The sequence below is a fragment of the Bremerella alba genome, assembly GCF_013618625.1.
Classification (GTDB): domain Bacteria; phylum Planctomycetota; class Planctomycetia; order Pirellulales; family Pirellulaceae; genus Bremerella; species Bremerella alba.
Genome location: NZ_JABRWO010000019.1, coordinates 1 through 57,671, shown reverse-complemented (window position 1 = coordinate 57,671; position 57,671 = coordinate 1). Strand labels below are relative to the sequence as shown.

The 57,671-nt window shown below is 55.6% G+C and carries 51 protein-coding genes (1 of these 51 running past the window's edge); 20 read left to right on the top strand and 31 right to left on the bottom strand.

Translation table 11 applies throughout. The features are described from left to right. A protein-coding gene (locus tag HOV93_RS24165; protein WP_207399130.1) for an HNH endonuclease crosses the window boundary here: on the bottom strand, nt 1–163 show its beginning. The gene continues 431 nt to the left of window position 1, outside the view; the window shows 163 of its 594 coding nt (coding positions 1–163); it begins with the start codon at nt 161–163; its stop codon lies beyond the left edge, outside the window. A gap of 552 nt (nt 164–715) precedes the next feature. Between HOV93_RS24165 and HOV93_RS24160 the strand changes: the two genes are divergently transcribed. The 3 genes from HOV93_RS24160 (at nt 716) to HOV93_RS24150 (ending at nt 2,805) form a co-directional block, all read left to right on the top strand. Then, complete coding sequence (locus tag HOV93_RS24160; protein WP_207399129.1) at nt 716–2,014, top strand: glucuronyl esterase domain-containing protein; 1,299 nt, start codon at nt 716–718, stop codon at nt 2,012–2,014. Nucleotides 2,015–2,086: 72 nt separating this feature from the next. Further along, a complete protein-coding gene (locus tag HOV93_RS24155; protein ID WP_207399128.1) occupies nt 2,087–2,434 on the top strand; it encodes a P-II family nitrogen regulator in 348 nt (115 codons plus the stop codon). A gap of 20 nt (nt 2,435–2,454) precedes the next feature. Then, a complete protein-coding gene (locus HOV93_RS24150; RefSeq protein WP_207399127.1) occupies nt 2,455–2,805 on the top strand; it encodes a response regulator transcription factor in 351 nt (116 codons plus the stop codon). On the opposite strand, the gene HOV93_RS24145 is transcribed toward HOV93_RS24150, so the two are convergent. From HOV93_RS24145 to HOV93_RS24105, 9 genes are all read right to left on the bottom strand, one after another. Then, nucleotides 2,802–3,938: a hypothetical protein gene (locus HOV93_RS24145; RefSeq protein WP_207399126.1), complete on the bottom strand. Its 1,137-nt coding sequence runs from the start codon at nt 3,936–3,938 to the stop codon at nt 2,802–2,804. The genes HOV93_RS24150 and HOV93_RS24145 overlap by 4 nt on opposite strands. 79 nt (nt 3,939–4,017) lie before the next feature. Next, nucleotides 4,018–4,212 carry a DNA gyrase inhibitor YacG gene (locus HOV93_RS24140; RefSeq protein WP_207399125.1) on the bottom strand — a complete coding sequence of 65 codons (195 nt, stop codon included), beginning with the start codon at nt 4,210–4,212 and terminating at the stop codon, nt 4,018–4,020. A gap of 163 nt (nt 4,213–4,375) precedes the next feature. Then, nucleotides 4,376–4,666 (bottom strand): FmdB family zinc ribbon protein, encoded by a 291-nt coding sequence (locus HOV93_RS24135; RefSeq protein ID WP_207399124.1) that lies wholly within the window; start codon nt 4,664–4,666, stop codon nt 4,376–4,378. Nucleotides 4,667–4,805: 139 nt separating this feature from the next. Further along, complete coding sequence (gene grpE / locus HOV93_RS24130) at nt 4,806–5,375, bottom strand: nucleotide exchange factor GrpE (protein WP_207399123.1); 570 nt, start codon at nt 5,373–5,375, stop codon at nt 4,806–4,808. Nucleotides 5,376–5,391: 16 nt separating this feature from the next. Further along, the gene (gene dnaJ, locus HOV93_RS24125) at nt 5,392–6,555 is read right to left on the bottom strand and encodes a molecular chaperone DnaJ (RefSeq protein ID WP_207399122.1); all 1,164 of its coding nucleotides are present in this window, start codon (nt 6,553–6,555) and stop codon (nt 5,392–5,394) included. Between the two features lie 132 nt (nt 6,556–6,687). Beyond that, nucleotides 6,688–8,301, bottom strand: a complete 1,614-nt coding sequence (gene groL / locus HOV93_RS24120) for a chaperonin GroEL (protein ID WP_207399121.1) — start codon at nt 8,299–8,301, stop codon at nt 6,688–6,690. A gap of 60 nt (nt 8,302–8,361) precedes the next feature. Further along, nucleotides 8,362–8,667, bottom strand: coding sequence for a co-chaperone GroES (locus HOV93_RS24115; RefSeq protein ID WP_207399120.1), 306 nt, complete (start codon nt 8,665–8,667; stop codon nt 8,362–8,364). Between the two features lie 93 nt (nt 8,668–8,760). Beyond that, a complete protein-coding gene (gene groL, locus HOV93_RS24110) occupies nt 8,761–10,464 on the bottom strand; it encodes a chaperonin GroEL (protein ID WP_207399119.1) in 1,704 nt (567 codons plus the stop codon). Nucleotides 10,465–10,793: 329 nt separating this feature from the next. Then, complete coding sequence (locus HOV93_RS24105) at nt 10,794–11,861, bottom strand: M42 family metallopeptidase (RefSeq protein WP_207399138.1); 1,068 nt, start codon at nt 11,859–11,861, stop codon at nt 10,794–10,796. Nucleotides 11,862–12,005: 144 nt separating this feature from the next. On the opposite strand from HOV93_RS24105, the gene HOV93_RS24100 reads away from it, so the two are divergent. Next, nucleotides 12,006–13,565, top strand: a complete 1,560-nt coding sequence (locus tag HOV93_RS24100; protein WP_207399118.1) for a carbon-nitrogen hydrolase family protein — start codon at nt 12,006–12,008, stop codon at nt 13,563–13,565. Nucleotides 13,566–13,671: 106 nt separating this feature from the next. Here the strand turns inward: HOV93_RS24100 and HOV93_RS24095 are convergent, their stop codons facing one another. Then, entirely contained in the window at nt 13,672–15,753 is a 2,082-nt protein-coding gene (locus tag HOV93_RS24095; protein ID WP_207399117.1) for an alpha/beta hydrolase, read from the bottom strand. Nucleotides 15,754–15,862: 109 nt separating this feature from the next. Then, nucleotides 15,863–16,591, bottom strand: a complete 729-nt coding sequence (locus tag HOV93_RS24090; RefSeq protein ID WP_207399116.1) for a platelet-activating factor acetylhydrolase IB subunit — start codon at nt 16,589–16,591, stop codon at nt 15,863–15,865. 301 nt (nt 16,592–16,892) lie between these two features. Here HOV93_RS24090 and HOV93_RS24085 point away from each other — a divergent pair, with 301 nt between their 5' ends. Then, on the top strand, nt 16,893–17,081 hold the full coding sequence (locus tag HOV93_RS24085; RefSeq protein WP_207399115.1) for a DUF6800 family protein: 189 nt from the start codon (nt 16,893–16,895) through the stop codon (nt 17,079–17,081). Between the two features lie 199 nt (nt 17,082–17,280). Here HOV93_RS24085 and HOV93_RS24080 read toward each other — a convergent pair whose 3' ends face one another. From HOV93_RS24080 to pheA, 7 genes are all read right to left on the bottom strand, one after another. Further along, on the bottom strand, nt 17,281–17,823 hold the full coding sequence (locus HOV93_RS24080; protein ID WP_207399114.1) for a flavoprotein: 543 nt from the start codon (nt 17,821–17,823) through the stop codon (nt 17,281–17,283). After that, nucleotides 17,820–18,086 carry a DNA-directed RNA polymerase subunit omega gene (locus HOV93_RS24075; protein ID WP_207399113.1) on the bottom strand — a complete coding sequence of 89 codons (267 nt, stop codon included), beginning with the start codon at nt 18,084–18,086 and terminating at the stop codon, nt 17,820–17,822. The genes HOV93_RS24080 and HOV93_RS24075 overlap by 4 nt, the downstream gene beginning before the upstream one ends. Then, the gene (gene gmk / locus HOV93_RS24070) at nt 18,071–18,673 is read right to left on the bottom strand and encodes a guanylate kinase (protein ID WP_207399112.1); all 603 of its coding nucleotides are present in this window, start codon (nt 18,671–18,673) and stop codon (nt 18,071–18,073) included. Before gmk ends, HOV93_RS24075 begins: the two co-directional genes overlap by 16 nt. A 140-nt stretch (nt 18,674–18,813) precedes the next feature. Then, complete coding sequence (locus HOV93_RS24065) at nt 18,814–19,698, bottom strand: YicC/YloC family endoribonuclease (RefSeq protein WP_235990916.1); 885 nt, start codon at nt 19,696–19,698, stop codon at nt 18,814–18,816. Nucleotides 19,699–19,818: 120 nt separating this feature from the next. Next, nucleotides 19,819–20,373: a preprotein translocase subunit SecG gene (secG, locus tag HOV93_RS24060; RefSeq protein WP_207399111.1), complete on the bottom strand. Its 555-nt coding sequence runs from the start codon at nt 20,371–20,373 to the stop codon at nt 19,819–19,821. Between the two features lie 87 nt (nt 20,374–20,460). Beyond that, nucleotides 20,461–21,216, bottom strand: coding sequence for a triose-phosphate isomerase (gene tpiA, locus HOV93_RS24055; protein WP_207399110.1), 756 nt, complete (start codon nt 21,214–21,216; stop codon nt 20,461–20,463). A 245-nt stretch (nt 21,217–21,461) separates the two neighbouring features. Next, nucleotides 21,462–22,550: a prephenate dehydratase gene (pheA, locus tag HOV93_RS24050; RefSeq protein WP_207399109.1), complete on the bottom strand. Its 1,089-nt coding sequence runs from the start codon at nt 22,548–22,550 to the stop codon at nt 21,462–21,464. A gap of 482 nt (nt 22,551–23,032) precedes the next feature. Between pheA and dnaK the strand changes: the two genes are divergently transcribed. The 4 genes from dnaK to HOV93_RS24030 all read left to right on the top strand — a co-directional run bounded on the left by dnaK (nt 23,033) and on the right by HOV93_RS24030 (nt 29,680). Beyond that, nucleotides 23,033–24,979, top strand: coding sequence for a molecular chaperone DnaK (dnaK, locus tag HOV93_RS24045; RefSeq protein ID WP_207399108.1), 1,947 nt, complete (start codon nt 23,033–23,035; stop codon nt 24,977–24,979). 236 nt (nt 24,980–25,215) lie between these two features. After that, complete coding sequence (gene tnpA / locus HOV93_RS24040) at nt 25,216–25,668, top strand: IS200/IS605 family transposase (RefSeq protein ID WP_207399107.1); 453 nt, start codon at nt 25,216–25,218, stop codon at nt 25,666–25,668. A 417-nt stretch (nt 25,669–26,085) separates the two neighbouring features. Continuing rightward, nucleotides 26,086–28,755 carry an ATP-dependent chaperone ClpB gene (gene clpB, locus HOV93_RS24035; RefSeq protein ID WP_207399106.1) on the top strand — a complete coding sequence of 890 codons (2,670 nt, stop codon included), beginning with the start codon at nt 26,086–26,088 and terminating at the stop codon, nt 28,753–28,755. Between the two features lie 313 nt (nt 28,756–29,068). Beyond that, on the top strand, nt 29,069–29,680 hold the full coding sequence (locus HOV93_RS24030) for an REP-associated tyrosine transposase (protein WP_207399105.1): 612 nt from the start codon (nt 29,069–29,071) through the stop codon (nt 29,678–29,680). Between the two features lie 95 nt (nt 29,681–29,775). On the opposite strand, the gene HOV93_RS24025 is transcribed toward HOV93_RS24030, so the two are convergent. Then, the gene (locus tag HOV93_RS24025) at nt 29,776–30,333 is read right to left on the bottom strand and encodes an RDD family protein (RefSeq protein WP_207399104.1); all 558 of its coding nucleotides are present in this window, start codon (nt 30,331–30,333) and stop codon (nt 29,776–29,778) included. Nucleotides 30,334–30,405: 72 nt separating this feature from the next. Beyond that, a complete protein-coding gene (locus HOV93_RS24020) occupies nt 30,406–31,545 on the bottom strand; it encodes a right-handed parallel beta-helix repeat-containing protein (protein ID WP_207399103.1) in 1,140 nt (379 codons plus the stop codon). Between the two features lie 310 nt (nt 31,546–31,855). Between HOV93_RS24020 and HOV93_RS24015 the strand changes: the two genes are divergently transcribed. Further along, complete coding sequence (locus HOV93_RS24015; RefSeq protein ID WP_207399102.1) at nt 31,856–32,488, top strand: hypothetical protein; 633 nt, start codon at nt 31,856–31,858, stop codon at nt 32,486–32,488. 229 nt (nt 32,489–32,717) lie between these two features. On the opposite strand, the gene HOV93_RS24010 is transcribed toward HOV93_RS24015, so the two are convergent. Further along, nucleotides 32,718–33,626, bottom strand: a complete 909-nt coding sequence (locus HOV93_RS24010; protein ID WP_207399101.1) for a serine/threonine-protein kinase — start codon at nt 33,624–33,626, stop codon at nt 32,718–32,720. A gap of 241 nt (nt 33,627–33,867) precedes the next feature. Between HOV93_RS24010 and HOV93_RS26265 the strand changes: the two genes are divergently transcribed. Beyond that, nucleotides 33,868–33,996: a hypothetical protein gene (locus HOV93_RS26265; RefSeq protein ID WP_261358660.1), complete on the top strand. Its 129-nt coding sequence runs from the start codon at nt 33,868–33,870 to the stop codon at nt 33,994–33,996. A 104-nt stretch (nt 33,997–34,100) separates the two neighbouring features. On the opposite strand, the gene HOV93_RS24005 is transcribed toward HOV93_RS26265, so the two are convergent. Then, nucleotides 34,101–36,629, bottom strand: a complete 2,529-nt coding sequence (locus tag HOV93_RS24005) for an arylsulfatase (protein WP_207399100.1) — start codon at nt 36,627–36,629, stop codon at nt 34,101–34,103. A gap of 227 nt (nt 36,630–36,856) precedes the next feature. Here HOV93_RS24005 and HOV93_RS24000 point away from each other — a divergent pair, with 227 nt between their 5' ends. Continuing rightward, nucleotides 36,857–37,288, top strand: coding sequence for an OsmC family protein (locus HOV93_RS24000; RefSeq protein ID WP_207399099.1), 432 nt, complete (start codon nt 36,857–36,859; stop codon nt 37,286–37,288). Between the two features lie 257 nt (nt 37,289–37,545). On the opposite strand, the gene HOV93_RS23995 is transcribed toward HOV93_RS24000, so the two are convergent. After that, a complete protein-coding gene (locus tag HOV93_RS23995; protein ID WP_207399098.1) occupies nt 37,546–38,220 on the bottom strand; it encodes a hypothetical protein in 675 nt (224 codons plus the stop codon). A 115-nt stretch (nt 38,221–38,335) separates the two neighbouring features. Then, nucleotides 38,336–39,661, bottom strand: a complete 1,326-nt coding sequence (locus tag HOV93_RS23990; protein WP_207399097.1) for a GDSL-type esterase/lipase family protein — start codon at nt 39,659–39,661, stop codon at nt 38,336–38,338. Nucleotides 39,662–40,060: 399 nt separating this feature from the next. On the opposite strand from HOV93_RS23990, the gene HOV93_RS23985 reads away from it, so the two are divergent. The 6 genes from HOV93_RS23985 to HOV93_RS23960 all read left to right on the top strand — a co-directional run bounded on the left by HOV93_RS23985 (nt 40,061) and on the right by HOV93_RS23960 (nt 46,438). Then, nucleotides 40,061–41,698 carry an arylsulfatase gene (locus tag HOV93_RS23985; RefSeq protein ID WP_207399096.1) on the top strand — a complete coding sequence of 546 codons (1,638 nt, stop codon included), beginning with the start codon at nt 40,061–40,063 and terminating at the stop codon, nt 41,696–41,698. A gap of 361 nt (nt 41,699–42,059) precedes the next feature. Beyond that, nucleotides 42,060–43,247, top strand: a complete 1,188-nt coding sequence (locus HOV93_RS23980; RefSeq protein ID WP_207399095.1) for a substrate-binding domain-containing protein — start codon at nt 42,060–42,062, stop codon at nt 43,245–43,247. 13 nt (nt 43,248–43,260) lie between these two features. After that, nucleotides 43,261–44,772 (top strand): sugar ABC transporter ATP-binding protein, encoded by a 1,512-nt coding sequence (locus HOV93_RS23975; protein ID WP_235990913.1) that lies wholly within the window; start codon nt 43,261–43,263, stop codon nt 44,770–44,772. Between the two features lie 16 nt (nt 44,773–44,788). Then, nucleotides 44,789–45,766 (top strand): ABC transporter permease, encoded by a 978-nt coding sequence (locus tag HOV93_RS23970; RefSeq protein ID WP_235990912.1) that lies wholly within the window; start codon nt 44,789–44,791, stop codon nt 45,764–45,766. Nucleotides 45,767–45,846: 80 nt separating this feature from the next. After that, complete coding sequence (locus HOV93_RS23965) at nt 45,847–46,116, top strand: hypothetical protein (RefSeq protein WP_207399093.1); 270 nt, start codon at nt 45,847–45,849, stop codon at nt 46,114–46,116. A 1-nt stretch (nt 46,117) separates the two neighbouring features. Further along, complete coding sequence (locus HOV93_RS23960) at nt 46,118–46,438, top strand: type II toxin-antitoxin system RelE/ParE family toxin (protein ID WP_207399092.1); 321 nt, start codon at nt 46,118–46,120, stop codon at nt 46,436–46,438. Nucleotides 46,439–46,471: 33 nt separating this feature from the next. On the opposite strand, the gene purQ is transcribed toward HOV93_RS23960, so the two are convergent. The 3 genes from purQ to HOV93_RS23945 are packed head-to-tail and all read right to left on the bottom strand — an operon-like array spanning nt 46,472 to nt 51,039. Continuing rightward, nucleotides 46,472–47,251 carry a phosphoribosylformylglycinamidine synthase I gene (gene purQ, locus HOV93_RS23955; protein ID WP_207399091.1) on the bottom strand — a complete coding sequence of 260 codons (780 nt, stop codon included), beginning with the start codon at nt 47,249–47,251 and terminating at the stop codon, nt 46,472–46,474. Nucleotides 47,252–47,273: 22 nt separating this feature from the next. Continuing rightward, nucleotides 47,274–50,198, bottom strand: a complete 2,925-nt coding sequence (gene purL / locus HOV93_RS23950) for a phosphoribosylformylglycinamidine synthase subunit PurL (RefSeq protein ID WP_207399090.1) — start codon at nt 50,196–50,198, stop codon at nt 47,274–47,276. Then, the gene (locus HOV93_RS23945) at nt 50,179–51,039 is read right to left on the bottom strand and encodes a prephenate dehydrogenase (RefSeq protein WP_207399089.1); all 861 of its coding nucleotides are present in this window, start codon (nt 51,037–51,039) and stop codon (nt 50,179–50,181) included. The genes purL and HOV93_RS23945 overlap by 20 nt, the downstream gene beginning before the upstream one ends. A gap of 179 nt (nt 51,040–51,218) precedes the next feature. On the opposite strand from HOV93_RS23945, the gene HOV93_RS23940 reads away from it, so the two are divergent. Beyond that, the gene (locus HOV93_RS23940; protein WP_207399088.1) at nt 51,219–52,280 is read left to right on the top strand and encodes a type II secretion system F family protein; all 1,062 of its coding nucleotides are present in this window, start codon (nt 51,219–51,221) and stop codon (nt 52,278–52,280) included. Nucleotides 52,281–52,322: 42 nt separating this feature from the next. Here the strand turns inward: HOV93_RS23940 and HOV93_RS23935 are convergent, their stop codons facing one another. From HOV93_RS23935 to HOV93_RS23925, 3 genes are all read right to left on the bottom strand, one after another. Then, nucleotides 52,323–53,225, bottom strand: a complete 903-nt coding sequence (locus HOV93_RS23935; protein WP_207399087.1) for a hypothetical protein — start codon at nt 53,223–53,225, stop codon at nt 52,323–52,325. A 436-nt stretch (nt 53,226–53,661) separates the two neighbouring features. Then, a complete protein-coding gene (locus HOV93_RS23930) occupies nt 53,662–55,389 on the bottom strand; it encodes a flotillin family protein (protein WP_207399086.1) in 1,728 nt (575 codons plus the stop codon). Nucleotides 55,390–55,509: 120 nt separating this feature from the next. Beyond that, a complete protein-coding gene (locus HOV93_RS23925; RefSeq protein ID WP_207399085.1) occupies nt 55,510–56,145 on the bottom strand; it encodes a hypothetical protein in 636 nt (211 codons plus the stop codon). An 834-nt stretch (nt 56,146–56,979) separates the two neighbouring features. On the opposite strand from HOV93_RS23925, the gene HOV93_RS23920 reads away from it, so the two are divergent. Then, nucleotides 56,980–57,507, top strand: a complete 528-nt coding sequence (locus HOV93_RS23920; RefSeq protein WP_207399084.1) for a DUF7691 family protein — start codon at nt 56,980–56,982, stop codon at nt 57,505–57,507. Nucleotides 57,508–57,671 lie beyond the last annotated feature (164 nt).

Sequence of the window (57,671 nt, the reverse complement as noted above, 5' to 3'; positions counted from 1 at the left end):
GGTTCGACCAGTCTTCCCACGTATACAACTGGTAGCTATGAGGGTCGACGATGCGAGCCGTTCCGCAGAATACCTGCGTCAATGATCGTGCCACCGAGGCCACACCGACAGGCTGCCAGTTGCGGTTGAGGACCAGCGTGGGCCGCTCCAAAAGGGCCGTCATGAATCTATTCTCTCCCTCGTCGAAAAGGCAACCGATCGGAATCGAACCGAACGTTCATTCCTGCGTGCAGCAGAAAGTCCTCGTACCACCGAGCCACGGCTACCGAAGTAACGATATTACGACTAAAAGTCCTAGGGCTAGGAAGGGAAACACGGATAGACCTTTCGCGTTCGCGACTGGAGGTCCAGCGTGTAAAACCTTCAACATAACATACTTCCGGCCATCAACGCCAATTTTTCAAACGACAGAGCTTGAGGCGAATCTGGCCAACGCAACGGAACTGTAGGCAAATTGTGTTAAGGAGGTACGAAGGCTTTCGTAATTCGTGGAAAAAAGGTCGATAGCCTGTCAATGGTTACGACCCAATATCCCCCAGAAGGCCTTCATTTGCCTTGTCAAATCGCCATGTTTCCATTTGTTCTTTAAGACCGAAAACCTCGGCTGGGGTTCACAAATGGAAGGAAAACTGCTGGGGGGAGCCGCTGACTGACGTTAGAATAGGTGCTCTGCATGAACCCACCAATTGCTGACCTCTACCTTCGAGTCTCACCGATGAGCTTTCCTTTACGATCGATTTCCTTGGCCGTTTCGCTCTCGTTTGTTATTGCCATGAGTTCCAACCTGCCTGCCCAGCAAGAAAAAGTCATATACGACGAAGCCGAAGTTCCCGAGTTTACGCTGCCTGATCCTTTGGTTGCCGAAGACGGCGCGAAAGTTGAGTCGGCCCAAGTCTGGAACGAGAAGCAACGTCCCTATTTGCAGGGACTTTTCGAAAGCGAAGTCTACGGTAAATCTCCGGCCGCCCCTGAAAAGATTGAATACAAAGTGACCGAATCTTCCGACGAGGCGTTTGATGGGACCGCTCGACGTCGGCAAGTGGCGATTCAGTTGACCGACGATCCAGACGGGCCGGTACTCAACGTGCTTCTTTATCTGCCGAAGACCGATAAGCCAGTGCCCACGTTCATGACACTGAATTTCTACGGTAATGCTTCCATTCACCCTGATCCGGCCATTGAACTGCCCCAAAGCTGGTTACGAAACAACAAGGAAAAGGGAGTTGAAGACCACAAAGCGACCGAAAAAATACGAGGTGCGAGCAAGCAGCGCTGGCCAGTCGAAATGATCTTAGAAAAGGGCTACGGCCTGGCAACGGCATACTATGGCGACATCGACCCCGACTTCGACGATAATTTCCAGAATGGGATTCATCCCTACTTCTATGCCCAAGGGCAAGAGAAACCTAAGCCAGATGAGTGGGGCAGTGTCGCGGCTTGGGCTTGGGGACTGGGACGAGCGATGGATTACCTGGAACAGAGCCCGGAAATTGCATCCGACAAAGTGATTGTGATGGGGCATTCGCGGCTCGGGAAGACCTCTCTCTGGGCCGGAGCGACCGATCCTCGTTTCGCAGCGGTAATCTCGAATAACTCTGGCTGCGGTGGTGCGGCCCTTTCGCGAAGACGATTCGGCGAATCGGTCAAACGAATCAACACTTCGTTTCCGCATTGGTTCAACGATAACTTTACCCAGTACAACCACAACGAAGATGCCTGTCCGGTCGATCAGCACGAGCTGATTGCCTTGATTGCACCGCGTCCGTGCCTGGTCTGCAGTGCTGAAGGGGACCGTTGGGCCGATCCCAGAGGTGAATTCCTCTCGGCGAAGTATGCCAGCCCAGTTTACGAACTGTTGGGTGTCGAAGGGCTAAAAGCGGACGATATGCCAGCGGTCGACCAACCGGTTCTCAGCCGTTTGGGCTACGTTATCCGGGCCGGGGGGCACGATGTTAAGCCAATCGACTGGCAGCGTTACATGGAATTTGCCGACACACACGTGCTCGGCAAGTAACCACCATCTGGCGGCACTTGGGGGGCATTTGGTAGAACGTATCTTCACCCAACGCTGACGAAGGAGCCCTACGTGAAACTGATTGTCGCCGTGATCCAACCTACTAAGCTGGACAGCGTCCGCACTGCCTTGGCCGAAATGGCCGTCGAGCGATTGACGGTCTACGATGCCGAGGGGTACGGACGGCAACGCGGTCAAACAGCTACCTTTCGCGGTATCGAGTACCAAACGAACCTGCTGCGAAAGGTAATCGTAGAAATTGCCGTGAACGACGACTTTCTGGAAAAGACGCTTAGCATCATCGAGAATGTTTCGCGCACCGGCCAGGAAGGTAATATCGGTGATGGCAAGATCTTAGTCTTGCCGATCGAGCAGGTCGTTCAAATTGGCGGCAAAGAAAAAGGCCCGTCGGCTGTTTAAACCAACCCCCAGGTAATCCATTGATTCTCTACTTCACTGTCGACTTGATGTCGAACTCGCGCGTTTCGGGGCCTGCCAAAGCTCAGGGAATTCCACTGCGGGTAATCGCTTCCAAGGGAGGGATACTCGAAACGATCGACGACGAAACCACCGCATTGCTGGTCGACCTGAATCCTCCGGCACGCAATGCCATCAGTACGATTCAAGAGGTCAAAGCGGCCCATCCCGACCTGCGGATTGTTGTGCACGGGCCGCATGTTCAGGTCGATTTATTAGGCCAAGCCAGAGAAGCCGGAGCCGAGGTGCTTACCAACGGCCAGTTCCATCAGCAGGTCGACGCGGTTCTTGCCAAGCTCAACGAGCCAGCTTAGTTCACGTCGTCTTCGCTCGAATCGCTATCTGGCTGGGGGACATCTTCGTCCGTACCCAGGTCCTTGTTGAGCGCCGGCATGGCAAAGCGTGGCTGGTCTTCGTCGAGGACAATCTCGTCGATTTCTGCCTGATCGACATCGCGACGAAGCAGCAGGTAAATGCCAGCGAACACGGCAAAGAAATAGCCAAAGCTGTAAGCCGGCACCAGACGCTGGACAACGTTGTACCAGAATCGCCAGACTGGACCGGCGACATGATGCGTTAAGATCGCCTCGGTCTGCTCGAGACCTTGCCCCCATTGAAGCCCGGTCGAAAGTGCAGCCAGCGAAGTCCCGACCAGCAGGCTTATCGCATAGTAACCCACCGAACCAGCGGCAAGCGAGACGATCAGATACCACAAATAGTGAAATGGTCGTTGGGTCACATAGGCGTAGCAGCGGCTGAGGGCATCGAAGTGGTCCGAGCATTCGGTGCTGATCGCCCCCCACATCAAAGGCCACCCCAGTATTAAGGGAACCACGAGCATACCGATCCCGATCGACACCAAAACGGCTACGAAGCCAAAGATACCGGTGACAACGGCGGCCCAAGGTCCTAGCCAGTTGATTAGGCCAAAGATCAACAGAATCACCATCAGCATGGTGACCCCAATCATGGGGAAGATGGGGGATAGGAAGTAGCTGATAAACTTGCGAAGCGAATGCCGTAAGGCGCTCTTGAGTCCGCAGCGATCATTCACCGAGAATTCCATCGCCGCGATCCGTGAAATGGCTCCGCCAAAGATCGCAAAGGTGGCTATGTACCAAAGAGAATAAAACAGGAAGACAAATAATCCACCAAAAGTCGGAGCTGGAAAGATTCCGTGGAAAGGGTTTTCGCCACTTAATCCGCTGCGAACAAGTTCCAGGAAGTTCGTGGGCGATGCTGCCAGGACAGGCCCAGCGCCCTCGCTAACCCAACTGCCGAAGAGATTCAATCCGATCCATTGACCGATTGCCAGAGTGCAAACACCCACGTAAGCAAGCAGCAAGACCCGCAGATAAAACGCGATGAGGGTTGCCCGGAAGAGGATTAACCAGGGAAAACATTCGTGCCACGAAATGCCTCGTAGTAGACCGCGCTCCTCCGACATGCAGCTAAACTCCTCGTACCCTGCGGGAAAATTTGAGCCCGAATTATAGGCAGAGAAGCAGCGTATTAAAACGTCACTCTTACGAATCTTCGTCGTCGAAGGGCCGATTCGCCTGTTCTTCGAGGTGCTTTTCGATATCGACCGGCAGCGTATGTTCCTCGTCGAGCCATTGTCCGAGGTCGATCTGGCGACATCGTTCACTGCAAAAGGGCATCGCCGGAGTGTAGTTAATCTCGAAGAAGTGACCACATGTCGGACAACGTAGGGGAGCCATGCCGGCCTCTTTCCGAAAAAACAATACGCAGGGCAGGGAGAATACCTACGGGGCCTAACTAAACAGGTGGCTGATGTTCAAGGCACAAGCACAACAGCCAGTCTTCATCATTGCCAACGTCTATCGACCAGCCGCTAGTCTGCATTGCCAATCGATTCGAAAGCTAATCGGACGATTTGCTCTTCGATTCACTCTTGGCAGGCTTAGACGAATCGCTCTTAGAGGATTCGCTGCTCTTGGCACCCTTTTCGGCGCTCTTCTTATACGAATCGCTGCGATAGTCTGTGATGTAAAACCCAGAGCCCTTGAAAAGAATGCCACCACCGGTGCTGAAAAGCCGACGCAGCTTCTTTTTCTTGCACTCGGGACACTTTGTGAGAGGATCGGCCGAGATCGACTGGAATTCCTCGAATTCATGGTCACAAGCGTCGCACTTGTATTCGTAGGTGGGCATTACAAGGGATTCTCAGGGGTTAGTTTTCAGTTTGAAGTATCCAGTGTTCTGTCTGAGAAAGAGAAGGGGCATCTCCTGTTCTTTCTGGAAACGGAACACGGAATACTTGCTTACTCATAATTTTACTCTACTCGGCTGATTAGTCAGGTGCTTTCGACACAATCACCTGGCTGGCTCGAATGCAGCGGTCGTATAGCTTGTAGCCTTGCTGGGTAACCTGCAAAACCGTGCCAGGGGCGACATCCGCGCTGGGTTGCTGCAAGATTGCTTCGTGGAAGTTTGGATCAAACGACTGGCCTTCCGCCTGAATCGGTTCGCAGCCGCGTTTCTTCATCGCTTCTAAAAGCTGCTTTTCAACCAGCTTGATTCCGTCGATGATACCGCCTGCTTCGTCCGAATTTTCGACCGATTGCAGGGCTCGCTGCAAGTTGTCGACAACCGGCAAAAGGTCGTTCAACAGCGGCGAGTTGGCGAACTTAAGTTCGTCGTCACGCTCGCGACGTACGCGCTTGCGATAATTTTCCAGGTCTGCCTGGGCCAGGAGAACTCGCTTCTCCGCATCGACCAGGCCTTGCTTCAACTTCGCAACCTGATCGTCAGGACTGCCGAAGAATTCGTCGGTGGACGCACTCTCTTGGGTCGCTTGCGACTCGGGACCTTCAGTGGTGGGGTCCTGCGAGGGATCCTTTTCGGGATGATCTGCAGACACGCGCTAAACTCCTTGATTAGCTCTTCTTCTTGATCTCTTTTTCGTCGGTCGTTGTGAACAAATAGTCTCGAATTGATTCGAGGAACGACTTCCGATGGGGACTGACGTTGGTGTGTTCGTATTCGGCTAGTTCGCGAAGCAGTTCTTCCTGCTTGGGATCCAGCTTTTTAGGGACTTCGATGTACGTTTGAACGTACAAGTCGCCGGTGCCGCGGCCGTGTGGGTCAGGCATCCCTTTGCCACGCATCTTGAAAACTTCCGACGATCCAGAGCCTACCGGCACGCTCAGCGTGGCAGGCCCATTGAGTGTCGGGACCTCGATTTCGCTACCGAGAACTGCCTGGGTGTACGTGATCGGCATCTTCAGGATCAGGTGATCGCCTTCTCGTTCGAACAGCTTGTGCTTGCGAATCGAGATATGGCAATAACAATCCCCCGGTGGTCCTCCGTCAGGGCTAGGCTGCCCTTCGCCGGCCAGGCGAACCCGCATGCCATCGTCGACCCCAGCTGGGATGGCGACGTCCATGCTGACGCGTTGGGTCGTGAAACCGTTACCCCGGCAATCGCCGCAAGGATCGGTGATGATCGTTCCTTGGCCACCGCATGAAGGGCAAGTCGTTTGTACGCGCAAGATACCTGCTTGCTGCACCACTTGTCCGGCACCACCGCAACGGCTGCACGCTTCCGGCTGCGAGCCTGGCTTGGCACCACTGCCGCTGCACGTACCACATGCAACGCGACGATCGACTTGGATATCGCGATCGACGCCGGTTGCCGCTTCCTCCAGATCGAGGTTCACGCGAACTTGAATGTCGGCCCCTTTGCGGACGCGCCGACGGCCTCCTCGACCCCCACCGCGGCCGAAGATATCGCTGAAAATCCCTCCGCCGAAAATATCACCGAACGCTTCCATGATGTCTTCGACATCGTGAAAGTTTGCCCGGGAACCCCCTTCGACGCCCGCATGTCCGTATTGGTCGTAGCGAGCCCGCTTTTCCGAATCGCTGAGCACTTCGTACGCTTCGGCAGCTTGCTTGAACTGAACCACGGCTTCTTCGTCGCCAGGATTCGAGTCGGGGTGGTATTTAATCGCCAGCTTGCGATAGGCCTTGGAGATCTCTCCGCCGGATGCGGATCGCTCGATTCCCAGGACTTCGTAGTAGTCGACTTTGGTGGCCATCGTGTCCTCACGTAGGCGGCTCTAGAAACAAAACGGGCTGGTCCCCGGAGGAGATTCAGCCCGTTGAATTTTTTCGTCCTAAGCGGCAAGGGCAAGGCACTTGCCGCCGTTTGGGATCGACGCAACGTCGGCTTAGCGAATCACGCCTTCGGAGGGACGCTTGCCGTCGTCATCCAGGTTGGTGACCAGTGCTTCGGTCGTCAACAGCAATCCGGAGATACTCGCGGCGTTGCTCAGTGCCGTACGAACCACCTTGGCTGGATCGATGATGCCAGCTTTGACCATGTCGACGTAGTCGCCCTTGTAGGCGTCGTAGCCGTAGTTGGTCGACTTCTGCTGAACTTCGTCGACAACCACGTTGCCGTCGATGCCGCAGTTGTCGGCGATTTGACGCATCGGAGCTGGTAGAGCCCGAAGGATGATGTCGACGCCGATCTTTTCGTCGCCACGAGCCGAGGAACGAGCCTTTTCAACGGCTTCGATCGCACGAACCAAAGCGACACCGCCACCAGGCAAAATGCCTTCTTCAACGGCTGCACGGGTTGCGTGCAAGGCGTCTTCGACGCGGGCTTTGGTCTGCTTCATTTCGGCTTCGGTTTCGGCACCGACCGAGATGACAGCCACACCACCGGAAAGCTTGGCCAGGCGTTCCTGGTACTTTTCACGATCGTATTCGCTGTCGGTCTCTTCGATCTGACGCTTCAGCTGACCGATACGCGATTCGAGTTCCTTCTTGTCGCCACCACCTTCAACGATTGTCGTCTTGTCCTTGGTGATGTTGATCTTCTTGGCACGACCGAGTTGGTTCAGTTGAACCTTATCGAGGGTGATGCCCAGGTCGTCGCTGATCACGGTACCACCGGTCAGAACGCTCATGTCGGCCAGCATCGCCTTGCGGCGATCGCCGAAGCCAGGAGCCTTGACGGCAGCAATGTTCAGCACGCCACGCAGACGGTTGACGACCAGCGCGGTCAGGGCTTCGCCTTCGATGTCTTCGGCGACGATCAACAGCGGCTTGCCGGTGTTGCCGACTTGTTCCAGCAGTGGAATCAGCTCACGCAGGTTGCTGATCTTCTTTTCGTGAAACAGGATGTAGGCGTCTTCCAACTCGACGTCCATTTCGGACGGACGATTGATGAAGTACGGCGAGATGTAGCCCTTGTCAAACTGCATCCCTTCGACGTAATCGACCGTGGTTTCGCGGCTTTTGCCTTCTTCCACGGTGATGACGCCGTCTTGACCGACGCGGTGCAGGGCTTCGGCCAGCAGTTCGCCGATCGCACGATCGTTGTTGGCACTGATCGAACCAATGTTCGCGACGTCGTCCTTGCTGTTAACCGGCTTGGCCATGTTCAGCAGGAAGTCTTCAGCCGCGGCAACCGCCTTTTCAATACCACGACGAATCGCGGTTGGGTTGCTACCGGCAACGATGTTGCGAAGACCTTCTTTGAAGATCGCACGGGCCAAAACGGTGGCGGTAGTCGTACCGTCACCAGCCACGTCGGAAGTCTTGCTGGCGACTTCATTAACGAGCTTGGCACCCATGTTCTCGAAGCGGTCTTCGAGTTCGATTTCTTTGGCGACGGTCACACCGTCTTTGGTGACCGTGGGGCCACCGAACGACTTGTTGATCATCACGTTACGACCGGTTGGGCCCATCGTGACGGCGACAGCGTCGGCCAGCTTGTCGATACCCTTGAGCATTTTGGCTCGGGCTTGATCCTCGAAAAGCAGTTGTTTTGCCACGCTAAGAATCCTTATGTGATAAAAACTGAATGCGGTTTAGGACAGATCCGAAAGCTGGGACTAGTCGTTAACGACCTTGGCCAGGACTTCGGTCTCGCGAAGGATCTTGTACTCGTCGCCATCGATATCGATATCGCTGCCGCTGTACTTGCCATAGATGACTTCGTCGCCAATGGCCACCGAAAGCTCGGCTCGGCTGCCGCTATCCAACAGCTTGCCAGGGCCGACAGCCAGGACCGTGCCGCGCTGCGGCTTTTCCTGGGCGGAGTCAGGCAGAAGAATGCCACCAGCGGTGGTTTCTTCTGCTTCCAGCGGCTGAACAACAATGCGGTCATCCAAAGTGCGAATCTTCAGACTCTTCGCCATGGGTGTTTATCCTTAAAACTTATTCAGGGGTATGTTTGGTATTTTGAAACGAATATTAGAAAAGGTTCTGTGCAATTCAGGCCAAAGCGTGAATTACATCATGCCGGGCATTCCCATGCCGCCCATGCCACCCATTCCTGGCATGCCGCCCATGCCACCCATTCCTCCCATGCCGCCGTGGTCATGGTGGTCGTGGTGATCGCCCCCTTCGTCTTCACTTGGGATTTCGGTGACCAGCGAGTCGGTGGTCAGCAGCAATGCGGCAACACTGGCAGCATTCTGCAGGGCAGTGCGAACAACCTTGGCTGGATCGATGACGCCTGCATCGACCAGGTCTTCGTAGTTGCCGGTGTCGGCGTTGAAGCCTTCGGTGGCCTTCTTCTGCTGGCGAACGCGGTTGACAACCACGCCACCGTCGAGACCAGCATTTTCAGCAATCGTACGCAGTGGGAATTCAAGCACCTTGGCCACGATCGTCGCACCCAGCTTTTCGTCGCCTTCGACGGCCAGCTTCTTCAGAGCCTTTTCAGCTCGTAGCAGGGCGATACCACCACCAGGGACAATACCTTCCTGGAGGGCGGCCTGGGTGGCGCTCTTGGCGTCGACCAGCAGGTCCTTGCGTTCCTTCATTTCGGTTTCGGTGACGGCACCACAGTTAATCTGAGCCACACCGCCGGATAGCTTGGCAAGACGTTCTTGCAGCTTTTCGCGATCGTATTCGCTGTCGGTGGCTTCGATTTCGCTGCGAATCTGACTGGCACGACCTTCGATGTCGGCCTTCTTACCAGCACCACCCACGATAACCGTTTCGCCAGAGCTCAGCTTGATCTTCTTGGCACGACCCAGGTTGGAAGTCTTGACGCTTTCCAACTCGATGCCCAGGTCCTTGAAGATGGCCGTTCCGCCGGTCAGGGTGGCGATGTCGCCGAGCATGGCCTTGCGGCGATCGCCGTAGCCAGGAGCTTTAACGGCGGCAACATTCAGAATGCCACGCATTTTGTTGACGACCAGCGTTGCCAAAGCTTCGCCTTCGACGTCTTCAGCGATGATCAGCAGTGGCTTGTTGGACTTGCTGACGGCTTCCAACAGAGGAACCAGCTTCTTCGCGGACGAGATCTTTTCCTCGAACAGAAGGATTAAGCAATCTTCCAGTTCGACGGTCTGCGAATCTTCGTCGGTGACGAAGTGAGGCGAAAGGAAACCGCGATCGAACTGCATACCTTCGACAAAGTCGACGGTCGTTTCGCTGCCGCGACCTTCTTCAACGGTGATCACACCGTCTTTGCCAACCTTCAAGAAGGCTTCGGCGAGCACCTTACCGATTGTCGGGTCATTATTACCGGCAATGGTGGCGATCTGTTCGATCTGCTTTTTGCTCTTTTCGTCGATCTTGGTCGACGACTTCTGAACGGCTTCGCCAACTGCTTCGGCGGCTTTCAGAATACCGCGTTGCAGGGCCATGCCGTCAGCACCGGCGGCCAGCATCTTCAGGCCTTCGCGGAAGATACCTTCAGCGAGAACCGTGGCTGTGGTGGTACCATCGCCAGCGACGTCGTTTGTCTTGCTGGCAGCTTCCTTGACCAACTGACAGGCGAGGTTTTCGTAGACATCATCCAGTTCGATGTCTTCGGCAACCGTCACGCCGTCCTTGGTGATTTTGGGGGAACCCCAGCCTTTGTCCAGCACGGCATTGCGACCACGCGGGCCTAGCGTGCTCTTCACGGCACGTGCCAGCTTTGTTACGCCGGCTAAAAGCGGCTGTCGCGCTTCATCTCCAAAGACCATCTGTTTTGCCACGTCTGGAATCCTCCTCTTGTGGGATGAACTGGTTTCAATCGGCCTGGCTCGTGATGGGGTGTTCCCATGTTTTGGGTGAGCACTATCGGCCGGTCTATTCCATGCTTGGTGATTAACCGTTGATTTGCTTGCGTCTCAGCGAGGCTCCAAAGGCACCCTCAGTGCAGATTTTGGCAGACTCTCTCTGAGATACGGCAATAGATGCAACTGCCGTGCCGAGAACTAAAAAGAAAGTCGCAAGTTACTAACTGACAGCAACTTGCGACTTGGGTTGATGCGATTTTGATCTTCAGGACATTCTATGTTGCCAATATGGCAGGGCCGCACGCTTACATACCGGGGCGGAAGTCGTCGTCGTCCTGGATGCTGTGCAGGAACTGGGCTAACAGCGTAGCTGCATGATCCATATCTTCCAGCGAGATCGTTTCAACCGCGCTATGCATATAGCGGTTGGGAATTGCCAAGAGGCCGGCGGCCACGCCACCGCGGGTCGTTTGGATCGCGTTCGAGTCGTTCGGGGCGGCTCGGCCCAAGGCGGTCATTTGGTAAGGAATCTGGTTGGCCTCAGCCACTTCCATCAGTCGGGAAACGACCTTCGGATTCATGTTGGGGCCACGGTAGATGACCGGGCCGCGACCGAGATAGATTTCTCCCCGTTCGCCGCGATCAATTGTGGGGCAATCTGTCGCGTGCGTTACATCGACTGCGATACCAATTTGCGGATCGATCGCGTAGGCGCTTGTCTTGGCTCCCCGCAGGCCAATTTCTTCCTGAACGGTCGAAACGGCATAGGCGGCACACTTCTGATCGCTGAGTTTGCCATAACGGCGAGCCGCCTCGATGACGACCCACAGCCCCGAGGTGTCGTCCATCTTGGGACCGAAGACCAGATCGTTCTGCATCTTCTGCATGCCCAGTTGCAGGGTGACCGGATCGCCGATTTGAACCAGCTTCTTCGCTTCGGCCTGGTCTCTGGCCCCGATGTCCAGCCACAGATCTTTCAGTTGAATGGCCGCTTTTCGCTCGGAATCGGTCAGTAGGTGGATCGGTTTGCGGGAAATGACCGCTGGGATTTCGCCATCCTTGGTCCAGATCGACATCTTTTGTCCGACCAACTGAACCGGATCCCATCCGCCGATCGTCTGGCAGTGGATGAAGCCCATTTCGTCGACTTGAGTGACCAGCAGGCCGATTTGATCGCAGTGTCCCGCCATCATCACACGGACGTTTCCGCCTGAGTTGACCGAAGCAATGACGTTGCCATGGAAATCTGTGTCGACTTTATCCGCGAATTCGGCGGCGTACTCCCGCACGAGATTCTGCACCGGAGCTTCATAGCCGGAGGGACTCGGAGTGTTCATCATACGCTCGAAAAACTTTAGCGGCTCAGACTCCATACTCAAAACGGCTCCTTGGGTAACTGCGGTTAAGTGAAATGCTTAGCAGCGGCGATTGTTTGTCATTGCCAACGGAACGAGCGACACAGATAATGCCTTGCGCGTCAGCACACATTAAGGCAGTCTAGGGGATAGGTGCGTTCGATGGAACCGATTGATCTGAAGGAATACGAGTGGAAAACGGTGATTCGTCCGATGCTCATCGAGGATTTCGATGCGCTGGTCGAAATGCAAATGGCCTGCTTCCCCGACATGGAACCGTGGTCGCGAGCGCACATCGAAAGCCAGCTTAAGAATTTCCCCCAGGGGCAAATCGTCATCGAAATCGATGGTCAGTTGGCCGCCTCTTCCAGCAGTTTGATTGTTCAGAACGATCCCAATACGGCCTGGCACAATTTCAAGGCCGTCTCCGACAATGGGTATATCCGCAATCACAATCCCAAGGGAGATACGCTCTATGGGATCGAGATGATGGTCCATCCCGAGTTCCGAGGGCTCAAGCTTTCGCGCCGGATGTACGATGCCCGCAAGGAGATGTGCCGCGAAATGAACCTGGCTCGGATGATCATTGGGGGCCGCATTCCTGGGTATCACAAAGTTGCCGATAAAATGTCGGCCCGCGAATACGTCGAGCGCGTGGTCGCCAAAGCCGAGTTCGACCCGGTGCTGACCGCACAAACGGCCAACGGCTTTGCCTTGCAGGGGCTCATCCCTGATTATCTGCCCAACGACAAAGCTTCGTGCGGATACGCTACCTACTTAGAGTGGTTGAACCTCGACTATAAGCCGGGGGCCAAGCGGCGCTTCCATCACCTGGTCGAGCCGATCCGCATTACCGTCGTGCAGTACGAAATGCGCGCGATCCGCGGTTTCGACGAGTTCGCCCAGCAGTGCGACTTCTTCCTGGACGTGGCTTCCGACTATAAGTCCGACTTCATCCTCTTTCCGGAACTGTTCACCACGCAGTTGCTTTCGTGCGTCGAGCCGACCCGACCGGGGTTGGCGGCACGGCGCCTGGCCGAGTTCACGACTGATTACCTCGAGTACTTTTCAGAGCGGGCCATCAAGTACAACGTGAACGTGATCGGCGGTAGTCACTTCGTGCTGGAAAACGACACGCTGTACAACATTGCCTACCTATTCGGTCGCGATGGGTCGATCGGCAAGCAGTACAAGATTCACATTACCCCCAGCGAGCGAAAGTGGTGGGGTATCGAACCAGGCCACAAGGTCGAAGTCTTCGACACCGACTGCGGCAAGGTTGCCATTCAGATCTGCTACGACATCGAGTTCCCCGAGCTCACCCGGATTGCGGCCAATAAAGGGGCCGAGATGATCTTCGTGCCGTACAACACCGATACGCGTCACGGTTACCTGCGGGTAAAGACCTGTGCACAGGCCCGCTGCGTCGAAAACCAGGTTTACGTGGCCATCTCTGGCTGCACAGGTAATCTACCGTTCGTCGAAAACGCCGACATCCACTACGCCCAATCAGGCGTCTACACGCCGTGCGACGCCGAGTTCGCCCGAGAAGGGATCGCCGCCGAGTGCAACCCGAACGTCGAAACAATCGTCATCCACGACGTCGACCTGGAACTGCTGCGGCGGCACCGTCTGGAAGGTTCCGTTCAAAACTGGAACGACCGCCGCAAAGACTTGTACAAAGTGCAGTACATGGAAGATGGCGAAGAAGGCTACGTGTAACGGCGTCTAATCGCTGCGGCTCCCCCAGTCTTGTCCCCTTTCCCTCTCCCCCCGAGTACGGTGGAGAGGGGACTGGATGGGGAGAGCAGCGTCCGGTTGCGAATTACTACTTCAAGCGAACCGGTTGGGTTTCAACGGGCAACCCGACTGGCACATTCACTTTCTCTCGAACGCGGTTGGCGTAGTCCATCAGCGCTTCATTGTCGGTGTGAATCACTCGTGGTGCGTCCAGGTCATTCGCCGCCATCGCTGCGGCTTCGGGTAGGTTCATGAAGCGGCTGACATTCATGAAGTACGGGCCTTCACGATGATCTGCTGGCGGTTCATGAAGCGTTAGATCGCCGATCGAGGGCTCGAAGATCGCGGCATAGATCGCAAGTGCAGCCATCTCGCCACTGGCTTCTACGTCGATGTGTTCGGTCGACGTCGAGCGTGTAATTTCTTCTGCTGCCCGGCGAATGTCCCAGACTTGCATCGCATCGTGCGACTGTCCTAAGAGCAGGAAGCGTCGACGTAGGTGGATCTCGGGCGTGGTCTCCTGGTTCCACTGAGTCGGTCCGATGCCGCGTGGAGGTAAGACGTAAATGGCATCGTACTTGTCGGCATCTTCAATCGGCAAAGTGCCTTCGGCTGCTTCGGCGATCGCACTCCACTTCTTCCAGCCGGCATCGTCGACAACAACTAGCTTGCCATTTTGGGGAGCTGAACCTGCCGAGCCCTTCGCGTGAAAGCTAAGCAGTGGCAGCGAGATGTTCTTCTGCGGTGAGAATTCGCTGGAGCTAACCTGCCAGTTCTTTGTTTCTGATTTTTCACCGCTACGAATGCCGGACTCTCCTGACTTGGGCCATCCGCCGAACGACTTTTCGACCAAGAGTTGTTTCCACTGGCCTGTCATCTGTTCCCATTCGGCCCGCGTCGCCGGTACCTGGGCTGGCTCAGCGGCTGCGACAAACGTCTCTTCGATCTTCGTGTTGATCTCGTCTTCAGGCAGTGTTTCGAAGACCTTCAGTTCCTCGACCTCGAACTTCGGCAAGGCAACATCGGTGATCGGTGGCGTCTTGCCTTGCAGGTGCTTCCGCAGCCAGTAGAACGCCGGGATACGCAGCGGCTGCGTGTCGGCATGCCCACCGGGCAGAATGGTCAGGGCCAAGTTGGGAGCTTTGCCGTAGAGCTTGTAGATCTCGCGGGCTGCCAGGTGCGTGCGTGCGACGCCAACCAGTGGGAAGATTGGGTCTGCATCGGTATTGGCGATCATCAGCGGACGCGGGGCGATCATCGCTGGCAGCAATCCATAGTCGAAGCCGTACGTGTTGACCCAGTACATGCAGTCGCAATGCCCGGAGACGACACCCCCGACGACGTGGTCTTCCAGGTCGGTGATGCCAGCGACCGGGACGGCGGCCTTGATGCGCTCGTCGATCGCGGCGATGTACCAGCTGTAAGCACCGCCGCCACTACGGCCGGTAACGCCGATTTTTTCGGGGTCAACGTCATCGCGTGATTGCAGCAGATCGATGGCGCGGACGCAGTTCCAAGCTTCGACCCCGGCCGGAGTGTAACCGCGGTTGGTCCACCACTGGTACTTGTCGTTGTGAAGTCCCTTGTGTTTCCCTTCGATTTCGCCCAATTGCAGCGAATCGATCGTCAGGCACACGAAACCATGCCGGGCAAACCAAGCCCCATGATGCTGGTAGTGGGTCTTGTTTCCGTAGCTGATACCATCCTTCTTGACCCGTCCATGCCCGCAAACGTAGAGCACCGCTGGCAGCTTGCCGTCGACCTTGGCAGGCCGATAAAGGTTTCCGGTAACGTACAGTCCCGGCATCGACTGGAAGTGAATGTTTTCGACAACAATCCCGTCACGCTCAATCGTTCCGGTGGTCGTTACTTTCAGGTCGGTCTTTTCTGGCCAAGGATCGAGTCCGAGCATCTCTCGGAGCTTCTGCTGATACTCGCCACGCTTGGCTTCCCACGCTTCGAGAGAATCGATGCCATCGAGCGGAGCGTTGGTGATGCTTGCGGTTTCCGCTTGAAAATACTGGTGTACCTGTTGGTCACCGGGAGAGGCTTCCTCGGCAGACGCAAGTGGCGTGATCAAGAGACAAACGGCGGCGGCAAGCACGAAACGCATCGGCAGGAACTCCGGAAGGAAACGGTTAGAGCACATCTCAGGTGGGAGCTTTATCATGTCCCTTTCCCTTGCCTGCGTCAAAAGGTATTTGCCCGACTGAGCAAAAAAAGACCAGGACTACCTGGGTAATCCTGGTCTTTTTGATGTCACGAGTGATGTCAGGCAACTATTCGCCTAGCAATTCTTTGATCTTAGGCGTAACGGCGTTGGCCCACAGCTGGTAACCCTTCTCTTTAGGGTGCAGCAAATCAGGCATGATTTCCTTGGTAAGCGTGCCGTCTTCGGTCAGGAAAATGTCATTGATGTTTAGGAACGTAACGTAGTCCTTGTCCTTCATTTGCTTCTCGATGATCGCGTTCGCGCCGTCGTTCAGCTTGCGGAGCTGGTCTTCGGTCTTGGCACCGCGCGGGAAGATGGCCAGTAGTAGGACCTTCGTTTCAGGATGCTTTTCGTGCAGTTTCTCGACAATCGCCTCGACGCCGGCCGCAGTGTCTTCCGACTTCTCTTTGCGGTGGCCGGTGTTGTTGGTGCCGATCATGATGACGGCAACCTTAGGCTCGTAGCCATCCAATTCGCCGTGCTCGAAACGCCATAAGACGTGCTCGGTGCGATCGCCGCCGTAGCCCAGGTTCAACGGGCTCATCGATTCGAAGTTTTCTTTCCAAGTCGTTTTGCCAGCGCCTTCCCAGCCATGGGTGATCGAGTCGCCAATGAAAACGACGTCGATTTTGTCGGCGTCTTCGATCGCTTTGAGCTTTTCTTTATGACGCTTGACCCACCAATCGCCACGCGGGACTGGCTTCAAGGCTTCAATTGGTTCTTTCGTCGCGGTATCGGCCGCCCAAGCTGGCATGGCCAGCACAAGGGAAAGCATCAAACAAGCAAAACAACGCATCTTCAATCTCCTGGGGGGGAACAATTGGGAATCTCTCGGTGAGGAAACTCGGCGGGAAATACGGTCTGCCGAATCGTCTAGTGTCTACGACGCGGCATCGCGGGTCAATTCCTGAGTCCGTAATTGCCCAGTAAGGGGGTTTAACAGCACTTAATTTCCCGGCTGAGCAGGGAAAACGTCTGAGCCGATTGACGAAAAAGGGCATATTCCTTACATTGTGGGGTTTCCAGATCAATCAAATTCGACGCCTAGAGTGTCGTTTACCATTTAACTTACGAAATCCCAACAAAGGAACTGTCGCGTGCCGGTTATTAACGAGCGCCATCAGGAGTTGAAGCGTCGACGTCATCGCAAGAAGATTTACGCTAAGTACAAGGCCAAGTTGGCCATGAATCCGTCGAATGACGAAAAGCGTAAGATGGCTGCTAAGCTCCGCAGACTGACCCCGGCCGCGGAAGAACTGATCCAGCGCTGGAAGCTTGAGTCTTAAGAGACTCGGCTAACAAGCAGAATCGGAAAGAGCGGAGTCCCTTGGCTCCGCTTTTTTGCTGCGCATCCCCCCATGGTTTGGTTGCCCTCAAAAACAAGGACCGCAAGAATGGTCACCGCAGGGAGCAAGAGGATCGCTCCGGTTGCATAGCCAATGCATAGGAAGAGTTGCCGGCTCATTACTCGTTGAGGCCTTCGCCCTAGTTGGTTGCCAGGTGTTCCTCGATCGCGTCGAAGATTTCTTCAGGCTCGGTCATGCGCCCGGTCCCTTCAACGCGGCAGCTTTGCCAGCCGCTATCAGGGCCGATCATCCGCACGCCATCTTCGAGCAATTGCTGTACGTTGCGTTGAAGCGCTGGGTGGGCCCACATCTCTTTGTTCATCGCAGGGCACATCATGACATTGCCAGTGAACGCAAGGTACAGCGTGCTGAGCAAGTCGTCGGCCAATCCTTGGGCTGCTTTGGCCATGAAGTCGGCCGAGGCCGGGACGATGCATAACAGATCGGCTCGGCGCGCAAGTTCAATGTGCGCGCCAAGCGGCATCGCTTCGTCGAAGAGCTCGGTATGCACGCGTTTGCCCGACAGCGCGGTCAGAGTCGCCGCGCCGACAAAATGATGGGAAGCGTGGGTCATCACCACCGTGACGTCGACATCTGCTTTGACCAGCTGGCTGACCAAAGCAGGCGTCTTGAAAGCGGCAATTCCGCCGGTGACGCCGATGATAACCTTCCGAGGGCTCACAGTTCGTCGCTCATCATCGCATCGAACGACTTGATCATCACGTCGCCATCAGCAGCCGTGTGAAGTTCGTTCGATGTGTCGAGGAAGATCTTGTCCTGCTTGATCTCTTCCAACACGATTTCCATCTTGTTTTCGGATTTGAGATCGACCAGCGGACGGCTGCCGGCGTTCAACGCGACCAGGCGTTTTTGGATCAGCGTCGACAGCTTAAAGCGGCCACCCACCTTCTTGATGATGAATTCTTCTTTCAGTTCTTCGAGCATCGCTCCTCCTTTTCCTGACGGATAATGTCTGCAAGTTGTGCGGCGGTTTGGTCGGCGGCGCCGAGTTTGTTGGTCACATGGTGACGATACCATGTCGACGATTTCATCTCGTTCTTGGCCGTTTCCAGCCGCCGCTGGATGGCTTCTTCGGTTTCGGTTCCTCGGTCGCGTAATCGGCGTTCCAGCTCTTCGGCCGACTCGGGGCTAAGGAAAATGGTGACGGCTTGGGGGTACTTCCGGGCAACCTTAGCGGCACCTTCGATGTCGATCTCTAACAAGACGGAAATGCCTTGAGAGAGCCGGGCTTCCACTTCGCGACGAAGGGTTCCGTAAAGGTGACCTTTGCGAAAAACCTCGACATACTCTAGGAACTCGCCAGCATCGATCCGCCGCTGAAACTCCTCTTGGGGAAGGAAGTGGTAGTCGATACCGTCTTCTTCTCCGGCTCTTGGCGGGCGTGTCGTTGCGGAAATACTCAGTTCAATCGGAGGTTCGCCCAAGGCCAACAGCTTGCGCACCACGGTCGATTTGCCAGCCCCAGAGGGCCCAGACAAGATGACCAAATTGCCAGGTGTGCTCGCTGCCATGATTCGTTGGAGGGAACGCTCCGTCAATGTTGTTGTTGTAAGTTCGACCTACCAAAAGCAGGCGTCTTTTTGGTTAGCCACCCAGAGCTTTCGAGTGGTGCGATTCGCTTTGCTGCACGCACCCTAAGGCTTCTTGGTGGTTATTCGATGTTTTGGACTTGCTCTCGGATCTTCTCGATGGCGGTCTTCATTTCCACGACACCTCGGGCGATTTCGGCGTCGTTTGCCTTCGAGCCGATCGTGTTCGTCTCGCGAAATATTTCCTGCGTCAGGAAGTCAAGCTTCCGACCGGTTGATTCCTGCTGGGTCAGGAACTTTTCAAACTGACCGAGGTGGCTCTTGAGCCGGACGATCTCTTCGGAAACGTTCACGCGATCGGTGAAGATCGCCACTTCGCGAAGGAGCGTTGCGGGGTCGACGGTCACGTCGTACTCTTCCAGGACCTTGTTCACTCGCTCGGTCATTCGATCGCGATAGCCGTCGACCACCAGGGGTGACTTGGCTTCAATCAATTCCAGGTGCGAGGCGATCGTCGCCAGGTTCTCGCGAAGATCTTGGGTAGTGTTTTCTCCCTCAGCGCGACGCATGGTGTCGAACTTCTCGAGGGCATCTTTGAGTGTCTTTTCAATCACCGGCCAGGCATTGAACTGCTCGTCGTCGGTGTCGGTGTTCTCTTGGACGACGCCGGGTAGCTGCAAGACCGAATCGATATGCGGGGTTTCCGATATTCCAACTTTCGAGCCCAGCTGGTGAATCTGCTGCATGTAGCTTTCCAGCACGGCCGTATCGATGCGGTACTTGTCGGCCGTTACATCTTGCTTGATCCGCAGATTGATCGTGATCGTGCCGCGGTTGATGAACTTCCGCGTGACCCCTTCGATCTGCGACTCTAGCCCGCTGAACAGCTCGTTGCCACGCACGGCCAGCTTGAAGTAGCGATTGTTCACCGAACGCACTTCAACCGAAACGGAAACGCCTTCGGTGTGCAGGTGGGCGTCGCCATATCCGGTCATGCTCAGCAGCATGGTGTCTCTCTTCGCGAGTTCGCGATGCTAAGTGAATTGATCAGGAAGGTAACGAACAAAACTTCCCTGGGGTCTGCCCGAGGGAAGTTTAAGAGAATGAATCAGGCCGTGCCGAGTGAATTACTCAGCGGGCTTCTCTTCGGTCGCAGCACTATCCCCGGCAGCGTTGTCTCCTTCAGCCGGAGCAGCTGGCTCGGCAGGGGCCGCGTCGGCTGGGGCCGCAGCACCACCTTCCGCTGGGGGCTCCAGGTCGGCAGCTGGGGCGTCGCCGGCGGGCGTATCGCCTGCCGCTGGGGCAGCTCCTTCTTCGTCCGATGGAAGCGTCAACGCAGGACCGCCAGCACCAGGGGCAGCATCGCCTGGCAGGCCAGTTGCGGCTGGGGCAGCGCTGCTGCCGGTACCGGTCAGCTTGGTGGCACCCGAGTCTTGCAGGCCCATCGTGGCGAAGATGCACAGAAGGATCCAGAAGACCGCCAGCACGACGGTGATTTTGGTGAATACGTCACCGGCTTTAGCGCCGAACGCACTTTGGCCACCAGCACCACCTAAAGCACCTGTCAGTCCGCCACCACGACCGCGCTGCACGAGCACGACCAGGATTAGAAAGACCGACGTCACTAAAAGCAGCGGGCCGAAAATATACTGCAGGAAGCCGAATAGGATGGGACTGGTCATGACTAGCTTACTTATGAAAACGTCCGTGTCTGGATTCAAAAGCGGGATCGCTCAGCAGAGCAGAGCCCACGGGAAATAAGGAAACGACTAGCCTTTGGTGCCGGCAATAATACCGAGGAAGCTGTCCGCTTTGAGCGAAGCACCGCCCACCAGGGCACCGTCGATGTTGGGCTGCGAAAGGAGTTCGACCGCGTTGTCCGGCTTCACGCTTCCACCATATTGAATGCGAACCGACTCGCTGACCTGCTCGCCATACTTGGCTGTCATCAGGGACCGAATGCCAGCGTGCACTTCTTCGGCTTGCTCAGGCGTGGCGACTTTGCCGGTGCCGATCGCCCAAACCGGTTCGTAGGCGATGACGACCGAATTCATTTGCTCGGCCGAAACGCCAGCCAGGCTGCCGTACATTTGCTCGGCGACCACGTCGGACGTCTTACCCGATTCACGTTCTTCGAGCAGTTCGCCCACGCAGACGATCGGAGTCAGGCCAGCGGCGAGAACCGCATGCACCTTCTTGCAAACGTCCGCGTTGGATTCGCCGAAAATGTGGCGACGTTCGCTGTGACCGAGGATCACGTATTGGCAACCGATATCCTTGGCCATGGCGGCCGAGATTTCACCGGTAAATGCACCTGTGGCTTCGTGGTGGCAGTTCTGAGCGCCAACACCCACTTTGCCACCGGCAGCGGTCGCAACCGCATCGAGATAAACGCTGGGAGCACAAACGGCAACTTCGACCGCGTCGCCGGCTGTATTGCCATCAGCGACGCCTTGCACCAAAGCGACCCCGTCGGCCTTGGTGGTGTTCATTTTCCAGTTACCTGCAATGAAAGGACGTCTCACCCGTCGTTCTCCCCTCGGACCACCCTTGGCCGATGAAATGTCAATGACTCAGATCGCTCTAAGTCGTGCTGTCGGTACACAATGAAACCCAACAATATAGCAGAGTGCTTGCATGGCCGTCGAGGTCACCTACGGCCCGCCAACAGAACTATCCCCCCTCTTGTTCTCTGCCCCTTGCAGCAAGAGGGCGCGGGGAACGATATCCTGAGCGGCGATTGAGTTCTTTTGCGGCTTGTTGGGCCGTTCTAATTGACGGGTTCGGTCTTCTGGTAAGAGCCGAGCACTTCCAGCCGCAGAGACTTCTTTTCCAACGCAGAGACCGTTCGCCGGATCTTGAGTTCGCTACAGTGCCCCTCCATTTCGACGAAAAAGAGGTACTCTTCCGGAGAGTTGGCCACCGGGAACGATTCGATCCAGGTCAAATTCAGGCGGTTCTTCTTAAAGAGGTTCATGGCATCGGCCAACGCCCCCGGCTTGTGCTCAGTTTGAAAGAGCAGGGCCGTCTTGTCGTTGCCCGTCTTGGGGCCAATTTCGTGCGAGATCACAGCGAAACGGGTAATGTTGTTCGGGTTGTCCTCGATGTTCGAGGCGATCGTCTCCAAGTTGTAATTGATGCCTGCGGCACGACTTGCGATCGCGGCAGCGCCCTCTTTCTGGGCGGCTAGTTGGGCGGCGGCGGCGGTGCTGGTCATCTCAATCGGTCGGGCAGCCGGCAGGTGTTTGGCCAGCCAATTGCGGCACTGCGACAGGGCCTGGGGTTTGCTGAAGACCTCTTTGATCTGCTCGCGGTTGCACTTGGCAAGCAGTTGATGGTGGATGTGCAGCTTCACTTCGCCGCAGATCTTGGTCGGATGCTTGGCGAACATCTCGAGCGTGTCGGTAACGCGGCCATCGTTCGAGTTCTCGACCGGAACGAGCCCGAAATCGGCTTGATTGCGTTGAATCTCCTCGAAGACGGTCGCAATGGTCGCGACCGGGCTGTAGTCGGCATTGGCCCCGAACTTTTCCACGGCAGCCTGGTGCGAATAGCTGTATTGTGGCCCCAGATAGGCAATCCGCAGCCGCCGAGAAGCGCTCCGGCATAGGCTCAAGATCTCTTGCAGCGCCGGCGAGATAGCCTCTTTGGACAAGCTCGTTTTGTTCGACTTGAGCAGCTTTTGAAGCTCGGTCTCTTCACTGCTAAGCTGCTGTTCGATCGTCTTGCCGGGCTCGGCCTGGACGAGCTTCTGGCAGGTATCGACGCGTTTGGCCAGCAGCGTGAGGATCTGCTGATCCATCTTGGCGAGCGTCTTTTGCAGTTCGGTCGAAGGGATCTTACGAGGTGTCTTGGCCATCGGGCGGTGCCTGATTTATGAGAGTCTTGGCATCAAACCGGCGAAGGCTTGATGCAGGGAGTCGTGTTTGACGGGGGAGGTTGAAAAGCCTTCGGTGTCTATCGACCGTTAAAAAACGAGGACAGGCGGCAGTCTAAGCATCATAACTTATCTTTCTCCGCCATAAACCTAGTTCACAAGAGACTTTGTGGCATATTGCTGCCATTTTGGCAGAGATTTCCGGTCGATTCGTCGGCTGCTGGGCAATTGCAAAAAATGACGTTTGTCTAAAGTGCTGACATGTAAGGAGTTATGGAATAACAAGTGGCTTACTGGACAGTTTTGGCATACCTCTTGCAATTAGCTAGATCCATCTCGTGCCTCGGCCAGTCCCGGCATGAGTGATTGATGAACCGCTTGTCCTGAGTTCACGCTCAGGCTCTTAACATAAAAACGTCTGACGCCCACTGGGCGCGATAATTACGAAGGAAAGAGGTACCACTATGGCACAAGGCGAAGTGATTATTGGGATCGACCTGGGTACCACCAACTCGGTGGTCGCGGTCATGGAAGGTTCGGAAGCCAAGGTTATTCCGAACGCCGAGGGAAGTCGGCTCACGCCGAGCGTGGTTGGTTATACCGACAAAGGGGAAGTCCTTGTTGGGGAACCGGCTCGTCGTCAGGCAGTGACCAATCCTACCAAAACGGTTTACTCCATCAAACGCTTCATGGGTCGTCGTCACAACGAAGTCGGCTCGGAAGAGAAGATGATTCCCTATAAGGTCGTAGGCGATGCCGACGACTACGTCAAAGTTCAAATTGGCGACAGCGAGTTTACTCCACCAGAAGTTTCGGCCAAGGTTCTGCAGAAGCTCAAAGCAGCCGCCGAAAGCTACCTGGGACACAAAGTCAGCAAGGCCGTGATCACGGTTCCTGCTTACTTTAATGACGCCCAGCGTCAGGCCACCAAAGACGCCGGTCAGATCGCCGGACTCGAAGTTGCCCGTATCATCAACGAACCCACCGCAGCCGCTTTGGCTTACGGCTTGGGTAAGAACAAGGCCGAGAAGATCGCCGTGTTCGACCTGGGTGGTGGTACGTTCGATATTTCGATCCTGGAAGTCTCGCCACCAGAAGATGGCGACGACGGCGGTCGAACCGTTTTTGAAGTGATCAGCACCAGTGGTGATACCCACCTTGGTGGTGACGACTTCGACGAGAAGCTGATCAACTACGTGGCCGAGCAGTTCGAGAAGGACAACGGCATCGATCTTCGCAAAGATCAAATGGCCCTACAGCGTCTGCAGGAAGCCTGTGAAAAGGCGAAGAAGGAACTCAGCGGTCAGGCCTCGACTGACATCAACCTGCCGTTCATCACGGCGGATGCATCGGGTCCGAAGCACTTGCAGCTGACGATCAGCCGTAGCCAGTTCGAGCAGATGACCGACGACCTTATCGAACGTTGTCGCATTCCGGTCGAAAAGGCCATGAAGGATGCCAACCTGTCGCCCAGCGATATCGACGAAGTCGTGCTGGTCGGTGGTTCGACGCGTATCCCCAAAGTCCAAGAGATGGTCAAGAAGATCTTCGCCAAGGAACCACACAAAGGTGTGAATCCAGACGAAGTCGTGGCCGCAGGTGCTGCCATCCAAGGCAGCGTGTTGGCCGAAGGTGGTCGTAAGGACGTGCTGCTGTTAGACGTCACGCCGTTGTCGCTGGGTATTGAAACGCTCGGCGGTGTGTTCACCAAACTGGTTGAACGCAACACGACGATTCCGACCGAGAAGAAGCAGACCTTCAGCACGGCCGACGACAACCAGGCCGCCGTGACCGTTCGCGTGTTTCAAGGTGAACGCCCGATGGCTACCGACAACCGCTTGCTCGACGAGTTCAACCTCGACGGTATTGCTCCGGCCCCACGTGGTATGCCACAGATCGAAGTCAAATTCGACATCGACCAGAACGGTATCCTCAACGTGGGTGCCAAGGACCTGGGTACCGGCAAAGAGATGAAGGTCGAGATCAAGCAAAGCTCAGGCTTGTCGAAGGAAGAGATCGATCGGATGCAGAAGGACGCCGAAGAACACGCCTCGGAAGATAAGCGAAAGCGTGAACTGGCCGAAGCTCGCAACGAAGCCGAATCGAACTGCTTCCAGCTCGAGAAGCTGATCAAGGACGCCGGCGACAAGATCACCGAAGACGACAAGGCTCCATTGGAAGCCGCGATCAACAAAGTTCGCGAAGCTGCCAAGGGAGAAGACGTCGAAGCGATCAAGTCCGCCATCAGCGAACTGGAAGCTGCTTCGCACGCGGTCAGCAAGATCCTGTACGAAGCCGCCGCCGCCAACAATCCGGAAGCTGCCGCTGAAGGGGAAGCCCCCAGCGGAGAGGCCAAGGATGGTGGCGACGACGACGCCATCGACGCCGAGTTCGAGGTCAAGAAGGACTAACCTTCAAGATCAAACGATGCTCGGAAAAAGCCCGAGCATCGCGAACCACCGTTTGTGATAATCAAGGGCTGGGGCCGCAAGGCACCCGGCCCTTTTTATGGACTGATGGAACGATGCCGCGAAACCATGTCAGCCCCAAAGGGGCGACCGTTAATAGCCAGGGGCGGAAGCCCCTGGTAAAGAATCAAGAATCAACGTAAGCCCCAACGGGGCGTCCGAAACAAGGACTCAACAAGATGCCCCAATCGTTCGCCCGCGTTTACATCCATTTGATCTTCAGCACAAAGAATCGCGAACGATCAATCCACAGGGATTGGGCTCCACGATTGAATCAATATTTGATCGGAATCCTCCGAGAGCGTAAGTGTGAACTACTTGCGGCAGGCGGCGTGGAAGATCACATGCATTTGTTGATCTCGATGTCGCGTGAGATCGCGATTTCCGATCTCGTTCGCGATGTGAAATCAATTTCGAGTCATTGGATACACACGACAATTCCAGGCTCACGTGCGTTTGCCTGGCAACAAGGATATTCCGTATTTTCGGTGAGCTATTCGGGTTTGGATGACGTAAAAGAGTATATCGCGCGTCAGGAAGAACATCACCGCAAGCGTTCGTTTCGCGAGGAGCTACTCATGTTTTTAGAGAAGCACGGAATCGAGTATGACGAACGTTATTTATGGGATTGATATGCCATCAAATCGGACGCCCCGTTGGGGCTTGGATTCGCTTGGATCACAACCAGGGGCTTCCGCCCCTGGCTATTAACGGTCGCCCCTTTGGGGCTGGCAAGTCGGCAAAGGTTGAACGGCGGGGCTTAATCAATCGCTCTCGCTGAACACTGAACGGAATCGAGTAGGTCGAACGGTATTTGTGGGATTGATACTCCATCAAATCGGACGCCCCGTTGGGGCTTGGATTCGCTTGGATCACAACCAGGGGCTTCCGCCCCTGGCTATTAACGGTCGCCCCTTTGGGGCTGACAAGTAGGCAAAGGTTGAACGCCATAGCATGATCAATCGTTCCGGCAGAAAACTGAAAACTGAAAACTGAACCTGGGAGCGTCACCAAAAACCCCGCCCCATTCAACATAAAAGGACCTAATCATGCCTCCACAATTCGATAAGTACACCATCAAGGCTCAGGAAGCCGTTCAGCTGGCTCAGCAGATGGCGACCCAGGCACGCAATACGACCTTGTCGCCGTTGCATTTGCTTGCGGCCCTCTTGAAAGAGGACGGGGGGATCGTTCGCCCGTTGCTTGAGAAAATCGGGGCCAACCGTGGGCAGTTAGAGACCATGGTTCAGGCCGAGATCGAACGTCTGTCGACGGTGACCGGTGGTGATGGGCAACTTCGTCTCTCCGGCGAACTCGATCAGGTCTTTCAGGCCGCTCAAAAGCAAGCCGACACGATGAAGGACGAGTTCGTCTCGACCGAGCATCTCATGTTTGCCCTCTCGCAGGTTCCCTCGAAAGTGAAGGACCTGCTGCAGGTCAACGCGGTCACCGAGAAAGACATTCTGGCGGCCCTGCAGGAAGTCCGTGGAAACTCGCGGGTGACTTCGCAGAGCCCTGAAGATACCTTTCAGTCGCTGCAGAAGTACGGCATCGACCTGGTCGAGCGAGCCCAGAAAGGGAAGCTCGATCCGGTCATCGGTCGCGATGATGAGATCCGCCGCACGATTCAGGTGCTCTCGCGTCGTACCAAAAATAACCCCGTGCTGATCGGGGAACCAGGCGTCGGTAAGACAGCCATCGCCGAGGGTCTGGCACTCCGCATCGTGCAAGGCGATGTTCCGCAAAGCCTGAAAAACAAACGCGTCATCGCGCTCGATATGGGGGCTTTGGTCGCAGGTGCGAAGTTCCGCGGCGAGTTTGAAGAACGCCTGAAAGCGGTGCTCAAGGAAGTTCAAGATTCGCAAGGCAGCGTCGTGCTGTTCATCGACGAACTGCACACCGTTGTCGGAGCCGGCAAGGCCGAAGGGGGTGCCGATGCGGCCAACCTGTTGAAGCCTGCGTTGGCTCGTGGCGAGCTACGCTGTATCGGGGCGACCACGCTGGACGAGTATCGTCAGTACATCGAAAAGGACGCGGCGCTCGAACGCCGTTTTCAGCCGGTGTATGTGGGCGAACCTTCGATCGAAGACACCATCGCCATTTTGCGTGGGCTCAAGCCGCGTTACGAAGCGCACCATGGCATCAAGATCAAGGACTCGGCGTTGGTCGCGGCGGCCAAGCTTTCCGATCGCTACATTACCGATCGGTTCCTGCCGGATAAAGCCATCGACCTGGTCGACGAAGCTTCGAGCCGTTTGGCGATCGAACTGGAAAGCGTACCAGCCGAGATCGATCAGGTTCAGCGTCGTTTAACGCAGCTGCAACTGGCCGACCGTCAGCTGGGCGAAGAAACCGAAGAGGGTGCCATTCAGCGCCGCGAAGAGATTCAAGACGAGATGGATCAGGTCAAGCGGCAACTGGCCAGCCTGCGCGAGCAGTGGGAAGCCGAGAAGCTTGGCATGGGAGACGTCGCTCAGATTCGCGAAGAACTGGCCGCTACCGATCTCGAGTATTCGCGATTGCATGCTTCGATTCAGGAAACGCAATCGGCAGGGCAACCTGTTTCCGAAAGCGACTACCAGCAGCTATTCGAGATGCAAAAGAAACGCGATGCCCTCGAACAGCGAATGGAAACCAAAAACGAGCACGAGGCCGAAAAAGACGAGGCCAAAAGCGAGCGACGTCTGCTGCGCGAGCAGGTCACCGAGGACGAAATTGCCGAGGTGGTCAGCCAATGGACCGGCGTGCCGATTACCAAGATGTTAGAGACCGAACGGGCCAAGCTGTTGGTGCTGGAAGAACGTCTGCATCAACGCGTGGTCGGTCAGGAAGAAGCGGTGGTCGCCGTGGCCAACGCGGTGCGTCGTAGCCGCAGCGGTTTACAGTCGGCTAATCGCCCGGTCGGTTCGTTCATTTTCCTGGGCCCTACCGGTGTCGGTAAGACCGAACTGTGCAAGGCCTTGGCCGAAGCGTTGTTCGACGACGAACACGCGATGGTCCGTATCGATATGAGCGAGTACATGGAACGTCACGCCGTCAGCCGGCTGATCGGGGCACCTCCCGGGTACGTCGGCTACGAAGAAGGAGGCAAGCTGACCGAAGCCGTTCGGCGGCGTCCTTACAGCGTGATTTTGCTCGACGAAATCGAGAAAGCCCATCACGATGTATTCAATATTTTGCTGCAAGTGTTGGATGATGGCCGCTTGACCGACAACCATGGTCACACGGTCGATTTCACCAACACGATTGTGGTGATGACGAGCAACATCGGTAGCCAGGCCATTCAGCAGATTACTCAGGAAGGGGGCAGTGACGAAGAGATTCGCGATGCCGCCCAGGCCAATCTGCGAACGAAGTTCCTGCCGGAGTTCCTCAACCGTGTGGACGACATCATTGTCTTCAAGCCGTTGGTGAAGCAGCAGATTCGTGCGATCGTCGATTTCCAAACCCAAGGTCTGGCCCAGCAACTGGCCGAACAGGGAATGGAATTGGCAGTCAGCGACGCGGCCAAAGACGCGCTGGCGGAAGAAGGATTCGACCCGCTGTATGGGGCCCGCCCCTTGAAGCGAGTCATCCAGAACCGCCTGCAAAACCAGCTGGCCACGCTGCTGTTGAAGGGAGACTTCAAAGATGGCGACCGAATCACCGTCGGCTACGACGGCACCGAGTACACCTTTACTCGGTCCGCCGCCGGAGCCAGCAGTGTTGAATCGGCGTAACTAACGCAGGGCCTCACGCGGAAGCAGGTGACGGTGCTGGTACCAAGTACTCGACCCGCGTTCGCGCGGGCCCTACCTTACTTTTGACTGGGGACGCGATTTGGAGTATTTTCCAGTCGCGTCCCCAATTTGTTTCTTGCGGCTGGGTATCTGAGGAAGCTCAACCATTCAGTCAAGCTTTCTTAGGGTGTGCCACTGCCGCCCTCGGCAGTGCGAATATTAAGTTTGTTCGGCCATATTCAACAGGTTCTTTCCATTTGATGGAATTTCTTAAAAGCTGTCCCGCTCCGACTCAAATCTTTACGATGAAGCTATGAAGCGTTCAATACCGCATCGGAAGCAAGTGAAGCACTATGAAGGGGCAGGGCACCTCCACGAATTGACGTTTTCAACTTATCTTAGGCTTCCACTTTTGACGAGTGATCCGTGGCGAAAGATTGTGGCATCTAAGCTGAATGCCGGTTGCGAGTTGGCTCGATTCGATTTGATCGCGTTTGTGTTCATGCCCGAGCATATCCACTTATTAGTCAGCCCAAAGGATTCTTCGGCTACGGTGAGCAATCTCCTCGCTTGGACCAAACGGCAGTCGTCTATTGAAATTAAGCACCTCTTGATTCAGTACGAATCCCCATTGCTCGCGAGGTTGACGATCCAGCAACGTCCAGGTCGTCAGTGTTTTCGGTTCTGGCAAGAAGGTGGCGGATTCGACCGAAACTTATTCAGTCCCGACGCGATTGCTGCAAGTATTAACTACATTCACAACAACCCGGTGAAGCGTGGGCTTTGCAACCGAACAACCGACTGGAAATGGTCGAGTGCCAAGTTCTATGAAGATCGAACCACACAGTCGGAGTTGCCTGATTTGACCCTGCTCGATCCAAGTTGGTTACATTCTTCCGGATTTCAAAACGAGAATGGGCAATAGACTGACTTGCCGCTTCACACTGCCGAGGGCGGCAGTGGCACACGATAAGAACGCTCAACGGTCCCAATTCGTTGTAGGCCCCTCGTCACGCGGCCTTACTTGCCGGCAGCGTTGGGGCGGCAGACGCGGGGGTAGGTCAACGCGAAGCCCATTGCGTTGTATCGTGTGAGGTGTACCGGGGCTCGACCAATCGCTTTGGCGTCTCGTTTGATCAGGTAAGTTCCCATGAAGCAGTCTCGTAAGGTTTGGCGCTCGGAATCTAAACCTAGCCAAAACAGATCCAGGAAAAAGTTGAACGGGCCCAGGATCCACATCAGCATTCGCCCGGTCATTACCAACAACGAGGGTGGCCCTCCTTGAGCAGAGACAATGTTGATCCCCAGCAGCCAAAAGCCAAGTGTCCCAAACCGAGAGCGTTTGATGGGGACAAGATAGACCCAGATGGAAATCAGGTAGATGGTCCAGAATGGAATGTTGGGATCATCCATTTGAAGCAGGTCAAACTTCCACAAAGTAGTCACGAGGATCCACAACGGAACCCCCACAACGATCATGACGAACGAGTCAATCAAGTAGACGAGCAATCGCCTACCGATTCCAATGTAGTCGCTTGGGTCATAGAAGTCCGCTTCACCCAGTGAGTTGTCCGACAAGCTTCACTCCCTATCTATTTATCTAAGCAAGGCCATGAGCCAACCTCGCGATAAAGTAACTCCTCGACGCTCTTACTCATCTGCTGCTTTGTTGGCTACCACCGTGTTCTCTTCCGGCTCTGGGCCGCTGCCTGGTTGTAGGTACCAGGTTCGCGTGGCCGGGCCGTGCACCAGCAGGTTGCCACGCACGGTCACATCGTTGGGGCGTTTGAAACGATCGCCGCCGGCGGTTACCAGCACCAGGTGCGGGCGGTTCTCGTTCGCTCGGGCATCAATCGTGTTGTCTTCGATCACTACGTTGGTCGAATCGCTGAGCACCATGATCACGCCGTTGTTTTGCCGGTGCGAGCCAAGCGTGATCGTGTTGTCCCTTAACAAGATCTTGTTGGACCGGTCTTCGACGTGCAGGGCCTCGCTGCCATAGTTGCGGATGTCGCACCGCTGGACGGTTCCGTCGGTTACGTTCGCAAACCCCACGGCGAAGCCTGCCCCAGCCGTTTGGGATTGATTGTCGCGAAACAGGCAATCTCGCACCACAATGTTTCGCATCGTTCCCCGGGGCGAATTGAATTCGAGATCGGAAGCCCGGTTCTTTTGAAACATGCTGGACTGCACGAGAACATTCTCGACGGTGCCGGTGGCATCGTTGGATTGAAAGAGCCCAAACGTGCAGTCTTCAATGGCGACGCGATCCAACCGTAGCCCATTCAAATGCCCGAAACCAACCTGGATTGCATGGCAATAGGGGCCTCCAAGCTGCTGGGCGTTGCCGTCGATCGTCACGTCGTGCAGGGTGATGTTTTCCAAACTTCCGAACAGCGGTAGCAGGACGACCGGAAATGCTTCGATGCGCTTGACGGTGAGCCCGCTCAGGGTGACGCCGGTGCCGAGCTTCAGCCAGTTGCGAAACTTCTTTTCGCCGCCGGAGGTCGCCAGAAGAAAGCGCGACTTGCCGCCTTGGCCCATGATCGTAATTCCGGCCGGGACCGAGATCGGCTGCTCGGTAAGCTCTAGCCGATAGTCGCCGGCCGGCACGATCAGCGTGTCACCTGATTGCATTTGGTCGAACGCACGTCGCAGGGCAGGGCGATTGTCGGTTTCGCCATCGCCCACAGCATCGATGGGGGCATCGGTAAAGAGGAAGGTCTCGGCAATTGCGGCCTGGGTAACGGTAAAGGTGCAGCAGGCAAGCAACAGGGCTCGAAGAATCATAACGAGGGGGCTTCGGTCTCAGGTAAATGGGCAGTGGGGCGGCACATTACTTTGATGGGAAGCCCCGGCGCTGTCAATCATTTTCAGCGTTTGTAAAGTTGGCAAAAAATATGAAATAAGCACTAGTCATAGACTACACCAGGCTGGTATACCTAAATCTTGCACGGGGACTCTTCCCCAAACAGATTCACTTTCTGAATCGCACTGGTCACAAGCCAGTCTCTTTCAAACCAAATCGAGGTTTGACACCGAGTAAGCATTTCACGCTGGCCGTAGGTCAGTTTCCCCCTAAGCCGTCACGAGTAAAGCCATGTCAGTAACCACCGCAAAACCGGATCAAGACCGGTCACAAACGAGAGACAACGCTCCTCGGGGTGTCGTGCGCGCTGACAAAACCTTCGTGTGCTCGGCTTGTGGGACGTTGGTAGAGGTGCCGGCAAAGGTCGTAGGGCGAATGGTTCAAGCGGTCGAGAATTCACCGCCGGAAGTGCCTGTCGACGAAGCCGTACCACCAGCCAACGATCGGCCTGTAAAACCAGCCAAGCCGCGGGTTTCGGCCTCGAAAAAGGTCCGCCGAATCGACGGGCTCAGGCTGCCATCTGCTGCCGAAATGGAACGCGGGTTCGCGTGGGTCTCGTTTCATCTCAAGCTGCTCGGCCTGCAAGGGAGCGAATTCAAGCGGCTGCAGAAGCGGCTCAAGAAGCATCGACGCACGGCAGCGGCAACGCCGCACACCACCTGCGTCGGTGCAGATCGACCGCGCTGCACGAGCAAGAGAAGCTCGAACCGGCGTGTGCCAAGGGTTCGTCTTCGCGACCATGTGAAGGAGGCCCTGGCAATGAATTGGGGCGATCCGCCGCAACACGCAAGCCCAAAGCATGCCCCCGCCGACATAAGCATGCTGCCTGAGTCAAATCGCGCCAACGAACGCGGCCCGCCGTAACCATCTTGCCGCCTCACCCTCGCAGGAAGAGGGCTAGGGTGAGGTGTTTTTGCCCGATGTTCAATCGAAAACGTTCAATGAAGTTCCGTAAAGGTTAGGAACTTCGATCGCGGCTGCGCTGTGTTCCGGCGGGATGCCCCCTCACCCTTACTCTCTCTGTGCGAGTACGGTGGAGAGGGGGCTGGATTGCGCTGCGCTGTTCAGACCCTGCTTTTTGCTGCGCGAAAGGTTACGCGACGAATTGCATTTGCGGGTCAGGCGAGAGGAGTTCGATTTCCACCGCGGCCAACTCCTGTACCAGGGCAGCATCTGGCCAGGGGCGGCGCAGCGGATCTTTGGCCAGCATTTGGCTGACCAACTTATCGAGCGAGCCCGGAACGTGCGGAACCAGGGACCGAACGTTAGGGGCTCGCTGCGACAGTTGAGCTTGCACGATCGCTTTGGTAGACGTCTGGTCGTACAGCTGACGTCCTGTGATTAGCTCGAACAAAATCACTCCCAGGCTGTAGGTATCGGCCTGGGGTAGTATTGGCACGCTGGTTGTCAGCATCTCGGGCGGAAGATACCGCAGGGTGCCTTGGCGATCGCACTTTCGGCTCGTGCAGGGAAGACTGAGATCAACACGCTGAGCGAAGCCGAGATCGATCAGCGTGGCATGGCCGGTGTTGGAAAGCACAATATTGTCCGGCTTCACATCACCATGAATCCAACGGGCTTCGTGCACGTGCATTAACCCCTGAGCCAACTGCCGCGCTGTCCATACGGCGCTGCTCAGGGGAAACGCTTGGCCGGCGGCAAGAATGTGCGAGAGCGTTTGCCCCCACACGCGCGGCATGACGACAAAGGAGCCAGTCCGAGAATCAATGACCGGAACGATATGAGCCGAAGTGATTTCGCTGCCAGCGTCGGCTTCGCGAGCCATACGCTGGATTAACAGTCGATCCCCTTTGAACTCGGGACGAATCGTTTTCAGCGCAAAGTCCCACCCATTGAAAACGCCTTCGCTGGGACGTGCTCGAAAGACACGGAAGTAGGTGCCTTCGCCCAGTTGCGGTCCAACTTGCCAGGAACCGTACAAGCAGCGTGGCGACCGGCGACGCGTGGGTGAAAACGATGGTGATGTGCCGATAGTCGTCAAAACGTGACTTTCCGAACCAATCCTTGGCCAAAAGACTCCTATGAATACCATCAATATTCGGCCATCGACGACGAAAACTCTGATAGCGGCCTGAGTTGTCCCGTTATCAGGGCCAGACGGGATTTACGGCCTAGGCAGCTTGGGCAAACCAATCACCCCCTTTGGAAAAATGCCTCATTTCAAGTAAGATAGCTAAGGTAACTAGGCCTATTTTTGACACTTTAAAAAGGAAGAAATTCGAATGAAGAAGCTCGGATCCTTGATGGTTCTCGTAGCCCTGACTGCTTTCATCATCGGTTGTGCACCTAAGGGTAGCCCTTCGACCGGTAATCCCAACAGCAACAACACCGCCACGAACACCACGCACTAAGCGTAGTGCCGCGAGGCGTTTACCCCATAAGCATGTCGAACACGAAAAAGACCGCCTGGCATTGGGCCGGCGGTCTTTTTAATTCTCACGGTCTAAGAAGCGTGCTATTCGCTAGAACTGTTCTCGCGTTTAGCGGACTCTAGCTTCTTGATGTCCTCAGGCGAGAGCTTGGGTCGATCGACCTTGATGGTGAGCTTATTGAGCTTGGCCGTCAAAGGAAACGGGGGAAGATAGTCTTTATCATTGACCCCGGTGAGCGTATCGGATCCGATGTCGAACGACTCGTCCCATTGCAGAATCATGGGGATTGATTTGTCCATCTCGATGGTCTGAACCTTTTCTCCATCGACCAGCAATGTGCCGGTTCCGGGACGACCCAGCCCGCTCATGTTGTTGTAGGCCAACGTCCCCACGCCCAGGCCGTCGTACTTGAAGTCGAACGAGACGGTGTGCGTGCCGGGTGCCAGCGGTTTGCTGGCCTGCCATTTGACCCGTTTCAGATCGAGCAGATTCCAAAGAAACGTCGGTTTGCCTTCCAGGAGATAAAAGCCGTATCCAGCGAATCGACCGCCGGAAGTCAGGATCATTCCTTCGGCACCTTCCTTCGGAACTTCGATCTCTGCCGTAATGGTATACGACGAGTTAAGAAGCATCGGCGAGTCGCCTTGCGGGAGACCCGTCATCGCGCGGGTGTAGGTGAACTCGGTCCGGCCTGCCGTGATATTAGGCCGCGGAGCAACAAGCCGGGCACCAACCGAGGCATCCAACGGGAAGACCTGGTACTTGTTGGCCTCTTCGATAAAGACCTGCTTCAGCGCTTTGACTTTGTCAGGGTGCTGATCGGCGATGTTGTTAGACTGACTGAAGTCGGTTGTCAGGTCGTAAAGTTCCAGCACTTGGTTGTTGAGAGGATCGGCGTTGGCAACACCAAACGCCTCCCAAGGGGCCCGATTGACCTTCGTGCTTAGCAGCCAGCCTTCGTGATAGAGGGCCCATTGGCCCATCATTTCAAAGTACTGCGTTTTGTGCTGCGAAGGGGCATCGGCGTTGGCCGTGTCGAACGTGTAAGCCAGGCTCGTTCCTTCGATGGGGGCCTGAGGGATGCCGTCGACCGTTTCCGGGGCCGGAATGCCGGAGACTTCCAGTATCGTCGGAACGATATCAATCACATGGCAGAACTGATGCCGCATGCCGCCGTGATCTTTGATTCGGGCAGGCCACGAGATGGCCATGTTTTGCCGAATACCACCCAGCTTCGACGCGTTTTGCTTGAACCAGGTAAAGGGAGTATCGAAAGCCCACGACCAACCAGCCGACATATGGTTGTAGGTTTCTTCGGTGCCCCACACGTCGTACCACTTCATCTGCACATCGACCGGCAGCATGTTCAGACCATTGAAGAAGGCGACTTCGTTGGGGGTTCCTAGCGGGCCACCTTCGGCGCTGGTCCCGTTGTCGCCGTTGATATAGATGATCAGCGTGTTGTCGAGCTTGCCGATGTCTTCGACCGCTTGAACGACACGGCCGATTTCATGGTCGTTGTATGCGGCATACGCGGCAAAGACTTCGACCTGACGGATGAAGAGCTTTTTCTCTTCCGGCGTGCAGTCGTCCCAGTCCTTGATCACATCGCTCGGCCAAGGCTCGAGCTTGGTATCGGCCGGAATGACGCCCAGTCGTTTTTGATTCTCGAAGATACGTTCACGCAGTTTGTTCCAGCCATCGTCAAACAGGTGCATCTCGCGAATCTTATCGACCCACTCCTTGGTCGGATGATGGGGAGCATGCGTTGCCCCTGGGGCGTATTTGATGAAGAAAGGTTTACTCGGATCGATTTGGTCCATGCGGTGGATGTAGTCGATGGCATCTTCCGACATGGCCGTGACAAGATTCCAATTCTCTTTACCCTCGAAAGGATAAATTTGAGTCGTATTGCGAAACAAGTTCGGTTGCCACTGATTGGCGTCGCCGCCAACGAAACCGTAGAAGTATTCAAAGCCCATGCCGGTCGGCCATTGATCGAACGGGCCAACCTGGCTGGCCGCAAACGCTGGCGTGTTGTGGTCTTTGCCGAACCAAGCCGTCGAGTAACCGTTGTCCTGCAAGATTCGCCCGATGGTGCTTTTGTCTTCGGCGATGATGCTGTTGTAACCCGGGAACCCGGTCGATTGCTCGGAGATAACACCGAAGCCTGCCGAGTGATGATTGCGACCGGTGATCAGCGCTGCCCGGGTAGGCGAGCACAACGCGGTGGAGTGGATGTTGTTGTAACGCAAACCGTTCTTGGCGATCCGGTCCATCGTCGGAGTCGGAATCACACCGCCGAACGTGCTGGGCACGCCAAAGCCGGCGTCGTCGGTAATGATCAACAAGACATTCGGGGCCTGCTTGGGCGGCACAATCCGGGGTGCCCACCAAGGCTTCGAGCTGAGCGCATCGTGTTTGATGTCGCCGCCGAACTTTGCATTAGGAGCCGGAAGTTGCTTGCCGCTGATCGTCGTCGTCGCCGCCGGCGAACCACTCGCTGGGGACGAACTATCTTCGGCATTGGCCGCGTGAAACGTGGTTCCGAGTAAACATAGACTAGCGAGAAGAGAGCGACAAAATAGACTGCAAGAAGAGATGCTGCTCATGGAAATTCCCCCGAATGATGAGCCCCTTGGGATGGTCGTATCTCACTGAAGATACCTCTAGTTGATCCCAGATATTGTGAGCATCACGCGGGGGGAATGCTAGTGAATAATTCGTGAACTGTGCGATTGAAATCAAGTTTGCACGTTCTGCGAGAAGTAGCCATTGCCCCCCCGGGACGTACGATACAAGAAGCGTTTCCTAAGCATTTTTTCCAAAGGATAATGATATGACAATCAAGCGACGTGGTTCGGCAGTGTGGAGCGGTGGTCTGAAAGATGGCAAAGGTGGCCTTACGACCGAGAGTGGAGCCCTCAGCAACTACACTTACGGATTCTCGGCCCGATTTGAAGGGCAGAAAGGGAGCAATCCTGAAGAGCTGATCGGCGCGGCTCATGCCGGCTGCTTCACGATGGCCCTCTCGATGATTCTCGGCGAAGCAGGCCTCACGGCCGAGAAGATGGAGACTTCGGCCGAGGTCGCCCTGGAAAAGGTCGACGATGGTTTCGCGATCACGTCGATTCACTTGGCCCTGACCGGCAAGGTGCCTGGGGCCACGAAAGAGCAGTTCGAAGAACTAGCCGGCAAAGCGAAAGCTGGGTGTCCCGTTTCGAAGGTGCTCGATACCAAGATCACCTTAGACGTGACCTTCGAAGCGTAGCCGCGGCCATGTGTCTCGTATGTCAACTAAAAAAGATGGCAATGGCACGCTTTTAAAATTCTTGTAACGGACCTTAGGTGGTTCGTTGCAGAGAAATGAGCGAGGATCAGACACAGGCAAATTAACTTGGGGCTTCGGTCAGTTTCTGCTTAGCAAGTTCGGCTTGCTTCGATGTCAATACGCCAGCACGAACCATAAGCTCAATTCGCTCAGACTTGGACATCTTCTTGAAGGATTTCTTAGCTTTCCGAATCTTCTTAGTTGAAGATGGCACCGGAAGATTTGAGCGTTTCGCAGGCATCGCTAACCTCTAGTTTGGTGGGGTGATGAAGCCAAAGTCCAAGAATACTTGCTGTGTTACGTACGCAGATTTGAAGGTGAGTATCGTGGGCGATCCAACTTCCCTCCCAAATTCGTTTGCTGCCTGAAGCTGGTACGTAAACGCCCCTTGCTGTATCTACTCGTGAGTTTGGGTCCGATTCTTCAATAACTTTATATGCGTAATCAAAAACGGCTCGGTCCAGTTTTCGATACCTACGAGTGTTTTTCGGCAAATCTTCGCCCGTTAGGTCCATTGTTTCTTGGAACGATTTATAAACCTCTGAAACGTATTTTATATTCTCGGGGTCGGTCAGGTCTAGGCAAAATCCTAGTCGTATTGTACCCGCTACGACCGCCAATGGTTCATTGGCACGATATTCCTCCTTGGAATTCTTGTTTCTCTTCTTTTTAAGTTGTGTTTGTCGGATTTGTGCAAAGTTAAGAGCCTGTTTGGGAGCGTATTCCCAAAAGTAGACTCCCTTACCGAGCCAGTCGTAGTCTCTGTCGCTGGATGTAAATTTCGATATGCGATTAACTAGTCTGAGAGCAACCGATAGCGTTGTGCCGTGGTAACCCACTACGGTCCGATGGTAGTCATTAAATAAAGTCATACACTAGGAAACCTAAACTTTAAGAAGACGTGACAGCGTGCAAACGCGCAGTGCATGCGTTTTGTTCGGATTCTAGCTCTTTCCGAATTACCTTTCAAAACGTTCTCAGAAGAGACTACTTCGTTTCCTTCACGCGAATTCGGCGATACTCCATTTGCCCGCGATCTCCTTCCAGGCCAATGGGTCCGGTCTCTGGCAGCTTGAACGCTTCCTCGAGGACTTCGCCATTGCAGGTGCAGCGAGCCGTGTTGCCGGTGACGGTGACGACCAACTCGTTCCAGTCTTGCGGCTTGTAGTTCTTCAGGTTTTTATAAGGACCGGCGATGGGGTAGTCGCGGCATTGCAACTGAGGCTTACGCAGGAAGACGCCACTGTCAGCGTTGGGAGTAGCCCGGAATTCGAGCTTCAAAACGAAGTCGCCGGGGAACTCGCGTGTGGTCCACATCTGTTGAATGCGGCGACCTTCGGCAGGCGTGGTGACGACGATACGATCGTTGATCGCTTGGTAACGACCATCGACGCTTTCGGTCTGACCGTCGAAGACGATGTCTTCTTCAAAGACAGGCCAGGCAATGTTGACCTTCTTGCCTTTGCGTTCGGGGTTGGCTTTGAACTTCCAGCCGGTAAGGTCTTTGCCATTGAAAAGGCTCTCGAAGCCTGGTTCTGGCTCGAACGAATCGGCTTCGGTTTCGACAAAGCCGAGCGTGGCAAAGATAGGCGTCAGCGCGGCGGCCCACGTCGCGTAGCCGGCCTTGTTGGGATGCAGCAGGTCGGGGAACTCTTCGGTCTTGGCATCGCCCTGTTCGTTGGCGAAAGGAAGCCACGTTTCGAGGACGATCACCTGAGAATCACCATGAGCGAGTTGCTCGTAAAGTTCGTTGATCTTTTTGATCTTGTCGGCAGGGCGGCTCTTTTTGGCAGAGCTAGGAAAGACCTTGCACAAGATGATGGGCATCTCGGGGTCGTGCTTTTTAAGCGCCTCGATAATCAACTTCACGTTCGCCGCGATGGTTTCCGGCTCGGCGTTTTCTTCCAGGTCGTTGGTGCCCATCAGCATGACCACGGCTTTGGGATTTAGGGAGAGGACATCCTCTTCCAAACGCAATAGCATACCACGGGTTGTGTCGCCACTGATGCCGCGATTGGCGACCTTCATGTCACCGAAGCTGCCACCCATGTTGTCGCCCCAACCTTGGGTGATCGAATCGCCCAAAAAGACGACGGCGTTTTGGTCCTTTTCGATCTGCTTCGACCAGTTGCTCCGACGAGCCTGCCAGAGATTGCGGAACCAATCGTAACGACGGACAGGGCCGTCTCCCTGAATGCCATCGTTGGTTTCAGGGATGGCGAAACGGTTGGCCTCTTGGGCTGCCAGTGGCGATGCACTCAACATGCCAACAGCGAAAGTCAAGGCGAGAAGTAAGCGAAGGTGGTGCGGCATGAAGTTTCTTTCACGACAAGGGAAAGGAGAGGGTAGGGGAGTCGGCCATATTATAGTCAAGCCAGAATCGAGACGCATCCGTGTAGGAATCACCGGTCTTGTGCAAATAATTGGATGTTCTTGTCGTATTCAGACAATCTTTATTTGCACCCGCTACGTTATAGGCATAAATTCAATTTAGCGGCCTTTTCGGGGCAGTTCTTATCACGGCGGCGATCGGGGGATCTTTTCATTGGGCCGCAGTTTCAAATGTCCGCCATCTTCTCTTGTACGAGATGGCCGGTCGCCAGCTTACGCTGGATCGTCGCTATTGGTCTGTTGAAATGAATGCTGCACGAGAGCAAAGGGGCTCTCTGCACGATGTCTTCTGATCGTGAGGTAACTTAGAGAATGTCTTGCATGAGTATTTACCGCTGTTTGCCTTTGGCGATTATCGCCTTCCTGGGATTTGCCGTATCGGCCCATGCCGAGGACAAGAAACCGAACATTTTGTTGATCGTCTCGGACGATACTGGCTTCGGAGATCTGGGCCCGTACGGTGGCGGCGTCGGTCGCGGCATGCCGACCCCCAACATCGACCGGATGGCCGCCGAAGGGATGACCTTTTTCTCGTTTTATGCTCAGCCAAGCTGCACCCCAGGGCGTGCCGCAATGCAGACGGGGCGTATTCCTAATCGCAGCGGAATGACAACAGTGGCGTTTCAAGGCCAAGGGGGCGGTTTGCCTAAGGCCGAATGGACGCTCGGTTCGGTCTTGAAGACGGCCGGCTATCAAACCTATTTCACCGGCAAATGGCATTTGGGCGAAGCCGATTACGCGTTGCCCAACGCCCACGGTTACGACGAGATGGAGCACTGCTTCCTCTATCACTGCAACGCCTACACCTATGGCGATCCGACCTGGTTCCCCGACATGGATCCTAAGCTGCGCGAGATGTTCGACAAGGTCACCAAAGGATCGATGTCTGGCAAAGCTGGCGAGCCTGCCAAGCAAGACTGGAAGGTCAACGGTCAGTATGTCGACACGCCTGAAAAGGGTGTCGTGGGCATTCCCTTCATGGACAAGTACGTCGAGCAATCGGGTATCAAGTTTTTGGAGCAAGCGGCCAAGAACCCCGAGAAGCCGTTCTTCATCAACGTCAACTTCATGAAGGTCCATCAGCCCAACCTGCCGGCCCCAGAATTCAAGCACAAGTCGCTGTCGAAGTCGAACTACGCTGACTCGGTGGTCGAACTAGACACACGCATCGGCCACATCCTCGACAAACTGCGTGAGCTGAAGCTGGACGAGAACACCTTGGTCTTCTACACGACCGACAACGGTGCCTGGCAAGACGTCTACCCCGACGCCGGCTACACGCCATTTCGTGGCACCAAGGGTACCGTTCGTGAAGGTGGTAACCGTGTGCCAGCCATCGCCATGTGGCCAGGCAAAATCAAGTCAGGCGTTCGCAACCATGACATCGTGGGCGGCTTAGACCTGATGGCCACGTTTGCCTCGACAGCTGGCATTGAGTTGCCCAAGAACGACAAAGAGGACAAACCGATTTACTTCGACAGCGTCGACATGACACCGATTCTGACCGGAAGCGGCAAAGGCGAACGTGATTCGTGGTTCTACTTCACCGAAGACGAACTGACACCAGGGGCTGCCCGGGTTCGTAATTACAAGGCCGTGTTCAACCTGCGTGGCGACGACGGTCAAGAAACAGGCGGCTTGGCCGTCGATACCAATCTTGGCTGGAAGGGTGCCAAGGCTTACGTGGCGACCGTGCCGCAGATCTTCGACCTTTATCAAGATCCGCAAGAACGCTACGACATCTTCATGAACAACTACACCGAACGCACCTGGACGATGGTCACGTTCAACGATGCGATCGTGAAGTTGATGAAGACCTACGTCGAGTACCCGCCACGCAAATTGCAAAGCGAAACGTACACCGGGCCGATCACGCTCTCGGGCTATCAGCGCTTCAAGTACATTCGCGATCAATTAAACAAAGAGGGCGTCAAAATCGGATTGCCGACCGGCAACTAAGATTTGAATAACGACGGTCCGATTCGATGCGTGACATCACGTATGGTTCAGCCAAATAAAAGCCGCCGGTGGATTTTCCATCGGCGGTTTTTTTCAATACCACGACGTCCAACACAGGCTTTTCGAGAGTGATTGGCTTGGCTCGAATCGCTGTCGAACCCCTTTTCTCACGCGTATCTAGTGACAACGCCCGCAGGAAGACTCTGCCGCCTGTAACTATCGCGATGGGCGGGAAGCTTCGCTAAGGCGAGCTTTAACGCGGGGGATAGTTGCCTTGAGTATGTTTGCGGCTTAAGATAGCGTTTTTATCTTCAAATTCTAGGGTTTTCCCCTCGCAAGCATTCCTCGAAGGATCTTTCCCTTGAATCGTCTTCCCAAATTGCTGCTGGTTTTGTTGGTCGCCACGACGTTTGCCAGTTGCCGCGCCAAGACCGAAAATCAGGCAGCCGGCAGCGGTGGTTACGAGTTCCCGATTGAAGCGGGCAAGTATCGGATTCTCGGGATTCGCACCGACAATACCGACCATGCCCGGGCCAAGCAGAACGCCGAATCGGCGATCGCCAACAATCCGAATTTGAAAGCGATGGTCGGGCTGTGGGCTTATAACCCGCCGATGATCTTGAGTGCTGTCGAAGGGGCTGGCAAGACAGGCGAAATTCAGGTCATCGGTTTCGACGAAGACCCGATCACGCTCAAGGGAATTGAAGACGGCAAAGTGCACGGCACGGTCGTTCAGCAGCCGTTTGTCTTTGGCTACAAGTCGGTCGAGTTCCTCTCGGCTTTGGCCCGCGGCCAGTCGCTTGATATTCCCGATAGCAATTTGATCTTCGTGCCGTTCAAGTCCATTCGCCGAGACAACGTCGAAGAGTTTCAGGCCGAACTCAACCGCATCAAAGCTGGCAACGGAACGCCACCTCCGCACAACAAGCCAGACTACGATACGAGCGAGAAAGTAAAGATCGCCTTCCTGACCAACACGGTCGATCCTTTCTGGAACTATGCCGAAGAAGGTGTTCGCGTCGCCGAGCCGATTTTCAATGCCGAGTGCGAAGTTTATCATCCGCCCAATGGTTCGCAGGAAGAGCAGAAGCGATTCATCGAACGCAAGATCGGCGACGGCAGCCAGGCGTTGGCTATGAGCCCAAGCTCGCCGGCAAGCCAAACCGGCTTGATCAACAAAGCGGTCGAGGCGTTCGACGGTAACGTGATCTGTCACGACTCGGACGCACCCAGCAGCGAGCGCAAGTTTTATATCGGCACGCATAACTATCTCGCCGGCCGAGAAGTGGGCCGCCTGGTAAAGGAAGCCATTCCTGACGGCGGCGATGTGATGATCTTTGTTGGCATGATGGAGCAGCTCAATGCCCAGGAACGCAGTGCCGGTGTGATCGACGAGTTAATGGACAAGCCCATCCCTGCAGACATCGCCAAGTACATGCCTAAAGAGGAAGCCCCTGCCCCGAAGAAACCGGCAGAGGAACCTTCTGCCGAGCCCTCTGCCGAGCCAACGCCGATGAAGGAAGAATCCTCGACGGAAGCGGAGAGCTAGAAGCCGGATGCCCATGAACGCGTCATCCCCTCCGTTTTTAGAAGTCGAGCGAATCTCGAAACGCTTTCCCGGCGTCAAGGCTTTATCCGAAGTCTCGCTGCAGGTTGGTGCTGGCGAGTCGATTGCTGTCATCGGCGAAAATGGGGCGGGCAAAAGCACGCTCATGAAAATCTTGGCTGGCATCCAATCGCCAGACTCGGGCACGATTCGCGTGGAAGGGAAATCGGTCGACATTCGCGGCGTCAACAGCGCACAGGAACTGGGGATCGCGTTGATCCACCAAGAATTGAATCTGTGCGATAACCTCTCGGTCGCCGACAATATCTATCTTGGCCGCGAACCGAAGCGGCTCGGGTGGATCGATCAGGCTGAAGCCAACGCACTGTCACGCAAGTACCTGGAACAAGTCGGGCTGAAGATCGACCCTCGCAAACTGTTGGCCGAACTTTCGATTGGGCAACAGCAACTGGTTGAAATCGCCAAGGCCCTTTCCTGCAACGCGAAGTTGTTGATCATGGACGAGCCGACCTCCAGCCTTTCGGCCCGCGAGGTCGAGCGGTTGTTCGAGGTGATCCAATCGCTGCGAGCTTCCGGCGTGAGTATCGTTTATATCTCGCATCGGTTGAGCGAAGTGCACCGTGTGTGCGACCGTGTTGTCGCGCTGCGCGATGGCCATAACAGTGGAGAACTGGCCCGCGACGAGATCTGCCACGAGAACATGGTTCGCCTGATGGTTGGCCGCGACTTAGATCAGTTCTATGCCCACCAACCGGTGCCGCCAGGCGAAGTGGTATTGAAGGTGACCAAGGTCCGCACGCATGCGCATCCCGGTCATGAAATTAGTTTTCAACTGCAAGCCGGCGAAATCGTAGGCCTGGCCGGGCTAGTCGGGGCAGGGCGGACGGAATTGCTGGAGACCCTCTTTGGCATTCATCCGCCCAAGGGTGGAGCGATCGAGGTCTCAGGCAAGCCAGCCGCGATCCGGTCTCCCCGAGATGCCATTGCCCACGAGATATTTCTCGTGCCGGAAGATCGCAAGCAACAGGGTCTCGTCCTGCCGATGGACGTCGGGCAGAACACCACGCTGCCGGGGCTGCATCGTCTGTCCTTTCTTTCGTGGGTCGATCCGCGAAAAGAGCAACACCTGGCCGAAGAGATGGTCAAGCGGATGCGGGTTAAGACACCCAGCACGCGGCAGATCATTCAATACCTGAGCGGCGGCAACCAGCAGAAGGTGGTCATCGCGAAGTGGTTGGCCATGCACCCCAAGATTTTGCTTTTGGACGAACCAACACGCGGGATCGATGTGGGCGCGAAGCACGAAATTTACGAGCTGATGGAAGAGTTGGCCCGCAAAGGGGTGGCAATCGTGTTCGTTTCGAGTGAAATGGAAGAGATCTTGGGAATGGCCGACCGCGTGCTGGTGATGCACGAAGGGGCCATGTCTGGGGAACTGTCACGCGACCAACTCAGTGAAGAGGCGGTCATGCATCTGGCCACCGGTCAGCAGTTGACGACCGTCTAAAAAAGAGAAGCACTGAATGCTTAAAAATATTGTTCTGTTGTTGTTGATTCTGGCCATCTTCGGCGTGACTTCGTTCTTTGTGCCGACGTTCGCCAGTGTCTACAATCTCGACATCATGGCCCGCTGGACCGGTCTTTATGGGATCATGGCGTTGGGGGCTGCGTTTGTGATCATCGCCGGTGGCATCGATCTTTCGATGGGGTCGATGGTTGCTCTGATTGGTGTGCAGTTCGGCATCTTGGTCAACGACCAGCAAATGAATCCCTACATGGCGATGGTCATTGTGTTGGTCGGCGCCATGCTAATCGGGCTCGGGTACGGGCTTCTGATTACGAAGTTGAAGCTTCAGCCATTCGTGGTCACGTTGTGCGGATTGCTTGTGCTGCGAAGTGTTGCCAGGTATTTGGCGCACGACGAAAAGATCTCGAACTTCGTCAGCCCCGCCGACGGCACCGACATCAGCTTCCTGACCTCAAGTGATTTCCTTTGGATTCCGTTACCACTTTGGATGCTGCTGATCTTGGGAATCGTCTCAGCGTTGGTGCTTAACAAAACGACCTTCGGACGTTACCTCAAGGCGCTTGGCAACAACGAACAGGCAGCCCGGTATAGTGGGATCAACACCGACTGGATCACGATCGCGGCCTACATGGTTTGTTCGTTGATGGCTGGCATCTCGGCCATTCTGTTTGCCATCGACTTGAACAGCGTCGGCCCGAACGAAGCAGGGACCTTCTACGAACTGTACGCGATCGCCGCGGCCGTGCTCGGCGGTTGCAGTCTTCGCGGCGGCACCGGCTCGGTCCTGGGGGTTATCTTGGGAACCGCCATCCTACGCGAGCTGTACCAGGCCATCGAAACGCTGCAAGTTTCGGAATTGGAAGGGACCGTCATCGGCATTGTGATCTTAGCCGGAGTAATCGCCGACGAAATCATCCGCCGCGTGGTCGATGCGAGAAGACGCAAACAAGAAGCCGGGGCGGCAAGCGGGTAGCGCAAAAATTTGCGATGGAACCCTTGGGGTTTCATCGTATAATTCACCTGAAGCCGTTGCCGAACCTCGGGAGATAGGTGATGAATATTAAAATAGATGGTGTTGCCGAAGAGGTGATTAACAGCATCATTGCCACAGGCGATGCGACGACACCTGAAGAAGCGATTGCTTTGATGGCCCACCGTACTTTGAGTGAGAGAGAACTGCTTCCAGCCAAAGATGATCCGCAAGTTGTCGCCGCGATCTTGGCCGGAATCGATAGCGGAGAAGCTGGGCCACTGACGAGAGAAGATTGGAATAACCTTCACGTGAAACTCGACCAGTACCTGGCAGAAAAGCAAGGGAAGTGAAGTGCCGGGTAGTCGTGCGGAATTGATCAAGTCGCCACAGTGCTTGATCGATCTCTTTGAAATCGCGAAGTATCTCGCCGATCAGCATCCGGAATTGGGACATCGATTTCTCATCCGAGCCGAAGAAACGATGAATCTGCTTGCATCGAACCCATTAATTGGCGAATCGTTCGTGATCCCAGGCGAACCGAATTTACGTGCCAAGTTGATCCGCGAGTTTAAGAGATACGTTATCTATTATCGAAGTTCTACCGAACGCGTTGTGGTCGTTCGTGTTCTGCATGGAAGTCGAGATACGAAAAACGAACTCACTCAGGGGTGAGTTCGTTCAATCGATAAAGCAGTAGAGTAACTCTTACCCAAAGAACGCCACGGCGTTCTGGAATAGCTTCAACCCTTCGCCGGGGTCGGTGCCTTCGCCGCGGGTCCAGCGGGGGTGATGGGTTCGGTCGATGTAGCGTTCGGGGTGGGGCATAAGGCCGAAGATGCGGCCTGTTTCGTCGCACACGCCGGCCACGTGACGCTGGGCACCGTTGGGGTTATCGGGGAAGGTGACGTCGTCTTCCCCTTCGCGATTGGCAGAGTAAGTGAGACATAGCTGGCCGGCTGCTTCCAGGCGGTTGAGTGTCTCTTCGTTGCGAGCGACAAAACGTCCTTCGGCATGGGCGACCGGCAGATACATCTGGTCGATGTCTTGCAGGAAGACGCACTTGTTGCCGGATGTTTTCAGGTTTACCCAACGATCCTGAAACATGTGACAGTCGTTCCAGGCCAGGGTGCTGGCAGGCAGGCCTTGCTCGTCGTCGGCCAGTAGTAGGCCCGTTTTGATCAAGATCTGAAACCCATTGCAGATGCCCAGGATCAGCTTGCCGTCGTCGTGAAACTTTTTGACGGCATCCATCAGATGATGACGGAACTGACTGCCCACAATGCGGCCGGCCGAGATGTCGTCGCCATAGCTGAACCCGCCTGAGAGGGCGAGGATCTGATAGTCGTGCAGCAGCTCGGGCTTTTCCAACAAGCGGTTCAAGTGCACGCGATCGGCGGCGGCACCTGACTGCTCGAAAGCATAGGCGGTTTCCTGGTCGCAATTGGTTCCAGGCGAGCGAATCAATAAGGCTTTGGGCTGAGCCATGGTACGAAGTCTTTCCGTGTCACTACCAATTCAGGGGAGCTTGCCAAGCCTGTTTCAACAATTCGATGGGCTCGTCAAGCAGCATGGTTTCGCCTTGCTTGACGACCAACTCTTTGTGGTTGGCTACCTGACCGATGTGGGCGAAGGGTGCATCTGCGAGTGCGGCTTCAAACTGAGCTGCCGCTGCTTCAGGAACTTCGCAGACGAAGCGGGTATTCGATTCACTGTACAGCAGCGCGACCGCCGAGGGGCTGTCGAGTTCATGTGGGATGCCATCGATTGTGACGTCGGCCCCGATTCCGCCAGCGAAGGCCATCTCGGCCAGGGTGACGGCCAGTCCGCCTTCAGACAGATCGTGACATGCCCGAACCGTTCTGGCTTGGATTGCCGCGAAGATGCCGCCGAAGACTTTCTTGGCCAGGTCGGTATCGACGGTGGGGACTTCGCCACCGAGCTTGTCATTCACCAGGCACCAGTGCGAACCGCCCAGTTCGTCCTTGGTCAAACCGACCAGGTACAAGCGATTACCAGGCTCTTTCAGGTCCATGGTGACGCAGGTCGAAACGTCTTCGACCTGTCCCATGGCGCTGATGAGCAGCGTCGACGGAATGGCGATTGTTTTCTTGTCGCCATGATCGTCGAAGTAGCTGAACTCGTTGTTCAGGCTGTCCTTGCCGCTGATAAATGGTGTGCCCAGGGCAATGGCCAAGTCGCGACAAGCCAACGCCGCACGGACCAGCGTGCCGAGCGTTTCGGGGCGATCGGTATAGCCCCAGCAGAAGTTATCGAGGATGGCAATCCGCGAAGGATCGGCTCCCACGGCAACGCAGTTTCGCAGGGCCTCGTCGATCGCACTGGCGGCCATGTCGTAGGGGTCGAAGTCGCCGAAGTGTGGGTTCATCCCGCAGGAAAGGACAATGCCTTTGCGGCTGTTGAGAACCGGACGCACAACGGCCGCGTCGCTGGGGCCATCGTTCTGCACGCCGACTAGCGGCTTGATGACGCTGCCACCTTGCACTTCATGATCGTATTGGCGAATGATCCATTCCTTGCTGGCCACGTTGAGCGAGCTGAGGATCTTGCGGAGGTCGTCACCGAGCGACTTGCCGTCGGTGCCGTTTAGCTGCAGCGGCATAGTCGTCGGAGGCGTGAACACCGCATCGCGAACGATCGGCGGGCGGCCATCGTGAAGGAACCGCATGTCGAGTTCGCCAACCTTGTTGCCGTTGTAGGTCAGCGTCAGGTTGCCGGTCGGAACGAACTTGCCGAGCACAACGGCTTCGCTTCCTTCAGAAGCAAACAGGTCGCGCAGTTCCGGCCACTTTTCTTCCGGCACGGCCAGGACCATACGTTCCTGGGCTTCGCTGATCCAGATCTCGGTGTAGGTCAGGCCTTCGTACTTGAGAGGAGCCTTGTCGAGCCAGACTTCCGCCCCGAGCTCTTCTCCCATCTCGCCGACCGCACTCGAGAACCCACCGGCACCGCAGTCGGTCACGGCGTTGTACAAGTTTCGATCGCGGGCTTCGAGCAGGACGTCGAGGACCATCTTCTCGGTAATCGCGTTCCCAATTTGAACCGCACCGCCGGAAAGCGATTCGCTTTCGCTGGTGAGTTCGGCCGAACTGAACGTCGCGCCGTGAATACCGTCTCGACCGGTGCGGCCACCCACGGCCACGATCAGGTCGTTCGGCTTCACTTCTTTGAACGACATTTCACGGGGAATGAGCCCGACGTTGCCGCAATAAACCAGCGGATTGCCCAGGTAGCGTTCGTCGAAATAAACCGCGCCATTAACCGTGGGGATGCCCATGCGGTTGCCATAGTCACGCACGCCGCTGACGACACCTTTCATCACGCGGCGCGGATGCAGCACGCCTTGCGGGAGGCTGCCGGGGTCGGTCTCGGGCGGAGCGAAACAGAAGACGTCGGTGTTGCAGATCGGCTTGGCACCCATGCCGGTGCCCATGGGGTCGCGAATCACGCCGCCGATGCCGGTGTTGGCACCACCGTACGGTTCCAGGGCACTGGGGTGATTGTGCGTTTCGACCTTGAAACAGATGTTGTACTCGTCGTTGAACGTGACGATGCCGGCGTTGTCTTTGAAGACGCTTACGCACCAGTCGTCGTCGCCCAGGTTCTTACGAATTTGCTGGGTCGCGGCGAAGATCGTTTCCTTCAACATGTTGTCGAAGTGCAGCTCTTGCTTTTCGTCTTTGTAGGCGATCTTACCGGCGAGCGTTTTGTGGCTGCAGTGTTCGCTCCAGGTTTGGGCGACCGTTTCCAGCTCGATGTCGGTCGGGTCTCGGCCCAGCTCTTGGAAGTACTTCTGGATGGTCTGCATTTCGACCAGCGTCAGGTAGAGCTGGCCTTGCTTGCTGAGCAGTTGCAGATGATCGTCGTCTAGCTCGCGGATATTGACGGTCTTCAACTCGAACGGCTGCGACGTCCCGAAGGAGAGACGTTCGAGGTTGATCGGTCCTTGGACGACTTGTTCGACCGAGTCATTGGCCAGCAGCTTGGTGACCAGGCGTTCGGTTTGGGCGTCGTCGAGTCCGCCGATCCAGTACTTGCGGAACGTGCGAACGGCCTCGGCGGGTTGGCCGAAGTCGGCGATCGCAGTCTGCGTACTTTGAGCGACCGGGTCCATCACGCCGGGCTTGGGCATGACATGAATCAGGCGGTCGTACAGATTGGAGGGCGCTTCCACCAGGATAGCCTCGCCGGCTTGGGCTACGACGGCCCTTTCCACCACGTTGTCGACCAGCAATTGGTCGGCGAGCAGCTTGATGTGATCCGCGTCGAAATCGGCTTGGACGAGGAATCCGTGTGCCGTGGCAATTTCGAGGTGGGTGGCTATTTGCAGGTCTTCGGCATCGGCAACGATTGAGGCGGCCAATCGATCGACGTGTCCCGAAGCGGGATAGATATCAACTTCCCACAATGTCACGGTGGTGCTTTCCCTGTTTTAGGAGCTTGATCCAGTGCTCTTCCTGTCCTGCTTCCAGCGAGGTTCGAAAGGCAGCCAGCAATTTCTCAAAGTTCGCTAGCGACTGCAAGACGTGGCCCCGATTGGTCGTCAGGATTTGACGCCACAAATCGATGTCGCCGGCGGCAATACGCGTGGTATCGGCCCAACCCGTACTGGTGAACTGTAGCATCGCTTCGGGAGTAGAAGCCGCCACCAATGCCGCGATAACGTGGGGCATGTGGCTCGTAGCGGCCACGACGGCGTCGTGCTCGGTCGGGCTCATCTCGTGGACTTCGCTGCCGAGCGACTCCCAAAATTTACGAACAGTCGCTTTGGCGGTTCTTTCCGTTTCGGCCACCGGCGTCACGATTGTCACCCGATTTTGAAACAGATCGGCCGTCGCATGATCGCTGCCACTCTTGTCGCTGCCGGCCATCGGGTGGCTGCCGACGAAGTAAACCTCTTTGCGGCCGCGGATCGACTCACTCAAATGGAGGGTGTCTACGATCTTCTGCTTGGTGCTACCGGCATCGGTGATGATGGTCCCAGGCTGGCAAAAGGGGACCAACTGTTCAACCAGTGGAACAATCGACTCGACCGGCGAGCAGACCACGACTAAGTCGGCCCCACGGATGCCGGCCTGCCACTGGGTGGTGGCTTCGGTGATGCAGCCTTGCCGCTTAGCCTTGGCCAGCTTTTCTTCGCTGCGACCGATGCCGACCACTTTATCGGCAATCTTTCGCTTCAGCGCAGCCAGCCCGATCGAGCCACCAATGAGCCCAACGCCGAGGATCGCGATTTGTTTGAAGTCTGAAGCCACGATGTTTGCCTGGGAAGTTACGGGAGAATGGAAGATTATAACAAAATACTGAGCGTAAGCAGGAGTTGTGGGAGTTTTCAGTGTGAAGTGTGCAGTTTTCAGTAAGATGGGAGCAGACCTTGTCGAGGCGTGCTGCGTCTCTTGCTGAAAACTGAACACCGACAACTTCAAACGACCGTATGCTCTTCTCACCCCGTATCAGCACCAATCAACTCGTTCAACTGTGTCGTCGGATCGGTAATCAGCTGCATGCTGGGGTCGATCTTTTGCGGATCTGGAAACGAGAAGCGGAGCGAGCCACCGGTTCGCTTCGCTACAACATGCAGGTGATCGTCGACGGCATCGAAGATGGACACACGATGCATGAATCGATCAATCATACGGGAGAATACTTTCCGAAACTCTTTCGACAGATGGTGGAACTGGGCGAGCAAACGGGGCATCTCGATCGCATCTTCCTGGAGCTGGCCGATCAGTACGAGCATCAGATTACGCTCCGCCGTTCGTTTCTGGCCGGTATCCTATGGCCAATGATTCAGTTGGTGCTGGCGATTCTGATCGTTGGCTTTCTGATCTATATGATGGGTTGGGTCTCGGAGATGACCGGGAAAAAGATGGACCCTCTAGGTATCGGGCTGGTCGGGGCGAAGGGGGCTATTGAGTTCTTCGCGATCATCGGAACGATCGTCTTTTTATGCTTCTGCGTCTATTTGATGTGGTCGCGCGGCAAGTTTAGTTTCTTGCAGCTCGACCGATTGTTGATGAACATACCTGGCCTCGGTGTCCCGATCCGGACGCTTTGTCTGTCGCGTATGGCCTGGGCTATGTCGTTGACAATTGGCGGCGGGATGGAGATCCGCAAAGCGATGCGGTTGTCGCTGGAAGCCAGCCGTAGTCAGTACTATCAGCAGTTTGCTGGTCAGATCGACCGCGAGCTTTTAGCCGGGGAAGAGATTCACAATATATTACGACAGACGCGCAGTTTCCCGCCAGACTTTCTGGATGTCGTCGAAACGGGCGAAATCTCGGGGATGCTGGCCGAGTCGATGGAGAAGCTTTCCAACTTGTATCAAGAGAAAGCACGGGCCGCGCTTCTCACGCTTTCGGTCATTGGGGGCGTGATCATCTGGATGATGATTGCCGGACTGATCGTCATGGTGATCTTCAAGCTGTTCTTTGCGTTGTACCTGAATCCGCTCAACGAGGCGCTGAACAACCCGCTGGGTGATCCGCGGCGCTGAACCAGAAATGTGAGGATCCTTAGGTTCAGGGCATGTGACGGCCTACTTCTTGGCAGCCGGCAGTTTGCTGGCAAGGGGAGTTCCGTTTAAAAAGCTCCGGAGCAGGTTCGTCAACGCTGGTTTTTTACTCAAATCGGCAATCGTCGGTGGAGAGGTTCGGGCAACGAGGTCCTCGACGAAATACTTGGCGACGTCGACGACTTCTGCGGGCCGTTTGGCCTTTAAATGGTTGAAGACTTTCACCTGCTGTGCTTCGCTTTTCACGAATATCAGGTCATGTGCCAGGTCATCTTCATCGAGGGCCTCCCAGAAGACGTACGATTCTTCATCAAACGCAGCTATATATTTTTCGATATTGAACTGGTTATTGAAGGACGCCGACACGTTAAAGGCTTTCCCATTGGCTCGGAGCCAGCCGGTGGGAATGGTCAATAGTAGCGATCCATTATTCTTTTGGACGATCTTGAACTTTTGATTGGAGCCTGCAGATTTTCCCTCTGGAACGGCGTATCCACGAGTTGGAAGTAGGGAGATGAGCTTATCGCTCATCCATTTTGGAAGCGATGGGGGAAGTGTCGCGCCGTGGTCTTTTAGTAGGCCGTCGGACTCATCGTAATAGGGAAAATCATAGTAGTCTTCGATCAAGTAGGTTTCTGTTTTACTTTTTTTAGAATACGTCAGGTCAAAGTGCCCCAACGCGCCAGTCAGATCTTCCACGCCCCAGTTATAAGGTTTGATTCTAAATTTACCTTTAGGGTACTTGGCTTTCTGGGCCTTCATCACATCTCGGCGAATGCTGCTGGTTTTCCGCCAGTTCTGCCGGATGGCGTTCTGCCAATCCATTGGCACCTGGGTAAATTCCGTCATGGCTTCGCCACCGCCGGATAAAAAGTGGGCAAAGAATTTGAACTTCCACGAATGATGATCTTCCCCCAGTTTTTTCAAAATCTGGGCAAGTACCCATGAAAATGACTTCGTGTCCCAGACTGTATTCAGGACATCATTGGCAGTGTCACTTATGGTCTCGGTGAAACTATTCCAGGTGCCTAGCTCCTGTTCCTGGAAGTTCGCCGTTTTCTTTTCCGTACCGACTGGTCGTTGAACATTCGATCGTGACTTATCCAGCGTTTGCTTATCGGGGCAGCCATGTCCGCGCGTTCGGCAGATGGGGCCAGGAGTTTTCTTTCCCATAGTAAACCGCCGTCTATTTGGTTTGCGTGATCCAAGTCCGAATGAAATAACTCTACCGCTCCTCTGATTTAATCATAAGCATTTGACGATGCAAGACGATTAGCTTGGAGAAGTGGCGGCCTCCGGCAAGAAAAGAGAATAGCCGCACGCGGGCGGCTATTCATGTGGTTTTTTAGGTCCTGGGCAAACGTTAGTTGGCCGAAGGTTCCTGTTGGTTCGGCTTGTTTTGGCCGTTGGCCAGCGACTCGGGGTCTTCTGTGTAGCGAACCAATGCTTCTGGTAGTTCGATGCCGCCGATGTCTTTCATGACCTGCATCATCGGAGGCAAGGTCTTGGCCATGCCGCTGAGCCAGTCGGCGGTGTTCGAGCGGCCGTTCTGACCGCCACCTTCCCAGACGACGACCTTGTCGAACTTGATGTTCGAGATGGCCTTGGCACTGCTTTCGGCCAGCGTGTCGAGGTGTTCGAGCAGCATCAGTTGGAAAGCTTCCTTGCTGCTACCGCAAGCTTCGACGATCGCTTTCAAACCGGCACCCTTCTTGGCCAGCTTCTCGTATTCACCGCGGGCTTCGGCTTCCAGCTTGGCGTAGATCGCGTCGGCTTCGGCTTGGGCCAGGATGCGTCGTTTGGCAGCTTCGGCAGCCGAATCGACTTCGATCTTGGCTTTCTCGGCTTTGGCCGGTGCTTCCAGTAAGGCTCGCTTCTCCGCTTCGACGCGTTCGGCCTCGGCGATGGCCGCTTTGGCCAGGGCACGGTTCTCGGCCTCTTGCACGGCACCTTCCGCTTCGCGTTTGCGGATTTCACCGCGTTCGTATGCTTCGGCTCTCTTGACCGAAAGTTCGGCCTTCGAGGCAGCGACCTTGGCTTCGGAAAGGTTTTCCCCTTCGATGGCCGTGGCGTCGGCTTCGGCGATACGAATACGCTTGGCTCGCTCGGCGTCTTTCACCTGCGCTTCGCGATCAAACTCGGCGTTGCGTTCACCGATGATCGCCGCGGCGTCGGCGTCGGCCATGCGAATACGCTTTTCACGCTCGGCATCTTTCACCTTCGCTTCGCGCTCGAACTCGGCGGCACGTTCGCCGACCGTTTGTTCTTTGTTCAAGTCGGCGATCCGAATGGCCTGTTCGCGTTCGGCTTCGCGAGTACCAATCATCCGGGCCTTGGTCGCGTTGGCGACTTCGACTTCTCGGTCACGTTGAGCCGAAGCAACACGAATTTCACCCATCTTCTCGTTGTCGGCCACGTCACCACGGGCCAATTGAATGGCCAGCGAGGCGGCCTTCTGACCGATGGCGTCGATGTAGCCAGACTCGTCGGTGATGTCGGTGATGTTCACGTTGATCAGCACCAGGCCGATCTTGTTGAGTTCCGGCTCCAGCGAACGTTGAATGTGTTCGAGGAATGTATCGCGGTCGCGGTTGATCTCTTCGATCCCCATCGAAGCGATGACCTGACGCAGCTGACCGAAGATAAGCTCTTCGGCCTGTTTGCGAATCTCGTTCGTAGTGAGACCCAGCAAACGGACGGCCGCGTTGTCCATCACGCCCGGCATGGTGCCAATGGCGACGGTAAAGCAGCTAGGGACATTCACGCGGATGTTTTCCGAAGAAAGCGCACCACGCAGCGGGATTTCAATTTGAATTGGTTCCAGGCTTAAGTAGGCGTAGTCCTGCACCAGCGGGATGACGAACTTGGCACCACCATGAACCGTTTGGGCCGACTTGCCGCCACCGGTCCGACCGTAAACGACCAGCACACGGTTACTCGGGCAGCGTTTGTATTGGCTTTGCAGCAGGATCAAAAAACCGAAGAAAGCCATCACGACCAGGATGACGATGATCGAAAGGATGCCCCACGTCGTTCCGAACCAACTCAGTAGTCCGTCAGAGCCTTGGGCGATCAATAGTGCGTACTGCATGAACGGGGTTCCTCGTTGTCAGGGCTTGGTGCGGGCGCAATCCGCGCGCTGGCACATCTAGGTGTATGTAGGTCACAGACTACCCTTCCTGGGGCAGTCGTCAGCAGACAAGACGTTTTTTTAGTGGGCTTGCGCCGTTTGTTCCGGTTCTGCGGAATCTGGGTGCGCGTCGACTTGGGTCGAAAGCGGAACGACCAGCACGATCGTCGGGCTAACGGTTTCGATCACCTGAACCGGCGTGCCGGTGGTGAGCTTTTCGTCGGCAGTGGTCTGGGCAGCGAACTCGACCAGCTGATCTTGCACGCGAACCTGGATCTTGCCGACACCGCTTTGATTGGCCGGAATGGGGATGTAAACCGTCCCGTGCTCGCCCACCGTGTTGCGAATGCGAACGGTCCCATCTTGGGCCAGCTTCATCATCAACTGCATCATCCAGTGCACCCCGTACATGGCAGCCAGACCGAAGACCACCGCGATGGTGAACGAGACCGGCTCGTTCAAACCGGCCGACAAACAGGCCAAACCAGCGAGACCAAAGAAGGTCAGCGCGGTGACAATGGTTTTGAACGAAAGCACCCCGAACAAGGCCGTCGAACCGTGCGAGTCTCCGCCGACATCGTCGGGGATATCATCCGGGATTTCGTCGGGGAAATCGGTCCCTTCCAGGCCCACGCCCACGACCGCCAGCAGAAACTGGAGGACGAACACCGTTCCAGCCACAACAGCACAGCCGAGAAACACCAGGTACAGGGACATCAGACCGACCTTTCACAAAGATAAGCAAAACCGAAGCTGCATTTCATCCGGGTATTCGGCCATTTTGCGGCAATCTTGGTCACAAAATGCGGAAATCCGCGAGGAAGCCCTTCTGCCCGTATCTTGGGGTATGGGGGGCAGGTCGTCAAATGAATTTCGCGGGGAAGGGGAGCCTTTCTTTGGGACGGTATTTCCGCCAACAATCCAGTTCACGCAAAACGCCGAGAGTGCAAGCTCTGGGCGTATTGTCGTTTGGGGTTATCTGATAAGAACTTGCGAGTCTGTCGGCTCTCTGGTGGACACAGGGCCACCTCGGCAGGGATCGATTTGCCGCTGTCAGAAGACGCTCGCATCCTCTCATGTACCAGGGTAAATTGGGCCAACTGTCTGGCTTTGCTTGTCGATCGCAAGTACAGGCCGTCCTGCACGTTCAAATGGCTGCTTGGCGGGCCACGGCTAATCGCTTTGAGTAGCTACCAGGCAAGGCCTTTCAGGCATTGGTATGCCCGAGGTGTCGACGGAGACAAGGGGACCGGTTTGCTTGCCCGACTTAACGAAGTTCGTAAAGTATGTCTCAACAATGGAAGCATTAATTCACGACACGAGTCCTGACCCCTTATCCTCGCTCTTCGTACAGTGACCGTGATGTGATGCTCGCGGTTGTCACTAGGTTGCACATAACCAGAAAAGAAACTGAGTACAAAGTCGGAGTTCAGGGATTTAGGCCTCCACGCAACCCGGATCGAGTTCCCCGAAACTTGTCACCGACTAACTGGCCGGGAATGCGGTCGGGTATTCGATAACTAACGAAACCAGAACACTCAAGGATTAAGAATGAGCTACACACTCAGTGCATATGCAATCGACTTGAAAAATTTGAGGGACACTGTTGGCGAGGCAGACGAAAAGCTCCAGAAGAAGATCATTCGCTCAAATCCAGATGAATTTGACGATGAAGATGATTTCGATCCTGGATCCGGTCGTGTTCCGCTAGCGACTGCTCTGGAAAATTTGTTGGCGGGGAAGGCGTCCTTGTCGGACGATTATGCACAACATGCCTATGCTCTGGAAGAGTTGTGCCGCTTTCTGGCCAAGAAGGATTGGAATGGCTATATCCTAGACTCCCAAAAGCAGTCGATCACTCGCTTTCTTGACAACCCTCCTACCCAATTGCCAGGGTCCACCGGGCTCCCAAGCATAGGCACAATTGAGTCCGACGAGTTGCCTCGCATTGTCGATTCCATCAAAGAACAGTGGGAAATTGCGGACGATGGTGAGCTTGAAGAGGACGCAAGCGAAATCATCGAGGTATTCAAGTTTGCACAAAAGAAACGGCTTGGAGTCGTATTGGTATGGGGATAGGGAAGAAAAGGGGGGGAAGAAAAGGGGACGGGGGTCTTTAATCTGCCTTGGGGGTATGATACACTATTCAGTAATAGTCCACGATCCCATTTGCTGCTCGGTGAAGTGCCATGCCTCGACAAAAGCGTGCCGATGAGGGAGGTTCGATCTATCATGCCCTGAAT

Excerpts from the sequence above, each read along its gene's own strand:
- HOV93_RS24160 (WP_207399129.1), top strand. The coding sequence starts at position 716 with ATGAGCTTTCCTTTACGATCGATTTCCTTGGCCGTTTCGCTCTCGTTT.
- HOV93_RS24145 (WP_207399126.1), bottom strand. The coding sequence starts at position 3,938 with ATGTCGGAGGAGCGCGGTCTACTACGAGGCATTTCGTGGCACGAATGT.
- HOV93_RS24140 (WP_207399125.1), bottom strand. The coding sequence starts at position 4,212 with ATGGCTCCCCTACGTTGTCCGACATGTGGTCACTTCTTCGAGATTAAC.
- HOV93_RS24135 (WP_207399124.1), bottom strand. The coding sequence starts at position 4,666 with ATGCCCACCTACGAATACAAGTGCGACGCTTGTGACCATGAATTCGAG.
- dnaJ (WP_207399122.1), bottom strand. The coding sequence starts at position 6,555 with ATGGCCACCAAAGTCGACTACTACGAAGTCCTGGGAATCGAGCGATCC.
- HOV93_RS24115 (WP_207399120.1), bottom strand. The coding sequence starts at position 8,667 with ATGGCGAAGAGTCTGAAGATTCGCACTTTGGATGACCGCATTGTTGTT.
- HOV93_RS24105 (WP_207399138.1), bottom strand. The coding sequence starts at position 11,861 with ATGGAGTCTGAGCCGCTAAAGTTTTTCGAGCGTATGATGAACACTCCG.
- HOV93_RS24100 (WP_207399118.1), top strand. The coding sequence starts at position 12,006 with ATGGAACCGATTGATCTGAAGGAATACGAGTGGAAAACGGTGATTCGT.
- HOV93_RS24095 (WP_207399117.1), bottom strand. The coding sequence starts at position 15,753 with ATGATAAAGCTCCCACCTGAGATGTGCTCTAACCGTTTCCTTCCGGAG.
- HOV93_RS24090 (WP_207399116.1), bottom strand. The coding sequence starts at position 16,591 with ATGCGTTGTTTTGCTTGTTTGATGCTTTCCCTTGTGCTGGCCATGCCA.
- HOV93_RS24075 (WP_207399113.1), bottom strand. The coding sequence starts at position 18,086 with ATGCTCGAAGAACTGAAAGAAGAATTCATCATCAAGAAGGTGGGTGGC.
- gmk (WP_207399112.1), bottom strand. The coding sequence starts at position 18,673 with ATGGCAGCGAGCACACCTGGCAATTTGGTCATCTTGTCTGGGCCCTCT.
- HOV93_RS24065 (WP_235990916.1), bottom strand. The coding sequence starts at position 19,698 with ATGCTGCTGAGCATGACCGGATATGGCGACGCCCACCTGCACACCGAA.
- secG (WP_207399111.1), bottom strand. The coding sequence starts at position 20,373 with ATGACCAGTCCCATCCTATTCGGCTTCCTGCAGTATATTTTCGGCCCG.
- pheA (WP_207399109.1), bottom strand. The coding sequence starts at position 22,550 with ATGGCCAAGACACCTCGTAAGATCCCTTCGACCGAACTGCAAAAGACG.
- dnaK (WP_207399108.1), top strand. The coding sequence starts at position 23,033 with ATGGCACAAGGCGAAGTGATTATTGGGATCGACCTGGGTACCACCAAC.
- tnpA (WP_207399107.1), top strand. The coding sequence starts at position 25,216 with ATGCCCCAATCGTTCGCCCGCGTTTACATCCATTTGATCTTCAGCACA.
- clpB (WP_207399106.1), top strand. The coding sequence starts at position 26,086 with ATGCCTCCACAATTCGATAAGTACACCATCAAGGCTCAGGAAGCCGTT.
- HOV93_RS24030 (WP_207399105.1), top strand. The coding sequence starts at position 29,069 with ATGAAGCGTTCAATACCGCATCGGAAGCAAGTGAAGCACTATGAAGGG.
- HOV93_RS24020 (WP_207399103.1), bottom strand. The coding sequence starts at position 31,545 with ATGATTCTTCGAGCCCTGTTGCTTGCCTGCTGCACCTTTACCGTTACC.
- HOV93_RS24015 (WP_207399102.1), top strand. The coding sequence starts at position 31,856 with ATGTCAGTAACCACCGCAAAACCGGATCAAGACCGGTCACAAACGAGA.
- HOV93_RS26265 (WP_261358660.1), top strand. The coding sequence starts at position 33,868 with ATGAAGAAGCTCGGATCCTTGATGGTTCTCGTAGCCCTGACTGCTTTC.
- HOV93_RS24005 (WP_207399100.1), bottom strand. The coding sequence starts at position 36,629 with ATGAGCAGCATCTCTTCTTGCAGTCTATTTTGTCGCTCTCTTCTCGCT.
- HOV93_RS24000 (WP_207399099.1), top strand. The coding sequence starts at position 36,857 with ATGACAATCAAGCGACGTGGTTCGGCAGTGTGGAGCGGTGGTCTGAAA.
- HOV93_RS23995 (WP_207399098.1), bottom strand. The coding sequence starts at position 38,220 with ATGACTTTATTTAATGACTACCATCGGACCGTAGTGGGTTACCACGGC.
- HOV93_RS23990 (WP_207399097.1), bottom strand. The coding sequence starts at position 39,661 with ATGCCGCACCACCTTCGCTTACTTCTCGCCTTGACTTTCGCTGTTGGC.
- HOV93_RS23985 (WP_207399096.1), top strand. The coding sequence starts at position 40,061 with ATGAGTATTTACCGCTGTTTGCCTTTGGCGATTATCGCCTTCCTGGGA.
- HOV93_RS23975 (WP_235990913.1), top strand. The coding sequence starts at position 43,261 with ATGAACGCGTCATCCCCTCCGTTTTTAGAAGTCGAGCGAATCTCGAAA.
- HOV93_RS23970 (WP_235990912.1), top strand. The coding sequence starts at position 44,789 with ATGCTTAAAAATATTGTTCTGTTGTTGTTGATTCTGGCCATCTTCGGC.
- HOV93_RS23965 (WP_207399093.1), top strand. The coding sequence starts at position 45,847 with ATGAATATTAAAATAGATGGTGTTGCCGAAGAGGTGATTAACAGCATC.
- purQ (WP_207399091.1), bottom strand. The coding sequence starts at position 47,251 with ATGGCTCAGCCCAAAGCCTTATTGATTCGCTCGCCTGGAACCAATTGC.
- HOV93_RS23940 (WP_207399088.1), top strand. The coding sequence starts at position 51,219 with ATGCTCTTCTCACCCCGTATCAGCACCAATCAACTCGTTCAACTGTGT.
- HOV93_RS23930 (WP_207399086.1), bottom strand. The coding sequence starts at position 55,389 with ATGCAGTACGCACTATTGATCGCCCAAGGCTCTGACGGACTACTGAGT.
- HOV93_RS23925 (WP_207399085.1), bottom strand. The coding sequence starts at position 56,145 with ATGTCCCTGTACCTGGTGTTTCTCGGCTGTGCTGTTGTGGCTGGAACG.
- HOV93_RS23920 (WP_207399084.1), top strand. The coding sequence starts at position 56,980 with ATGAGCTACACACTCAGTGCATATGCAATCGACTTGAAAAATTTGAGG.